Below are 55,360 nucleotides of genomic sequence, written 5' to 3' on the forward strand. Positions count from 1 at the left end.
ATAAAGTTCAGAATGAAAATAATTATTAAAATCGCCAGGGCCGAGTGCAGGACCCTGTTCTTTTCGCCTGTTGCCTGGATCGTACTGGTAGTATTTTTCGTGATCACGGGCATTCAATTCCTGGACCCGCTGAAGGATCTTGCCAGGATGCAGGAACTTCAGATTGCGAATAATCCCGCCTGGATTGGTTTTACTGGCCCTCTGACCCTGAACTTATTCATGGTGTCCATCACTAAAATGTCCGATTATCTCTACCTGTTCATTCCCCTGATCACCATGGGTACAATCAACAGGGAAGTGAATGCCGGCACCATGAAGCTGCTGAGTTCTTCGCCGGTTAGCATCCGGGAAATAGTGCTGGGTAAGTTTTTAGGACTGACAGCATTCAATCTTGTTTTATTATCAGCCATTGCTTTGTTGTTTTTTACAGGATACCTCAGTATCCGGCATGCAGAATTGATATGGTATGGCTCCATGCTGCTGGGCTTTTTCTGTCTTTCCAGTACTTACATGGCCATCGGCCTTTTCATCTCCTGCCTTACCAGTTACCAGATTGTGGCAGGCATTGCTACATTCGTTGCCTTCCTGCTCATCAGTATGGTAGGCGGGTTCTACCAGGAATTTGATTTTGTAAGGGATCTTACCTGGTTCCTGTCTTTGTCTGGCAGAACGGAAAGCATGATTGCAGGACTCATTACCACGAGGGACGTATTTTATTTTATACTCGTAGTGATCCTTTTTCTGGGACTGGCAATGATCAACCTGAAAAGCAAACAGGAATCAAAGAAATGGACTGTCGCTTTTTCAAGGTATCTGGCATTGATAGTTGTAGTGTTGATGACCGGTTATTTCAGTTCCAGACCCGGGTATGTAGGATACCTGGATGTGACAAAGAATAAATTAAATACTATCGATACTGCTATGCAGTCAGTGCTCAAAGAACTTGATGGTTCGCCACTCACTGTTACATTGTATACCAACCTGCTCAACAGGGGAGCGGCCGATGGGTTGCCGGTAGCCAGGAACGGCTACGTGTGGGGCTTCTGGGACCCGTTTGTCCGATTCTATCCGAATATAAGGTTGAAGTATGAATACTATTACGATATCAAAAAAGGCGACAGCAGTTTATTTAAATCGATCCCTGGCAAGACTATCCACCAGATGGCTGCACAGTTCGCCAGGTTATTACAGGTTGATACTGCTGATTTCAGGAAGCCGGGAGAAATAAATACCATCACTGACCTGAGGAAAGAAGACACCTGGAGGCTGTTGATGGAATTTGAATACAAAGGAAAAAAGAGTTTCCTGAGGACCTATGATTCACCGGTATGGCCATCTCAGTCAAATGTGGCAGCAAGTATCAGAAGAGTGTCAGGGAACGGCATGCCCCGGGTGCTGTTTACTACCGGGCATTATGAAAGAAGCCCATGGAGGAATGGGGAAAGAGAATATGGAGGACATACGAACCAGCAGGAAAATAAAAAAGCCATGATCAATCTGGGCCTGGATGCGGATACAATTTCAATTCTTCAACATGAAATTCCAGATGGAACAGACCTGCTGGTGGTGGCCGATCCTAAATCGGATCTGGAGATAGCGGAAAGAAACAGGATTCAACAGCATATTGAGCAGGGAGGCAACACGCTTTTCTACGCAGAGCCTGGAAAGCAGCATGTGCTCAATTCAATGCTGATGGCAATTGGTATCCAGCTGGAAAATGGAAGACTGGTAATGCCTCGTTTGCATTATGCTAGTGATGTGTTTGTTGCCGGCCTGAATAAAAATAGCTTGTATATGTCGCGGGAGCCTTTGATGCAAATGTCACAACAATCAGGCATTCCTTTCGTAAACGGCACATTTGCGGGAAGCTGTTACATCAGTTTCAGAGATACACTGGGTTTCAGAGTGGAACCGATTATCCAGGTTGCCGGCAATAAAGGGATGTGGGTGGAGAACGGACTGTACGTGGCCGATTCCGCAAAGCCACAGTTTGATGCAGGTGATGTTCAGAAGGATGAATATGTATTGGGAGTACGGCTCACCCGCATGCTGAATGGGAAAGAGCAAAGGATAGTGGTACTGGGGGATGCTGATTTCATGTCCATGAACTATGGTTATGGAGGCGGTATTGCACTGGGTATCTACAGCTGGCTGGTGTATAACAGGTATCCGGTGTATGAAACATATATCAATCATCAGGATATTCGCCTTATTATCGGAAAGAACCTTGCGAAAGTTATATGGTATGGCTTCATCTATGTTATTCCGGGATTGATGTTGCTGACCGGAACAGTTATCCTGGTTAGAAGAAAAAGAAAATAAACAAGTACATAAAAAAGTATAGCCATGAATTATGTCTGAGTTGAGTCGTTTTCCAATAAACCAGGTATAGCTATGAAAAAAGGGTGTCAAATTATTTTGGCACCCTTTTCGTGTCCGCACAGAGGGAATTTAAGCGAACCCCTATGATATTCAATTGTAGAGTACCCACTCTTTTATATTTGCCTGGTAATTGTCAAAAAATGAGAAATTTGACAAAAAGTAGTAGCATTGTTGGCTAATTGTTGTCAAAAAAGTTTAGATTTGACGAAAAGTAGATAATGGAAGAATGGATGGCTGTTGTGCAGGGACATTTTAAAGACAGAGATACTTTTAGCAGAAGTGAGCTGTGGGCTATGCTCCGTAGAATGCTACCCGACCAGGCGGATAGTAGTATTGCTTGGCGCATATTTGCTCTTAAGGATAAAGGTATTATAACCAATGCCGCCAGAGGGGTATATAGGTTGAATAAGAAGAAGGATTTTGCTCCTCCAATTTCTGACGATCTAATCAAACTCATGGATGTTGTAAAATCAGCCTTTCCATATGCGGAGCAATGTATTTCAGATACAGCTTGGTTCAACGATCTGATGGTTCATCAGGTACTAAAAACAATGATCATACTGGAAGTGGAAAAGGATGCTGCCTTATCCGTTTTCAGCCTGTTAGTTGAGCAAGGTAAAAACGTTTTTTATGAACCGGATTTAAAAACTCGGGAATACTACATACAGGTTGTCGTAAGACCTATTATTATTAAGCAAATGATCAGCCAGGCACCTTTGAATAAAGGATCGAATGCTACTATACCCCGGCTTGAAAAGCTACTGGTTGACCTTGTAGCGGAACATGACCTGTACAATGCTCAACAAAGTGAGCTTGGGGGCATATATGAAAACGCCCAGAGAAGATACAATATTAACGAGAGTAGTTTACTTCGTTATGCAGGTAGAAGAAACCGCAGGCAGGAGGTAGAAAACTTATATAAAAATATTCCGAAGAATGATTGACAAAGTTTCTTACACAAAAGAATGGATTATTGAAAAAACAGGATCAATTGATAAGGCGACAGACCCCAAATTGATGGAAAAAGTAATTCGTGCCTTTGGATTACTTGAGCAGTTGACGCTTATGCGACTTCCGATCGTATTCAAGGGTGGAACATCTCTATTATTACATGCCGGTTCCAATCCGCAGCGTTATTCCATTGACATAGATATTATCAGTGAGTGTGCACCGCAGGAAATTCCTCCCGTTCTGAACAAGATCGTTGAAAATGGAGAATTTACGAGATGGCAAGATGATAATCAACGAACGAGTACAACAAAGGCTCCCATTGGTCATTACAAACTTTATTACAACAGTGCAGTAGAGGAAGGTGCAGAAGAATATGTGCTGTTAGACGTTCTTTTTGCAAAGGCAACTTATGCGTTTGTTCAGGGGCATCCAATCAGCCATCCCTGGCTTGCTACTCAGGACCAACCGTCTTTGGTACTAATGCCGGATATGTCTTCTCTAATGGGTGATAAGCTTACTGCTTTTGCTCCCAATACTATTGGAATCTTATACACTAAAAAGCGTCACACTGAGATCATGAAACAATTATTCGATCTGGGATTCCTGTTTCAACATTTGAACGACCTCAGCAATGTGCGTGAGTCTTACGTATTGACAGCAACAACTGAAATAGCTAACAGGGGACTTGATATAACATGGCAAGACACGCTAAAGGATAGTTTCGATACCTGCCTGCTCATCACAAACAGAGATGAAAAAGACGAAAAATTTATATGGCTGCTGGAAGGCAATAAGAGGTTGATTAATTTCATCTTGCGTACTTATTCGCTTGATCATGCCATTGTTGCGGCAGCAAAAACAGCATATCTAATTCAGCTGATTAGAAATAGTCATGAAGTTTGGCAGCAATACACCGGCCCAGAGCAGGTGAGGGACCTTCTAGTGGATCATTCTGTATCTCCTAAAATTCAGAAACTTAAGAAATCAAACCCAGAGGCGTTCTTTTATTGGTATCATGCGTTAGCACTTAAATAAAAAGCGCATAATTTAATTCGCCCATCTGACTGCATATCAGAAATTTTTCGTTCAAATTCCTTTAAATGGTAATGCTGTTCCTGGATATGATGAAAAAAATTTGAAATGATTTCCGAAAGTAAATCGCGTTAAATTATGAAAATGAAATTTTATCGGTTATCAATCATCTTAATTGTTGCGTTAGGTTTTAAATGCAATACTTCCAGTAAAATGATTAATTCGTATAGTGTAATACGTAATAATTACTTTTCCAGGGCGTATAATTTACCTGTGAGGGACACAAACAAGGTCAATAAAGATTTGTATGAAGGTATCTTTCATAAAATCAGTTTTGAGAATGAGGCAAAGTGCTTGCTTATGAAGGTTTATGCAGAAGGTAGGGTGTCCGAGGAGTATGGTTTATATGATTACATGAACAGCAATTATTATTTTACATCTATTGCGAATAAGAATTTATTTCATTTTGAGCGCTTAGATACCAGTAAGCATGTTGATATGTATCGTACATTAAAGAAGTTTGTCAATCAACATGAGTTGCTACAACATCAAGTTGATCAACCGGGTACAAGTTTGTTGGATGGTGCTAGTTTTGAAGCAAGTTTAATTCAGGTTGACAGTATCAAGAAAGAAATAGTAGTCAAATCTTATCATTGGTAGTTCAGTGCAGCAACGGCAGCAATAGCCAATTCAAAGCATTTATCGTTGTAACTGATCAAGCTATAAAGATATTTTGGTTTATTTGATGACTCAAGTGTCGGATAGTTTCAATTGACATTCTTCGGGAAATCAATTAACCTTCGTAACACTTTCACCTACACGCACTTTTACCCAATAAAAAAAGGGACTTTTATTCAAAGTCCCTTCGTCCATCAAAAAGTCCGCACGGAGGGACTCGAACCCCCACGGATCGCTCCACCAGATCCTAAGTCTGGCGCGGCTACCAATTACGCCACGTGCGGAAAAATTCCCTAAATTCCACTTCAAATCTCCTCATAACCGTTTCAGGGACAGCAAATGTAGGGGATTTGACCCATATCTGGAAAAACGCCCTATTATTCGTAAATTCGTACGTTATGGCAGAAACAGCAGCGATACCGAAGTACAACCTCAATGACGAACAGGAGAAGAAGCTGATCCTTAGGGAATACCGTGCCTTGCTCAGAGCCCTTAAGCCCAAACTCAAACCCGGTGATAAAGAATTACTGCGCACCGCCTTTGAAATGGCCGCAGAAGCACATAAGACCATGCGCCGCAAAAGCGGTGAGCCCTATATCCTCCACCCGCTGGCAGTGGCCCGCATCTGCGTGGAAGAGATAGGCCTCGGCGTCCGCTCCACCATCTGCGCCCTCCTGCACGATACCGTGGAAGATACCGATATCTCCCTCGAAGACATAGAACGCGAATTCGGCAGCGAGATCGCCCGAATCGTGGACGGGCTCACCAAGATCTCCAACGTCATAGACGTTAACGCCTCCCAGCAGGCAGAGAACTTCAAAAAGATCCTGCTCACCCTCACCGATGATCCCCGCGTGATCCTCATCAAACTATCGGACAGGCTGCACAATATGCGTACCCTCGATAGTATGAAACGCGAAAAACAACTCAAGATCGCCTCCGAAACCGTTTACGTGTACGCGCCCCTCGCACACCGCATGGGCCTCTACAATATCAAAACGGAAATGGAAGACCTGAGTATGAAATACCTGGAGCCCGTTGAGTACAAAGAGATCGCCCGCAAGCTTGCCGAAACAAAACGCGAACGCTCCCGCTATATCAATGAATTCATCAAGCCGATCAACCAGAAGCTGGAGCAGACCAACTTCGAGTTCGAACTCTATGGCCGGCCCAAAAGCATACATTCCATCTGGAATAAGATGAAGAAAAAGGCCGTGGAGTTTGAAGAAGTATACGACCTCTTCGCCATCCGCGTGATCCTCAATGTTCCCCAGGAAACAGAAAAAGAAGCCTGCTGGAAAGTATACTCCTTCATTACCGATGAATATACTCCCGCCCCCGAAAGACTCAGGGACTGGCTTTCCAATCCCAAATCCAACGGTTATGAAGCCCTCCACACCACTGTGATGGGACCCCAGGGTAAATGGGTGGAAGTGCAGATCCGCACCAAACGTATGAACGAGATCGCGGAGAAAGGCCTCGCCGCCCACTGGAAATACAAAGAAGGAGCAACCGACGAAAGTCGCTTCGACAAATGGTTCCAGCAGATCCGCGAAGTGCTCAATGATAAAGACAATGACAGTATCGACTTCCTCCAGGATTTCAAGACCAGTTTCCTGGCCGAAGAAATATATGTATACACACCGAAAGGGGATGTGAAAATGCTGCCCGTCAATTCCACGGCACTTGACTTTGCATTCGCTATCCACAGTATGGTGGGATCACAGTGTATCGGCGCGAAAGTGAACCACAAACTGGTCCCCATCAGCCACAAGCTGCGCAGCGGAGACCAGGTGGAGATCATCACTTCCGCCAAACAGAAACCCAATGAAGACTGGCTGAACATAGTGGTTACCGCCAAAGCCAGGAGCAAGGTCAAGGATGCACTGAAAGAAGAAAAAAGAAAAGTAGCCGACGAAGGCAAGTACACGCTTCAACGAAAACTGGAGAATATGGGCGCGGCATTCAATCAGCACAACGCTGATGTGCTCACCGTCTTCTACAAACTGCCCTCTCCACTTGATTTATACTATCAGATCTCCATCAAACAGATAGATCTGAAGGAACTGAAAGAGTTCCAGGTACTGGGCGATAAACTCGAGCCGCCCAAGCCCGTTAAACCTGTTGAACAAAAACAGGAACATGCCAATACCAAACCAAGTAAGGAAACCGAGCTCATCATCTTCGGCGAAAGCAGTGACAAGATCGTGTACACGCTCGCCAATTGCTGCAAGCCCATTCCCGGTGACGACGTATTCGGTTTTGTAACCACCGGTAAAGGCCTCACCATTCACCGTACCAACTGCCCCAATGCCACCAAGCTGCTCAGCAATTACGGACACCGTATCGTAAAAACAAAATGGGCGAAGAACAAAGAGATCTCCTTCCTCACCGGTCTCAAGATCGTTGGTCTTGACGACGTAGGCGTGATCCATAAGATCACCAACCTCATCTCCGGTGAATTGAAGATCAATATCGCCGCCATGACCATCGAAGCCAAGGAAGGCCTCTTCCACGGTAACGTACGGGTATATGTACACGATAAGGAAGAACTTGAAGAGCTGGTGGACAGGCTGAAAAGATTACCAGGCATCGAAACCGTTGACAGGTACGATACAGACGCTTTGTAACAGAAAAACTTTCTGATAATTCTCTGATTTCTTCCGCAATTACTGCGAAAAATGGCGCTTCAAAATCGAGGCGCCGTTTTTTCTATCTGACCTGCTGAATTCGATACATGAGTAACAGTCGATTCTTTTGGTGGGCTTGTCTTTATATATACCTTAGCCCTGCATTTTAAAACCAGGACCAAGACGAATTTAAAACATATTCGATCAACCAAAACTGTTACTGTATGAGAACTGCTAAACCATACCTGTTCTGATAAATCCTCACGCCCAGAATTACTACTGAACTATAACTACTATTCACAGAACTGTTCGCTCAGGCATTACTGCTATGCCTGAACAGGGATCTATTTTCAAAATCAAAACAAAAAGTACACGAACATGAGACATCTGCTCAGACAAGCAGTGCTTGTTATCCTTTGTGTTGCGTTACCGGCAGTGCTGTTGGCACAGGTGAACGTAACCGGTACTGTAACGGATGCCAAAAGCAATCCGCTGCAAGGCGTATCCGTTAAAGTCAGGAACACAAGTATTGGAACCGCTACCGATGCTAACGGAAAATTCACCATCTCCGTTCCTAAAGTTGGCGCCACCCTTGAATTCTCTTCCGTTGGATTCAAAACTCAAAACATCCAGGCCAGTGGAAACGGTCCTGTCAACATTACCATGTCAGAAGATGTAGGCAGACTGGATGAAGTAGTAGTTACCGGTCTTGCCACCAGTGTTAAAAGAAGAAACCTGGCAAATGCCGTTGTAAGTATTTCCAGTAAAGACCTTGCAGGTACCGCTCCCGCACAAACGCTGGACGCAGCACTAAACGGTAAGGTACCAGGTGCATTGATCAATGCCAACTCCGGTGCGCCCGGTGGTGGTGTTTCTGTAAAACTGCGTGGTGTTACTTCTGTATTTGGTAATACCCAACCACTGTTTGTAGTGGATGGTGTTTTTATGGATAACTCCAGTATTTCCACTGGTCTGAATGCCGTTACCAATGCAAGCACAGGCGGTGGCGTAACCGGGTCACAGGACAATGCCTCCAGCCGCGTGGCAGATCTCCGTGCAGAAGACATCGAGAACCTCGAGATCCTCAAAGGAGCTTCTGCAGCTGCTATTTATGGTTCCAAAGCTGCCGCAGGTGTAGTGATCATCACTACCAAACGCGGTAAATCAGGAAAAACCAGGTTGAGCTTTGCCCAGGACATCGGATTCCTTAAAGCCTCCAAGCTTCTCGGTCAACGGGAATGGAATGAAGAAAGAGCTGCATCCCTTGGTGGACGCGATGTTCCCGCTAATGCAGCGGCGCGCGCAGCAAGAAGAGCTGAATATATTGCCGCACGCGATGCCGGTAAGATCTATGATTACGAGAAAGAGCTCTATGGCGAAACCGGGCTCACCCGTAATACCATGGTGAGCCTCGTAGGCGGAAATGATAAGACCAGCTTTTATATTTCCGCAGGCCTTAAAGATGAACAGGGAATTATCAAAAGAACAGGATACGGCAGTAAGAGCATTCGTCTCAATGTTGACCACCGTATCACAGACAATATCAAAGTAGGGGTTTCCTCCACTTATCTCAATACAACATCAGACCGCGGTCTGACCAATAATGATAATAACTCCGTTACGCACGGCGTGGGATTGTTGAACACACCCAATTTTACAGAGCTGCACCCGAATGAACTGGGCATTTATCCAATTAACAGGTATGTTTCATCAAATATGTTGCATACCAGGGATGTGATGTCTAACAATGAAACTGTTAACCGCTTCATGACAGGTATCAACCTGGAAGCCATTCTTCAGAAATCAGATGCATCTGTAACCAGGTTCATCGCCAGAGGAGGATTTGATTACTACACCCAGGCTTCCCTGGCGCATTTCCCCGGTGAGCTGCAATTCCAGGCAGTGGCGCAAGGTACTTCAGCGCAGGGTACTGCCAGGAACCTGAACCACAACTTCATTTTGTCCCTGGTGAACAATTATACACCATCCGATAATTTCAACCTGGCCTCTTCTATCGGAATGACACAGGAGAACAGGGACTACAACAGTGTTCTGAATGTGGCTACAAGGTTGGTGGCTGGTCAAACCAATGTAAACCAGTCAAGCGCGCTCACTGTATTGCAGGTGCGTGACAAATGGCAGGACAATGGTCTTTATATCCAGGAAGAAGCTACCATCATGGATGCCATTACCCTCACCGGTGGTGTGCGTTTCGACCGCTCTTCCAATAATGGCGATTTCGAGAAGTTCTACATCTATCCTAAAGCAGGTATGAGCTTCAACCTGACCAGGATGAACCTGGTGAATGCCAGCTTCCTGGATAACCTGAAGATCCGTGCTGCTTTTGGCCAGGCAGGTAACTTTCCTGCATCCGGAAGCAGGTTCACACTGATGAGCATTTTCAATATCGGTGGCAATACTGGTCTGCTTCCTTCCACACAACGCGGAAGGCCGGATATTGGTGCTGAAAGAACATCCGAACTGGAAGCCGGTATAGACGTAAGCTTATTTGGTGGTAAAGTGAACCTGGAGATGACCGCATATCAAAAGAAGATCAACGACTTCCTCCTGTTACGTCCCTTAGCTGGTTCCAGCGGTTATTCCACTGAATGGCTGAATGCCGGTGATATCCGCAACCGCGGCGTGGAATTGAGTCTGAATACACAACCTGTTTCAACCAGGGATTTCAAATGGAGCTCAACCGTTAACTACTGGTTCAACCGTTCAGAAGTTACAAGGCTCTCCATTCCATCCGTAGTAATAGGAGCATTCGGTATCAACTATGGTTCCTTCAGGATCGAAGAAGGTAAACCTGTTACCCAGATCATCGGCAGAATGGGATCAAACACTGTCATCGAAAAAGTAGGTGACACTGAGCCTGATTTCCAGATGAACTTCTGGAATGAATTCTCTTTCAAAAAGAATTTCAGTCTCCGCTTCCTCATGCATTGGAAAAAAGGTGGTGATAACGTGAACCTCAGCCAGCTGTTGAGCGACGGGGCAGGTATTACTGCTGATTATGATGAACCCAACAAGGAAGGTATTGGCAAAGGTGCTGCACGTCTTGCCAGGAACGGTGCAAGATATGCTGATGCCTATGTGCAGGACGCCAGTTATGTACGTATCCGTGAGGTAGCAGTTTATTATACCTTCTCCAAACTGCCAACATCTGTGATCAGAGGTCTGCGCATTGGAGTGTCTGCCAACAATTTCTTCACCTTCACAAAGTACAGTGGCTATGATCCGGAAGTATCCAACTTCGGAACCGGCTTCTCTACCAACGTGGATGTTGCTCCATTCCCTGCGTCCAAACGTGCTACTTTCCACCTCACAGTTGATTTCTAAACGATAAAAAAGAGATTAAAATGAAAAGATCATTCATCATATTCATGTCTGCCGGAATGCTGTTGACCGGCTCCCTTTCTTCCTGTAAAAAGGAGATCGGCAGCCTCAATGGCGCCAGCGTGGACGAAATTTCCGCCAACCCAACGCGCTTTGAGCTCAATAACCTGGTGGTGGGGTCTGAAGCAGGTATGAGAAACCAGATTGCCACTTATCTCGATGCCGTTAGTGTATTGGGACGCGAGATGTACCGGTTTTCTGCGGCTGATCCCAGGTTCACTACCGAACTGCTGGGAAAAGACGCCCTTGGCCTCGATAACAGCGCATTCTACATTGCCAACCCATGGAATGCACGTTACCGGGTTGTGAAGAACTGTAATATCATCATCTCCGGTGCCAACAACAGCACTTTTATCAGCGCCAACCAGAAAAAAGGATATATCGGTTTTGCCAAAACCATCAAAGCCTATCAACTGCTGATGAACCTGAACCTGACTGAAAACAATGGTGTTAGGGTAGATGTGGCAGACCCCGGTAATATCGGACCATTCCTCAATTACGAACAGTCACTTACCGAGATCGCCAAATTGCTGGATGAAGGTAAAACTGAACTGACAGGAGCTGAATTGGCGTTCAACATGTCTCCGGGTTTTGATAATAATGGCGGAGGGATTTTGAATTTCAACCGCGCCATTGCTGCCCGTGTAGAAGCTTACAGAAAAAACTGGGCTGCTGTGCTGGATGCGCTGGATGAATCCTTTTTTGATATCGATGGTAATCTCAATCACGGGTTCTACCACACATTCTCCACCGGCCCCAACGATCAAACCAATCCTAATTTCTCGGATACCGTCAGTACCGGTGAATTAAGGATGGCACATCCCTCGTACATCACTGATCTCAATAATTACAATCCCAATGATGACCGTAAGAATAAAGTGTATCTCCGTGATGCACAGACTTCCGATGGTCTCTCCAGTTCATACAATATGTGGGTGTTCACTACAAACACTTCACCTATGTCCATCATCCGCCAGGAAGAGCTGATCCTGCTCTATGCAGAAGCAAAAGCCAACCTGGATGAATTTGATGATGCTGCAGATGCCATCGACCGCATCCGTACTGCACATGGAGGTGTTGCTTACTCCGGAGATCTCAATAAAACCGCACTCATAGATGAAGTGCTCTTCCAGAGAAGGTTCTCCCTGCTCTTTGAAGGTCACAGATGGGTGGATGCCCGGCGCTATAACAAACTGAATACTTTGCCGAAAGACCGTGCCGCCGACGATGTTTTTGAACGCATGCCCAGACCCCTCACTGAAGGTCAATAGTTTAACCCCCTAAGCACTATTACTGCTGCCCTGGCTCTTTTGAGCCGGGGCTTTTTTATGGCGGCAACGCTGAAGTTTTATATGCGGGAAACCGCGTCAGTTGAATGCATGCATTCTTTTGCCCTTCTTCTCTTTTTTAATATATTAGCTACTCATACGCTAATTCAGTCGGTTCAGTAACTAAAATCTACAGTGCAGCATCACGCTCCGTTTTCTTGTCTGACTGTGAGATCCTTTTAAAACACATTCGATCATCCAAAAAAAACCTTTCCACATGAGACCTTTACATGCGATAGACTCCTGTTAGACTTAGCGCTTTCTCTCTTTTCTCAGACCCCCATCTCGCAAACCCCTTTCCGTATACCTGTGCGTATTCACCTCAGGCAGGGCTTTCTATGCCTGCATGTGGATCCTTTTTTAAAACACATTAAAAAACAAAAGTTACACCAACATGAGACATCTGCTCAAACACGCAGTGCTTGCCATCATCTGTTTGGCACTGCCAACGCTGCTATTGGCTCAGGTCAGCGTTTCGGGTACCGTAACGGATGCAAGCAACAATCCTTTACAGGGCGTATCTGTCAGGGTTAAGAACTCTAACGTAGGTACATCCACTGATGTATCCGGAAGATTTACACTCACCATTCCTTCCGCCGGCGCCACGCTGGAATTCACTTCAGTAGGTTTCAAAACACAAACCATTCAGGCCATATCAGGAACTCCCATCTCCATCCGCATGGCGGAAGATGTGGGAAGACTGGATGAAGTGGTGGTTACCGGTCTGGCTACCAGCGTAAAAAGAAGGAACCTCGCCAATGCCGTTGCCACTATCTCAAGCAAAGACCTCACAGGTACCGCACCTGCACAAACATTCGATGCCGCATTGAATGGTAAAGTGCCCGGCGCACTCATCAATGCCAACTCCGGTGCACCCGGTGGTGGCATCTCTGTAAAGCTCCGTGGCGTTACCTCCGTTTTCGGAAATACTCAACCACTGTTTGTGGTGGATGGCGTGTTCATTGATAATACATCCACTCCCGCAGGTCTGAATACCGTCACCGCTGCTGCACGTGGCGGCTCCGCCTCCAACCAGGATAACCCTTCCAGCCGCGTGGCTGATATCCGCGCAGAAGATATCGAGAACATCGAGATCCTGAAAGGCGCCTCCGCCGCTGCTATCTATGGCTCCAAAGCCGCCGCAGGTGTGGTTATCATCACTACCAAACGCGGTAAATCAGGAAAAACAAAAGTGACCCTTTCACAGGACCTCGGTTTTGTGAAAGCAAGAAAACTGTTAGGAACAAGAACCTGGACTGAAGAAAGAGCCGAAGCACTTGGTGGTAACGATCCCGCTGCACGCGCTGCCCGTAAAGCTGAATTCATCGCAGCACGCGATGCAGGCAAGCTCTACGATTATGAAAAGGAAATGTATGGCGAAACAGGTCTCACACGTAATACTATTCTCAGCCTTGTTGGAGGTAATGAAAAGACCAGCTTCTTCATTTCAGGCGGCCTGAAAGATGAAGAAGGCATCATCAAAAGGACCGGTTACACCAACAAAACATTACGCGTGAACGTAGATCATCGCATTACCGATAATATCAAAGTAGGCGTATCATCTACCTATATCAATTCATATGCAGACCGCGGTCTCACCAATAACGATAACAACTCGGTGAGCTTTGGTGTGGCTCTCTCCACCACACCCAGCTTCGCAGAACTGCATCCTACCGAGCTTGGTTATCCGAATAACCGTTTCAGCGCTTCCAACCCCCTGCAGACAAGAGACCTGATGAGTAATGCTGAACAGGTCAACCGCTTCATGACCGGTATCAACCTGGATGCCATCTTCCAGAAATCATCTGCATCAACCACCCGTTTCATTGCCCGTGGCGGTTTTGATTTTTATAACCTTAAAACCAATGCGCTCTTCCCCAATGCCCTGCAGTTCCAGCAGACGGCACAGGGTACATCAGTGCAGGGTTTCGCCAAGAGCCTCAATTATAACGTGATCCTCTCGCTGGTGAACAACTTTACACCAAACGATAATTTCAACCTCACTTCCTCCGCCGGTATTACGCAGGAGAACGGGGATTTCGATAATATCCTGAATGTGGCTACCAAGCTGGTTGCCGGACAACCAAACGTAGATCAGTCCAGCGCCCTCACTGCCACACAACTCAGGAATAAATTCCAGGACAATGGCATCTTCATCCAGGAAGAAGCTACACTTATGGATGCCATCACGCTTACCGGTGGTATCCGATTCGACCGTTCTTCCAACAACGGCGATCCCGGTAAATTCTATCTCTATCCCAAAGCAGGGGTGAGCTGGAACCTCACAAGGATGGACTTCTTCAGGAGCAGTGTTTTCGATAACCTCAAGATCCGCGCTGCTTACGGGCAGGCGGGAAACTTCCCTGCCTTCGGAAGTAAATTCACGCTGATGAGCATTTTCAACATCGATGGAAATACAGGCTTGCTGCCTGCTACACTCCGGGGACGTACGGATATCGCACCTGAAAGAACTTCGGAACTGGAAGGCGGTTTTGATGTGAGCATGCTCGGCGGAAAGCTCAACCTGGAATTCACCATGTATGAAAAAAAGATCACGGACTTCCTGCTGCAACGCCCTGTTGCCGGTTCTTCCGGGTATACATTTGAATTTGTGAATGCAGGTAACCTCCGCAACCGCGGTATGGAAATAAGCCTGAATGCACAACCTGTAAACAACAAAACCTTCAGATGGAATACCACTGCCAATTTCTGGTTCAACCGTTCAAGGGTTACCAAACTGCTGATCGATCCTGTTGAGCTCGGCGTATTCGGACCTACACTGGGTACTTTCAAAATTGAAGAAGGCGCCTCAGCCACGCAGATCGTAGGAACAACAGGCGATGGCCCTACTGTAATTGTGGGTAATTCAGAGCCCGACTTCCAGATGAATTTCTGGAACGAAATCAGCTTCCTGAAAAATTTCACTTTCCGCTTTTTATTGCACTGGAAAAATGGAGGCGATAACGTGAACCTCAGCGAACTGCTCACCGATCTCGGCCGCACTTCTCATGATTATGATGAACCCGATAAGGACAACCTCACCAAGGGACCTGCCCGGCTGGCCAGGTTTGGCGCTGGTTATGCAGATGTGTTTGTACAGGATGCCAGCTATCTCCGTCTCCGTGAAGTGGCGCTGTATTATAACTTCAGCAAGCCACCCACATCCTGGATCAAAGGATTGCGCATTGGTGTGTCTGCCAATAATATCCTCACTGCTACAAAGTACAGGGGATACGATCCTGAAGTGTCCAACTTCGGAACAGGCTTTTCCACCAACGTGGATGTAATGCCTTTCCCTGCATCAAAACGTGCAACCTTCCACATTGCAGTAGATTTCTAAACGAAAAAAATGAGTATTATGAAAAAAACATTCATCATATTTCTCTCTTCCGGTCTGCTGGTGGCGGGTTTGTTCACCAGTTGCAAGAAGGAGATCGGTAGTTTGAACGGCCCGAGCGCCGATGACCTGATCAAGAATCCTACCCGCTTTGAATTGAACAACCTGGTGGTGGGAACCGAATCCGGTATGCGGAACAACCTTGATTTCTATCTCGACGCTACCGGTATGATCGGTCGTGAAATGTACCGTTTTGCAGGCTCCGAGCCGCGTTATACGGGCGACCTGCTGGGTAAGGACAATGCCCAGCCTAATAACAATACTTTCTATCTCACCAATTCCTGGAACAGCCGTTACAGGGTAGTGAAGAATTGCAACCTGCTCATTCAGGGCGCTGCCAATTCCACCTCCATCACGGCCGAACAGAAAAAGGGATATGCCGGCTTTGCAAAAACCATCAAGGCATATGAGCTGCTGCTCAATCTGAACCTCACTTACACCAATGGTGTGAGGATTGAAGTGGCGGATCCCAATAATCCCGGGCCCTTCCTGGGGTACGACGAATCCCTGACGGCCATCGCCAACCTGCTGGATGAAGGAAAAACGGATCTCACCGGATCCGAGATCCTCTTCACGCTTTCCGATGGTTTTGCGCTGGCAAAGAACGGTTCTGCGGTAACTGCAGCAGGGCTGCTCAGGTTCAACAGGGCCCTGGCTGCCCGCGTGGCCGTGTACAGAAAACAATGGGGACCTGCGCTCACGGCGCTGAATGAATCCTTCTTTGGCCTGAACGATGATCTCACCGACGGTTTCTACCATGTTTATTCAACGGGGCCCAATGACCAGACCAACCTGGCATTCTTCCCTCAGAACAATACGGGTGAGGTGAGGCTGGCGCATCCTTCGTACGTGGCAGATATCACGCCGGGAGATGACCGGATCGGTAAGGCTACCCTGCGGACTGAGGCGGCTTCCTTTGATGAGCTCACCAGTAACCGGGATGTTTGGGTGTATACCTCCAACCTGGCGCCGATGCCCATCATCAGGCAGGAAGAGCTGATCCTGATCTATGCAGAGGCAAAGGCCCAGCTGGAGCAGTTACCGGATGCCATTACAGCCATCAACAGGATCAGGGGCGAGCACAATCTGACACCGTACGCAGGTGCTGTTTCCAAAGAGGCGCTGATCACGGAAAATCTTCGCCAAAGGAGGTTCTCCCTGTACTTTGAGGGCCACCGCTGGGTGGATATGAGGAGATATGGCAGGCTGAATGAACTGCCGAAAGACCGGCCCACGGACGACGTATTCGATAAAATGCCCAGGCCGCAGACGGAGGGCCAATAGATCAGCGGAAAAGCTTATATATCGGGGAGCCTTCGCCCGCATCCCCGCGAGTGCCCCATATTTGTCCGGCTCCGGCGAACCCGGTGCCGCCGGAGGCAACGGAATAGAAGTCACTCGCATCCCCGCGAGTGATGGCCACTGCTAAAAAGAAAAGAGGCTGATCTTTTAGGTCAGCCTCTTTTTTATTTTCGTCTTTTATACCATTCGCCTATTTTTGCCCCCGTTTTCCGGAAATTGTTCCGGGAAGCTAAACACACACAAATTCTGTTATGGTTGATGTATTATTAGGCCTTCAATGGGGTGATGAAGGAAAAGGTAAGATCGTAGACTATTTCGCTCCGCAGTATGATATCATTGCACGTTTCCAGGGTGGGCCAAATGCAGGGCACACACTGTATGTGAACGACAAAAAAGTAGTACTGCACCAGATCCCTTCCGGCATCTTCCATGAAAATACCCTCAACCTCATCGGCAACGGCGTTGTGCTTGATCCGGTGATCTTCAAAAAAGAATGCGATAAGGTGGCAGAATTCGGCGTTGACTTCCGCAAGAACCTGTACATCTCCGAAAGGACCCACCTGATCCTCCCTACACACAGGGCGTTGGATAAGGCCTCTGAGATCGCTAAAGGAAACGACAAGATCGGTTCTACCCTCAAGGGTATCGGACCTGCCTATATGGATAAAACCGGCCGTAACGGTCTCCGCGTTGGAGATATGCTGGATAAATCTTTTACCACTCAATACATCAGGCTCCGTCTCAAGCATGAAAAACTGCTGACCAGCCTGAACTTCCACGAAGACATCACTGCCTGGGAAGAAGAATGGTTTGAAGCCATCGAATTCCTGAAAACTTTCAAGATCGTGAATGGAGAATACTTCATCAACGAGAAGCTGAAAGAAGGAAAGAGCGTACTGGCTGAAGGCGCCCAGGGTAGCATGCTGGACGTGGATTTCGGAACCTTCCCCTTTGTAACTTCTTCCAACACCATTTCCGCCGGTGTTTGTACCGGTCTGGGAGTTGCTCCACAGAAGATCAGGGACGTGATCGGTGTTACCAAAGCGTACTGTACACGCGTAGGCAGCGGTCCTTTCCCAACTGAACTGCACGATGAAACAGGCGAGGAACTCCGCCGTATCGGCAGTGAATTCGGCGCCACAACCGGTCGCCCACGCCGTTGTGGCTGGATTGACCTGGTTGCCCTCAACTTTGCCTGTATGGTGAACGGCGTAACCAAACTGGTGATGACCAAGGCCGACGTACTTGATCCTTTTGATGAGTTAAAAGTATGTACCGCATATAAGATCAATGATAAACTGGTTAAAGCCGTTCCATTCCAGATGACCCGCATGGCCATTGAACCGGAATACAAGAGCTTTAAAGGCTGGAAAACCGATATCACGGCCCTCCAATCAGCTGCGGCCCTGCCGGTGGTGATGAAGGACTACGTGACTTTTATCAATGACTATCTTGGAGTTAAAGTTGCCTGGATTTCAAATGGTCCCGGACGTGATCAATTGATAGAAATTCAGTAGTTTCATAGCACATAATCTTATCAGGGTTTTAATGATCAGCCGATCAGGTATCCCACTAATAAAATAGTAGTTAAATATTATTTTTGCCGGTATTTTTTTGTTTGAATAGCATGTGTATCTTAACAGTAAATACATGCACTCGGGCGGAGAGATCCCTGGTGTTTTTTCCGGAAAATTTTTTCAAAAAAAGTTTGGCGAATTAAAAACTTCGCGGAATTTTACAACTCAATCTTACCAGACAATGGCAGCAAAATCTGACAAGGAAAAAAAGACTGGCGGAAACCCTGCACCAAAGTCTTCTAAGGAACTTCCTAAGAAAGAATCCTCCAAACCCAAAAAGAGCGAGGATGATGATGAGGATGATGATCTTGAAGATGATGAGCTGGAAACTACGCCCAAAGCCGGCAAGAAAGCTGGCGGTAAAGCAACAGCATCTAAAAAGAAGTCCTCTGACGACGATGAAGACGGAGACGATGACGATAGTGATGATGATGGGGACGAAGTAGACGATTGGGATAAGGTGGAAGAAGACGAAGACTGGGATCCGGACTTCGAAGAATTCGATCTTCCTAAATCGAAGACGAAGAAATCCAGCGGCGGCAGCAGTGGCGGCGGCAAGAAATCGGCCAAGGACGATGACGATCTCGGACTGGACGATGAATTCAAAGACATGGATCTCTTCAACGACAGAGGCGGATTCGACGATGACGACGATGACTTCTAAAAGAAGGTTCACTTCTTTTTCAATAACCGATTTTCAGCAAACAAAAGCACAAATGTTGAACTGGACTTACAGCCGGTTCGACATTTGTTGTTTTTTGGATAATCATGAATACCAGGGCCAGCATCAATCATATGAATGCATCCTTGGCGCAGGCGCTCTCCATCGCCTGGAATGCAATGCAGGTAACGCTTTTGAGCAATTGCAGCAATTGCATGCTGAACACCGTGACTGGCTTTTCGGTCACCTGGGCTATGATCTCAAAAATGAACTGTTCCCCCTCTCCTCAAATCATCCCGATCCCATCGGTTTTGCCGATCTATGCTTTTTTGTGCCGGAAATTGTGATCCTGCTTGGAAAGGATACCATACAAATCGGTACTTACGGAGATGATCATGCGCAAATACTGGACCAGCTCACAAATCAGCCTTTTGCGGCCTGGTCGGGTATTCAGCATCAATTTCAGTCATGGCAGCGCTTTTCCCGGCCTGAATATATCAGCATCATTCAAAAACTGAAACAGCATATTCTCAGGGGCGACTGCTACGAGATAAACTTCTGCCAGCAGTTCTATGGTGAAAATGTAAAAATCATTCCCCTGAGATTGTTTGAAGAACTTTGTGCTGCCTCCCCCAATCCATATGCCGCTTACTACAGGTGTGATGATAAATACCTGATGTGCGCAAGCCCTGAAAGATATCTCCGTAAAGAAGGCAAGCACCTGCTGAGCCAGCCTATCAAAGGCACCCTGGCCCGCAACAGATTTGACGAATTACAGGATGCCGAAAGGAAACTGCAGTTACAGAACAGCGCCAAAGACCGCGCTGAAAATGTAATGGTGGTAGACCTGGTCCGCAACGACCTGGCAATGGTATGTGAAGAAGGCAGCGTAAAGGTTGATGAGCTTTTCGGCATCTACAGTTTCCCCCAGGTGCATCAGATGATCTCAACCATCAGCGGCACCCTCCGTTCAGACCTCAGCTGGATCGATGCCATCAAAGCCACTTTTCCCATGGGCTCTATGACGGGCGCGCCTAAACGAAGAGTGCTTGAACTGATAGAACAATACGAAGCCGTCAGGCGTGGCATCTTCTCCGGCGCAGTAGGATATATCACCCCGGATGCAGATTTCGATTTCAATGTAGTGATCAGAAGTATCCTCTACAACGAAACCACTGAATATATCAGCTGGCTGGCAGGAGGGGGGATCACTTTTTACAGCGATCCGGAACATGAATATGAAGAAAGCCTGCTTAAGGCTGCAGGCATCAGGCAGGTTTTCGGCGAGCACCAGCGCGAATCCTTCCGTGAGGTGGAAGCCCGCTGGAACAAAAAAGATCCCGGACAATCCCCCCAATAAAAAAGGGTGCACCTTGCGGCACACCCTTAGACTGAATTATTCTTCTTAATTATTTATTTCACCTGGTTGGATACAGTGGAACCGCTCAGGAACAACTGTACCGACTCGTTCAGGATCGCGTACTTGTTGGACATGAACAACTCCATCTTATCGGCAGGCAGTTTCAATTCGTACTGGTTGTCGGCGCTCGCCATCTTCTTATCGAACTCCGGATTGTACCTGTTGAAGGTAGTGATATCCATAGACACATGTTTGGCGATGCAGCTTGAATGGTACTTACCGGAAACCTGCAGGCTCTTTGCCTCGGTCAGCTCTTCATTACTCAGTTTGCGGTTGAGCAGGTAAGTAGCGGTAACCCCGATCTGTTCCCTGGCTTCCTGTTTGGTGAGCGTGGTAATGCCGCCCTGACCTTCGAACACGTAATGGGTACCAATGAATTTCTTAACGTGCGTACGGCTTTCAGCGGGCAGGTAATACTGGAGATCCCAGAAATTACGGCTTCCGCTCTTCTTGATAGCCGAATATACATTACCAGGTCCTCCGTTATAGGCTGCAATTACCAGGAGCCAGTCGCCGAACTCTGTGTAGAGGTCTCTCAGGTATTTAGCGGCTGCATGGGTGCTTTTATAGAAGTCTGTACGTTCGTCTTTACCGTGGCCCACTTTCAGTCCCAGGAGGCGCGCGGTGCCGGGCATGAACTGCCAGGGACCTACTGCCCCGGCCCAGGAAACGGCCGTGCGTTTGAGCTTGGATTCAATCACCGCCAGGTATTTGAGCTCCTGAGGGAGGCCGTAACGGCTGAGGATACCATCCATCATATTGAAATAGGGGCGGCCCCAATCCTTCATTTCCAGCAGGTCTTCACCATGCTTGTCCATATAATCCTCCACGAACTTCATTGCCCGGGGATTCAGCCTTACTTCAGCTGCAGTGGCATTTGCATCTTCTTCGGTATAGAGGCTGCTGAAACCGCCTGATTTGGGAGCGGTGGAATCAGCCTTTCCGGGAAGGAGCAGGTTTGTTTCCAATACAAAGTGATTGGAACGCGGTTTCTTAGTGGCGCCTGTTGTAGAAGCCATTGTAAACCATACCAGACACAGTAAACTGGCGAATACTAGTTTTCTTTTCATCATCATTTTTTTGAGCACAGAAATGCGACCCTTACAGGTATGGATTCAAGAGTTAAAGATGATGTTTCAAATAGGATAGAGAATGCAGTAATTCATTAGGATTGGAGGAAAAAAAATCGGTGCAGAGAACTCCGGGGGTCGAGCGTTAAGGCTTTTCATGTTGACCGGCGAATCTGTACCGCTGCATCCACTGATGGGATAACTGCAGCAAAGATAACTCGCAGAATCGGTTCGTCATAATCTGCAACCCATAAGGCATACCATTACTGTGCCAAAAAAGCGGGATTGAGATACCTGGAATACCGGTGAGATTGGAAAAAACTGTAAAAATGTCAGCCAGGTACATAGCGATGGGGTCCTCCATTTTCTCGCCTATTTTGAAGGCGGTGGAGGGGGCGGTGGGAAGAATGAGGGCGTCGAACTGGTTGAATACCATGTTCGTTTTATTGACCAATAGTTGACGTACCTGCTGGGCCTTCGTAAAGTACGCATCGTAGTATCCCGCGGAGAGCACGAAGGTTCCCAGCATGATTCTACGCTTTACTTCCCAGCCAAAACCGTCAGAGCGACTGGCCTTATAAAATTCGATTAAATCTGCTTTTTTATCCACATCGGCCCTGAAACCGTACTTCACCCCATCAAAACGGCTCAGGTTTGAGCTGGCCTCGGCGGTGGTGAGCACATAATAGGCGGGAACGATATAGTCGAGGTACTCGAAGTCGACCGGGCTTACTGTATGCCCGTCTGCCTTCAGTTTCTCAATGAGCCCGAGGATATTCTCCCTGATCTCGGGGTCAAGGGCAGGGCTTTCCAGGGCTTCCCTGAAATACGCGATGCGTAAGGGTTTGCCGGCTTCAGTGGTCACTGAAGCGGCAGCAGGGACTGTCTCTTCTGTAGCGGTGGAGTCATATTCATCGGCTCCTGCGATCACTTCCAGCACCTGGGCCACGTCCGGAACATTCTGTCCGAAGATTCCGATCTGGTCGAAGCTGGAGGCATAGGCGATGAGACCATAGCGGGAAACCCGGCCATAGCTGGGCTTGAGGCCTACCACACCGCAGAAGTCTGCCGGTTGCCTTACTGATCCGCCGGTATCACTGCCGAGGCTCACCATGCAGAGGCCTGCCTGTACGGATACGGCTGCGCCGCCGGAGGAGCCGCCGGGTACCCGGGTTTCATCCAGCGCGTTCAGTACTTTGCCGTAGGCTGAGTTCTCATTGGTGGAACCCATGGCAAACTCATCGCAATTGGTCACCCCTATGATAATGGCGTCTTCGGCCAGGAGGCGTTCCACTGCGGTGGCATTGTAAATGGCAGAGAAGTTCTGAAGGATCTTTGAGCCTGCGGATACCGCGTGGTCCTTGTAACTGATCACATCTTTAATGGAGATCACCACGCCGTGGAGTTTGCCCAGGGGCTTACCGTCCTTACGGGACTGGTCAAGTGCTTTGGCTTTTTCCAGGGCCTCAGTGGCGAACACCTGCGTATAGGCATTGAGGTTGCTGCGTGATGCTATAGCCGCTAAAAAATGCTGAACAGTATCTGTACAAGTGACAGAACCATTCAGCAGATCAATATGATATTGTTGTATCGAAGTATACGTAAACAAGCGAAACCACCGGTTTTGAGCGCACAAAACGGTTAAAGGATCAACCGGAAAATAGGAGTGTCGGTCAGAAATTATTGAGCAGAGGTGGCTTTCTTATCTTTTTCCTGCATGCCTTCCTCGATCTCTTTCTTCACGTTGTTTTTAGCATCGTTGAATTCACGGATACCTTTACCGATACCGCGCATGAACTCAGGAATTTTACGACCGCCAAACAGGATCAATACCGCAAGAATGATCAGGATCCACTCAGTACCACCCGGCATTGAAATCAGCAACAAATTGGCATTTAATAACATGATCAACTATTTAATTGGTTTGAAATACGAAATTACACCTTTTAGGTAAGCAAAACGAAGAATAGACTTCCAAATTATATACGTGGTTGCCTGCAATCTGGGTTTTTTACATCCGGTTAACGAATGCAAGCGATTGTGTGACATTTTAATCTTCTGTGTGATCTTTCTGCGCTTTCTTCCTTTGTTGTAACGCAGGATAGCCTTCTTTGTTTTCCAACGCACTCTTTCCTTAATCAGCCGCGCCGGCAAGCACAGGCACAAAAAAAGAGCCTGCCTCCGGCAGACTCCCCATATTTAAAATAAGCTGAATTAACGTGAATTCTATGCCTTCGCAGCCTTTGCTTTCGCTGCAGCACCAGTGAGAACGCGTTTTTCCTTGATCCTCGCACTCTTACCGCTACGTTCGCGCAGGAAGTACAGTTTAGCACGACGAACACGACCAGTCTTGTTCAGTTCGATGGAATCAATGTTTGGTGAGTAGATCGGGAAAGTCCTTTCCACACCTACACCATCGGAGATCTTACGAACAGTGAAAGTTGCGGTCTGAGCAGTTCCCTGGCGTTTGATAACATCGCCGCGGAAGCTCTGGATACGCTCTTTACCACCTTCAATGATCTTATAATTAACAGTGATATTATCACCTGCTTTGAATTTCGGGAATTCTTTCGTTCCGGTCAACTGTTCGTGCACATATTGAACTGCTGCGTTCATGACTTCTAAATTTAAGGGAGGCAAAGGTAATGAGAAAAACCGTAATTCGCCAGATATCTAACTCTTTTTCTGTTTTTTCTCCTGAATTGGTTCGCACCACATCGGTACTCACCTTCATTTCACCCTCTGAATCAACCCGTTGTTATGATAATTATTATTTAAATTTCTTTTTTACTTAGCTACGTTCACCGCTCTCTTTTCGCGGATAACGGTTACTTTGATCTGTCCGGGATAGGTCATTTCAGTCATGATCTTCTGGGCGATCTCAAAAGAGAGCCTGTCGGAATCAGCATCTGTCACCTTCTCTGCTTCAACGATCACGCGCAGTTCGCGGCCGGCCTGGATAGCGTATGCTTTCTCAACGCCCTGGTAGGCCATGGCAAGTGCTTCCAGCTCCTTGATACGCTGCAGGTATTGCTGCATGATCTCGCGGCGGGCGCCTGGTCTTGCGCCGCTGATGGCGTCACAGGCCTGAACGATCGGTGCGATCACATAAGCCATTTCCATTTCGTCGTGGTGTGCGCCGATGGCATTCACTACGGCAGGGTTTTCCCCGTATTTCTCAGCCAGCTTGGCTCCGAGGAGGGCGTGGCTCAGTTCTGTTTCTTCGTCAGGTACTTTACCGATATCGTGCAGGAGGCCGGCACGTTTGGCAAGTTTGGGGTTGAGGCCCAGTTCGGCAGCCATGATACCACAGAGGTTGGCTACTTCACGGCTGTGCATCAGCAGGTTCTGGCCGTAGGAAGAGCGGAAACGCATCTTACCAACGATCCTTACCAGTTCCTTGTGAAGTCCGTGGATACCCAGTTCAATTACAGTACGCTCCCCGATCTCCATTACCTGCTCTTCGATCTGACGGCGGGTTTTCTCCACTACTTCCTCGATACGGGCGGGGTGGATACGGCCGTCGGCCACCAGCCTTTGCAAGCTGAGACGGGCGATCTCCCTGCGGAGAGGATCGAAAGAGGAGAGGATGATGGCTTCGGGGGTATCATCTACGATCAGGTCAACACCGGTAGCGGCTTCGATTGCGCGGATATTACGTCCTTCGCGGCCGATGATCTGTCCTTTTATTTCATCGCTTTCCAGGTTGAAAACAGTGATGGAGTTTTCGATGGCCTGTTCAGCAGCAGTACGTTGAATGGATTGGATGATGATCTTGCGGGCTTCCTTGTTGGCTTTCTGCTTGGCATCGTCGATGATCTCCTGCTGAATGGCCAGGGCCTGCGTATTGGCTTCCTGCTTGAGGCTTTCCACCAGCTGAGCCTTGGCTTCTTCGGCGGTGAGGCCGGCAATCTTTTCAAGACGGCGGATATGTTCTTCCTGGTGTTTCTCCAGTTCTGTTCTTTTCAGGTTCACCACCTCTATCTGCCGATTGAGATTATCCTTGATGGCGTCGTTCTCTTTTATCTGTTTCTCTGCCTGCTCTACTTTCTGGTTGATGGTTTGCTCTTTCTGGCGGATCCTGCTCTCTGAATCATTGATCTTCCTGTTCTTTTCCAGCACTTCCTTGTCGTGTTCCGCTTTCAGCTGTACAAATTTCTCTTTGGCTTCCAGCATTCTTTCTTTCTTCAGGTTCTCGGCATTGGTCTGGGCATCTGCGAGGATCTTTTTGGCCTGTGCCTCTGCTTCTTCTACTTTCTTTTGCGTATCCTTGGCGGAAAGTAGCTTACCCACTGCAAATCCAACGGCCAGTGCTACTCCTCCAATTATATAGGTTAATGCATCCATTTTGATTAAAATGTTTTATGAGTTCTAGCATGTTATAGTACCCCGGTATGTATAGTAATTTCTCCAATACGTGAGGTTAATGTGCGAAAGTAAGAAAATTACGGAATGATTCCCGGAACTGAACATTAGAAGGACAATAATTGTTACCGTACCCGGATTTTGAAGATGCAGACGAAGCGTTGACCCTGTAGTAATTATGGGGAATAGGAAGGGAAATGGCCTGCCGCATTGCTGCAGCAGGCCTTCACTATTACCAGATAGCAGCATTTATATCTTATTGGATAACGATCTTCCTGATCTTCCCGTCGCAGCCATCCACCACCCACACATCTCCGTTGGGCGCGATGTTTACATTTTCTGGAAGACAGAAGCGGGCGGCTGAACCGGTGCCATCTACAAATGCCGCATCTGATTTGATCCCGCCAAGCGTGGATACCCATCCTTTCTTACTGATATAACGGATGCAATGGTTATCCCGGTCGGCCACTGCGATATTGCCTTTTGCGTCTGTGCCGATCCCTCGCGGGAACCAGAATCGGGCCCGGTCTCCGGGGCCGTCAACCAAACCGCTCTCACTGCCGGCAACCAGTGATACATCACCGGCAGGCGTGAATTTCTTGATCTTACTGTTATACGAATCGGCCAGCAGGATATTGCCTTCCGCATCGAGGCGGAGGCCTTGCGGAATAAACAACCTGGCTGCAGTGCCATTACCGTTCACATCCCCTGAAGTGGTGTTTCCGATAAAAGTGCTGACAGTATTCCCTTCGATCTTGCGGACCTTATTGGCATAGTACTCGCTTATATAGATCACTCCGTTCTTATCTACCGCAATCCCCTGGGGATTATTGAAAGATGCCACCGATACATCACCGTCAACTGTTCCGAAGCGGGTGTTGTGGCCTGCGATCCTGGTGACTACACCGGCAGGGGTGATCTTCCTGATACAGGCATTGCTCAGGTCCACAACGAAAATATTTCCATCGCCGTCGATGGCCATGCTTTGAGGACTGCCGAAAGTGGCGTCAGCAGCGGGCCCGTCATCCATACCGGGCATACCTGATCCTGCAAATGCGCGCAGCACGCCATCGGAACTCACTTTAAAGATCCTCATCAGGTTCCTGTCTGAGATATACATATTCCCCCGGGCATCGAAAACAATATCGCTGGGTATGGCATTATCTCCCGGGTTATAATTGAAAGTGCTTACTGCACCTATCCAGTCATAATAGAAATCGGTGGTGGATACACTGGTCCTGGTATTCGTTTTCACAGTTATTTTCCCATCACCTGCTTTTGCAGGAATGGTAACGGTGAGCGAAGTTCTTGTAGCGGCGGTAACAGTGCCAGTCAGCTCATTTACTTTCACTGTGTTTTCAGCCGGTACTTCGGAGAATCCTGTACCGGTGATCACCAGCTGACCGCCGCCCTTGCCATGCTCCGTAAAAGAAGTGATGGCCACTTCAGGTTGCAGCTGCGTTACACTCACCGTTACGGCATCGAGCCCCGTTGCTTTCAGCGTGATCGTTGTTTTCAGTTCATTGGCGCCTGTGTTGGGGGCGCAGGTCAGTTCTATTTTGGTATTGCCGGAAGAACCTTTGAGGGGCAATGCTTGCAGCCAGGAAGGAAGACCGCTCAATTCCCAGTCTGTGTTGGAACTGACGTTGAAGGATTCTTTGCCGCCTTCCACCTGGAGGGTAATGGAAGTTTTGTCAGCGCTTAATTCGTTTTGCGGCGGACTGGTTTTGTCGCCGCCTTTTTTACTGCAGCTATGGATACAGATACTGCTTATCAGGGTCAGCAGACCGATGGGCAGAAATTTCATAGTGTAAGGGTGTGGGTTATAATTTGAATGAATTCAGAAACGAAACTAATTGACTTTTATGATCCATTAATGCTAAATTCGTATTACCATATACACCTTACCTGACATGAAATCCCTGACTTTCAACAAACGCATTTTTTTTGTAATAGGAGCTGCGTTTTTCCTCCTGACTGCCTGTAAGATCACCCTGCTTTCCGCTTATGATGAGGTCACTGATAAAGTGCTCTCGGACATGCAGCAGTCAACCACATCCTTTTTTGTACAATACGAAACCACACCGTCCGCACCCGGACTGAAATACGAAAACCAGTTGCCTTTTTACCAGGGACTCAAAATCAGTTCCCGTACCCTGCGCATCCGGAACAACGCTATTGAACAGAACAAGCCGATGATCACCCTGCTGGACCTGCTGGATGAGAACATCACCCTGATGGACTCGCTCCACCGGCAAAAGCCGGACGGCTTACTGGCGCCTCATGATGTGCGCCTGCTCAAGAGCGCCTTCGAGACCCAGTATACGGCGATATTCAAATTCATCCTGGCATTGAAGACCAGGGCCTCTGCCAAATAATTTCATTCATTCATCCCATTCCATCAGCTATGAACCTTAATATTCCGGCATTGGCGAAGGACATGCTCAATGCCGCCAAACCAGTCCTGAACGATTACTGGAAAGAAGTAAAGCCTTATGTGGAGAAGGAGAGTAAGGCCTTTGCCCAGAACCTGGGCATGATCGCCAAACTCAAGGTCCAGGGAAAGATCACCCGTGAGGAAGCGCTGATCCATATCCAGATCCAGCGGAACTCCTACCGGGCCGTGCTCACTGCCGTGGAAGGCCTCGGCATCCTGATGGTGGAAAAAGCCCTGAATGCCGCTATCGGCGCAATAAAAACGGCGGTGAACACTGCCATCGGCTGGACTTTGCTCTAAGCGCTCAAGGAACTTCAGCCGCCAAACATTACCTTTGCGCAAGCCTTATTGGAGTTTATAACATTATATAAATACACGGATGACTATTTCTTATAACTGGTTACACGAATACCTGCCGGCAACTATTGAACCTGAAAGACTGAGCAAGATCCTCACTTCTGTGGGGCTTGAAGTGGAAAGCCTTGAAAAATATGAAAGCCTCAAGGGCGGACTGCAGGGCCTCGTGGTAGGTGAAGTGCTCACCTGCGAAAAGCATCCCAATGCCGATAAATTATCTGTTACCACGGTAAACATCGGTACCGGTGAGCCCCTGCAGATCGTTTGTGGTGCACCTAATGTGGCAGCCGGACAAAAAGTGATTGTTGCTCCCGTAGGCGCCACCATCTATCCAAAGGGGGGAGAACCGGTGACCATGAAAGTGGCTAAGATCCGCAGCGTGGAAAGTCATGGCATGATCTGCGCCGAAGATGAGATCGGCCTTAGCGACAACCATGCGGGTATCCTGGTGCTTCCTGCTGAAACCAGGGTGGGCATGCCAGCTTCCAACTATTTCCCTATTTACACGGATTATATCATCGAGATCGGTATCACACCAAACCATATGGATGCGATGAGCCATATTGGTGTGGCGCGTGATGTTTGTGCATACCTGAGCCATCACGACAGAAAGGACAATCGTGTAAAGAACCCGTCTGTAAACGCTTTCAAGCCCGATAATACTTCACTGCCCATCACGGTGGAAGTGGAGAATACCAATGCCTGCCAGCGCTACAGTGGTGTATCCATTTCAAATATCACAGTAAAGGAAAGCCCGCAATGGCTGCAGGATAAACTGCGCGCTATCGGCCTTCGTCCCATCAATAATATCGTAGACATCACCAATTTCGTGCTGCACGAAACCGGTCAGCCACTGCATGCTTTTGATGCAGCTGCCATCACAGACAATAAGGTGATAGTTAAGAACCTGCCGGAAGGCACGCCCTTTATCACACTGGATGAGAAGGAAAGAAAACTGAGCGCTGACGACCTCATGATCTGCAATGGTGCAGGCGAGGGCATGTGTATCGCCGGTGTGTTCGGTGGTATCAAAAGTGGTGTGAAAGAAGGTACAACCAATATCTTCCTGGAGAGCGCCTGGTTCAACCCCACGGATATCCGTAAAACATCATTCCGTCACGGACTGAGAACGGATGCAGCGGTTCGTTTCGAAAAGAATATCGACATCAGCAATACGGTGAATGCCCTCAAACGCGCAGCACTCCTCATCAAGGAACTGGCGGGAGGGGAGATCAGTTCCGACCTGATAGATATCTATCCCCAGCAGAAAGAGAAAGTGGCCGTTCAATTGAAGTACCACTACCTGCGCAAGCTGAGCGGTAAGAGCTATCATTTCGATAGTGTGAAGAAGATCCTTACCAGCCTTGGTTTTGAAGTGATCAAGGAAGGGATGGACGATCTCTGGGTGGCTGCGCCATACTGGAAGCCGGATATCTCCCTGCAGGCCGATGTGGTGGAAGAGATCATGCGTATAGATGGTCTGGATAATATCGAGATACCCAATGCCATCACCATTTCTCCTTCTGTTGAGGCTGACCGTTACAAATACCTGTACAAAGAAAAAGCATCCAATTACCTGGCAGGTGTTGGATTCAACGAGATCTTCACCAACTCCATTACCAATGCCGCTTATTTTGATGAGGCGGACCTGGGAAATGCGGTGAAGCTGCTCAATAACCTGAGCGCCGTGCATAATATCATGCGTCCTTCCATGCTGGAAACCGGACTGGAAGCCGTGGTGCATAACCTCAACAGGAAGAACCTGGACCTCCGGTTCTTCGAATTCGGTAAAACCTACTCCACCGGTGGTTCCGGTAAATATGAAGAGCACGAACATCTCTGTGTGTACATCACCGGAGATGTGCAGGAAACCAGCTGGAAATCCAAAGCAGTAGCGGCCGACCTCTACTATCTGAAAGGCATCGTGGCAAGAATATTGCAACTGGCAGGGATAAGCAAAGTGAGCTGGAAAGCGGCGGAAGACAATATCGCTGCCAAAGGCAAACTGGTGAATGCCCTGCAGGTGATGATCGGTCAGGACCTGATTGCAGAGCTGGGAGTGGTGAACGGCAATGAACTGAAGCGTTTCGATATCAAACAACCGGTGTTCTATGCGGACTTCGACTGGGAGCAGATGCTTAAGTACATGGCCAGGCAGGAACTGAAAGTGAAGGAACTGCCCAAACAGTTGCCCGTGAACCGTGATCTGGCCCTGATAGTTCCGAAAACGCTGGTATATTCTGATGTGGAATCCACCGTGAAGAAGGCTAAGCTCGACAAGCTCCAGCGCATACAGTTATTCGATGTGTTTGAAAGTGAAAAGATCGGTAATGATAAGAAGTCACTCGCCATCAGCTTTACTTTCCTGGATGAAGAAAAAACTTTGACGGACAAGGAGATCGATGGCATGATGAACAAGATCATGGACGCCCTTGAAAAAGACCTGAAAGCCGAGATCCGCAAATAGTTTAAAAAAAATATCCATGTCGCAGACAGCATCATTGACGCGGTTCAATGAAAAATTGCAGCTGGCGGTACAACAGTACCAGTCCCTGCAGCGGGAGAATGCCCGGTTGCAGAAAGAACTTCAGGACTTGAAAGGGAAGGAGGAACTGCACCTGCATCAGATCACTGAACTGGAAAATAAAGTGGCGGCACTCAAAATGACTGCCGGTCAGATAGAAGTTACTGACAGGAAGGAATTAGAGAAAAAGCTGAACCTGTACATCCGGGAAATCGACCGGTGTATCGCCATGCTGGGAGACTGAGCCTATACCCTTTTTACAAGGCGCATCTTTTGTTCATCTTCACCCTGAAACAGTTCTAAAGTGTAAACGCCGTAAGGCAGGTCGTTGAGGCCTTTCCAGGTCACCGTTCTGTCGCCTTTGAGAACATTGGCTTCCATGCGGCTGCATTCGGCGCCTTTTTCATCTCTGAGGATCGCACGGAGGCTGGAGCGGATGGGTTCTACCAGTTCAAATGTGAGGACATCAATGAAGATGGGGGATTTGATTGTTGCAAACATGGTTTATCGCTTGGGTTTTGGTACTGTTATTCATAGAATACGTGATACAATTGTCCTTGCCTTAACCTAACCATCCAAAACGATCCTATACTGGTCTTTAATACATGAAAACGTCCGTTGTGAATACCGTGTGGATAAATATAGAGCAGACATTTCAAATTTGCAAGCAATGGAAGAATTAATTCCAATAAATGTTGTGATAGGTGACCGCACCTACCGGATACGCATATCTCCTGACGACGAGGAAGTGGTCCGCAAGACCCTGAAATTGATCAATGACAAGATCATTGAGTTCAAAACCAACTTTGCCGGTAAGGACATGCAGGACTATGTGGCCATGGTGATCCTCTGGTATGCCACACAACAAAAAGCGGCCGGAAACCAGCCGCTGATTGATCATGAGTCGGAACAGCAATTGTCCGCCATGGAAAAACTATTGGATAAGATACTGACGGCCGAAGCCTGATCAACTACTTTTTAGCAGTGTTGGTATCTGTATCGATCTTCATTTTGAAGGGGATCTCCTGTCCTGCAATTGCCAGTTTCCCATCACCATCCATATTCATCTTTCTGGTCTTAACCAGGCCTGTAGCCACTTCCATGGTGTATTCACCTTTGAGGAGCCCTTTCAGGTCCATATTCATGGTCATACCAGCCTGCTCGATCTCTCCGCTGCGGGCAACGGTGCCGCCGAAGCTGATCTGCGCATCTGCACCCTGAATGGAAACCACCCTGTAGTTGAGCACGAACTTGCTTTGGGTCTTCTGGTCTGTAAGGCTGTCTACCCAGGTATCACCGGCTTTAAGCGCCTTCTCAGGAAGGTTGGCGATGATCTCCAGGCTGGAACCAACCTTGGTCATGCTTTCTCCTACATTGCCTGACATGGATCCGATCATATCGTCACCTGCTTTGGTTTCTTTCTCATCACTGGCAGTGATCATTCCTTTGTTGTTGATGGTAACATTGGTGGGGGTATTCAGTTTGTCTCTGAAAGCCTCTGCAAACTGGCTGCTGGAATCTTCTTTCTTATCTGAATCATAGCTCATGCTCTGGGGACCTGCCTGCATATCCACCACCACACGGGTGAGGGTGTTCTGGAGTTTGGTTTCCGCAGCGGAAGCGTCTGTAACGCCTACTTTATTGGTGAATTTATAGTTGTTCACCATGTCCATCGACTGGCCCATCATTTCCATGGTCATTACCATCTTCATGGTGCTGCTGGTCTCGATCTGCTGGCCTTTGGTGAATACTGCTTTACGGGTGATGGTCTGTGCGGAAGCAGCTCCGGTGATCAACACTGCTGCTATAGCGATGAAATGTTTCATACGAGGAATATGTTATTTAGTAAGGTTAGTCGCTTTCAGGCGATCTATATTGCAAAAGAAGGTCAAATTATTTTAACCCGGTACACTAATTTCTGAGCTTCCCGCTCAGTTCTTCACCAGTATAAAATGGAAGGGAGGGAAACTGCGGAGATTCATCAGCCTTTCGATTTTCACAGGCTTGCGGAGCATGCGGGGAAAGGAGGTGAGGCTGGCAATTTCCACTGCATTGGAGGAGGCGATGGCCCCGGCCGTGAGTATTCGCCGGCAAAGCGCCTCATAATGCTCCAGCAGGGCCAGCTCTCTGGGCTGTCCGTCGTTCAGCAAAACCTCGTAATGTTTCAATTGATAGACCCGCATAAAAATGGTGTATCTGCTCACTGCTAATGTCGGCTTTATAACAGATATTTCCTATGGATGTTTGACGATTTTTATAAGAAATACCTGCGAGGCCCCGCTTTCAGGGTTGCAGGCCCCCGCAAAGCCGCACTGAATCCGGCTTTTCCATGGCCGGAAAACTGCTAAAACAACCCCCTGCTGAATCTTGAATTTGGCCGGGTTTTTCCAAATTTCAGGGTGCTTTTTCTTTCGCACAGACTGTGTTAATTTCTTTTAGGAACGGGTGCCAAACTTTTGTAAATTGGGGATAGGTTAAGCGTTGATGTGGATAACCCATCAAACCCTGTGGGTACGCCGGTGGATTGCGGGTGATGAAATATAGATCGGAAAAAAGTTTTTTCGGGACGATGGGGGGCTTTATATTCGCCCTCCTGACTGACGCGGTAACATTGCGATAACCCTGTAGTAACAATTTCGTAACAACAAGGCTGGAACTAACCCGCAAGTCATTGGTTGGCTCACCCCAATTAATGTATTGGACCCTTACGCACCTATACCTGGAAAAACCTGAACTAAGCTGGCTGCAGCAAACCAATGTGTTAACTATTATTGACCCTCTTGAATGGACTTGACTAACCTCAATAAAGACCGGAAGAACCGTCGCAAAGGACCGTCTGTGGACCTGAGCTCGATGGTTTACGGCAAGGTTCCCCCCCAGGCCAAAGACCTGGAAGAAGCGGTACTCGGTGCTATCATGCTCGAAAAGAGCGCTTTCGATACAGTGATTGAAATCTTGAAACCCCAGTGTTTTTATACAGAGGCCAATCAGCGGATCTATTCCGCCATGCAAAGCCTGCAGCAGAAGAACCAGCCCATCGATATCTTAACGGTGGTGGAAGAACTGAAGAGCAAAAGTGAACTGGAAATGGTTGGCGGCCCTTACTACGTTACCCGCCTTACCAATGCCGTGGTTTCCGCCGCCAACATAGAAGCGCACTCGCGCATCATCCTCCAGAAATTCATCCAGCGTGAACTGATCCGCATCAGTGGGGAGATCATCAGCGAAAGCTATGAAGACAGTACGGATGTGTTTGACCTGCTGGACGAGGCGGAGAGCAAGCTCTTCGAGATCACCAACAATCACCTCCGTAAGAACTTCGACAGTATCGACTCTGTGCTGGTGAAAACAGTGCAGCGTATCGAGGATATGCGCCACCGTACGGAAGATATCACCGGCGTACCCAGCGGATTCCCTTCCCTGGATAAAGTGACCTACGGATGGCAACCATCGGATCTGATCATCCTGGCTGCCCGTCCTGCCGTAGGTAAAACGGCATTCGCCCTTAACCTGGTCCGTAATGCGGCACTCAGCAGCAAACAGATCCCTGTGGCTTTCTTTAGCCTTGAAATGAGCTCGGCACAGCTGGTACAACGTATCCTCTCTGCCGAATCCGAGATCTGGCTGGAAAAGATCTCCCGCGGTAAAATGGAAGAGCATGAAATGAAACAGCTCTATGCCAAGGGTATTCAGAAGCTGGCCCAGGCACCCATCTATATCGATGATACAGCCGCCCTCAACGTATTTGAGCTGCGAGCCAAGGCCCGCCGTCTCAAAAACAAACACAATATCGGCATGATCATTATCGACTACCTGCAGCTGATGAGCGGCGGTGGCGGTAAGAACGTGAACCGTGAACAGGAGATCAGTACCATCTCCCGTAACCTGAAAACACTGGCCAAGGAGTTGATGATCCCCATCATCGCCCTGTCCCAGTTAAGCCGTGCGGTTGAAACCCGTAAAGAAGGCAATAAGATGCCTCAGCTGAGTGACCTTCGTGAATCGGGCGCCATCGAACAGGATGCGGATATGGTAATGTTCATCTACCGTCCGGAATACTACGATATCACTTCCAATGAAATGGGAGAGAGCAATAAAGGTGAAACGCACGTACGTATCGCCAAGCACCGTAACGGTTCGCTGGAAACCATCAAACTCCGCGCCCAGCTTCATATCCAGAAGTTCGTGGAAATGGAGGAAGATGATTTCGGCGGCATCGGCGCCGGTGGAGGCGGTGGCAGCTGGAGACCTGTTCCTACTGATGGCGCAGGAGGCGGCGATGGCGGAGCCAAGCTCTACATCCAGGCAGGAAGTAAAATGAATGATATGCCTTACGGCGATGATGATGAATCACCCTTCTAATTATCATCATGAGTCTGCCTATCTTCTTTTATCCGGAACCGGCATCAGTCAATGAACTGGTGCAGTTGCCGGAAGAAACATCAAAGCATATTGTGCAGGTGCTGCGCATGGATGCCGGTGAGCACCTCCAACTGGCCGATGGAAAAGGCAATCAGCACCTGGTGATCATTGCAGAGCCGCACAAGAAAAAGTGCATCGTGAAAGTGCTCAGCACAACCACGGTACCCGCTCCTGCAAGAAAGATCAGCATTGCCATTTCCCTGCTGAAGAATGCCAGTCGCTTTGAATGGTTCATGGAAAAAGCCACGGAGATCGGCGTGTCAGCCATTATCCCGCTGATCTGCGACCGCACCGAAAAACAGCATTTCAAGAAAGAACGCTTCGAAAATATCCTGGTCAGTGCCATGATGCAAAGCCAGCAAGGTTGGCTGCCAGTGCTGCATCAGCCATTGCAGTATGAGCAACTCTTCCGGATGGAAGACACCATACTCGCCAAACAGAAATTTATTGCACATTGTGAGGAGAACCGGAAGGAATCCCTGCGCTCGGCAGTTGACTTCCATCAATCCTCCCAACTGATCCTCATCGGCCCGGAAGGAGATTTTACGCCATTGGAGATCAAACTAGCGCTGGACCATCATTTCACTCCTGTAACGCTGGGGGATACCCGCTTGCGCGCGGAAACGGCCGGCGTTGTGGCGGCTACCTTACTTTGTATCCATTAATTATGTAATGTGCAGTAGCTCGCGTCCCCGCGGGTTACTTATATCCCGTCGCCTCCGGCGACACGGTGTTAGCCAGAGGCGAATAAATAGAGATCACTCGCCGGGAGGCGAGCGATTGGGCACACGCTGAGTATTGGGCGCACTTTGCTTATTGGTGTGCTTCAATAAAAAAGCGGAACCATCGGCTCCGCTTTTATTGTATGAATTTTCTTTTAGTGTTGATTATTCGCATTGCTGCCCGCAGGACTGTTATCCTTCATCCTGGGCTCGCGTAATTCCACCGGTTTCTTTTTCTTCTCGCGCTTACGGATCCACATGTTCAGCAGTTCCACACCAAAAGAGAAGGCCATGGCAAAGTAGATATAACCTTTATCGATATGGCTGTGGTGGATAGGTTCCAGGCCTTCAAAGAACAGGCTGAAACCAACCATCAGCAGAAAGGACAGGGCCAGCATCTTCAGCGTGGGATGCTGATGGATGAAGTTGCTGATCTTGTCTGCAAAGAAGAACATGATGATCATGGCAATGATCACGGCAACGATCATCACCGGAACAATGCGGGCAAGGCCCACAGCCGTAATGATACTGTCGAACGAGAATACCATATCGATCACAATGATCTGTGCGATCAATGCTCCGAAGGAAGCCTGTTTGTTGTTCTTTGGATTGACCGACTCCTCATCACCCTCCAGTTTGTGGTGGATCTCCTTCACTGTTTTATACAGCAGGAACAGACCACCCACGAACATGATCACATTACGCAGGTTGAAAGCAAAATGCGAGTCTCCGAAATTGAATCCGAACAACTCGGAATTACCGTTCTTCACCAGCCATCCAATACCCAGCAATAAAAGAATACGTACCGAGATGCCGGCAAGCATCCAGATCCGGCGGGCCTTGAGCTGTTGTTCCTTGCTCATACGCCCCATGAGGATCGACACGAATATCACGTTGTCGATACCAAGCACTACTTCAAGTGTTGTAAGGGTCAATAAACTGATCAATGCATCGATCGTAAATAACTGCTCCATGAGCGGGTAATATATTTTTTAAAACTGAAAGTTAATTAGTAGCTGCTGGTCACTGTTTATTACAATCGCGATTACACTTTCCAGTTCCTGCTGATCTTTTTGGCAATGGATGGCCCTTCATAAATAAAGCCTGTCCAGATCTGCACCAGCACAGCGCCGGCAGCTTCTTTAGCAGCCGCGTCCTCTCCAGTGAAGATACCACCGGAACCGATCACCGGCACTTTGCCGCCAGTCTTCTCACAAATATAACGCACCACTTCAGTGGACCTGGTCAGCAGCGGCTTGCCGCTGAGACCTCCTGCACCGATAGCTTCCAGTGTGGAAGCGGGTGTTTGCAGGTTATCGCGACTGATAGTAGTATTGGCCGCCACCAGCCCGTCAAGGCGGATCTCCAGGGCCAGGTCAACCACATCATCGATCTGCTCCTGGGTAAGGTCCGGTGCAATTTTCAGCAGCAGGGGTTTTGCTTCTGCTCCGGAAGGGGTAAGCTGCGTATTGATGGTCTGCAGATGCGAAAGGATTTTGCGCAGCGAATCCTTTTCCTGCAAGGCGCGAAGGCCGGGTGTATTAGGGGAGCTCACGTTCACCACAAAATAATCCACCACCTGGTAGAGCTCGCGGAAGCAGATCTCGTAATCTTTCCAGGCATCTTCGTTGGGGGTTACTTTGTTCTTGCCGATATTGCCGCCGATGATGAGGGGAGAAGAAGCATGCTGCTCTCTCCACTTCTTCAACCTTTCCACTACAACTTTTACGCCATCGTTATTGAAGCCCATACGGTTGATCAGGGCCTTGTCTTTGGGGAGGCGGAAAAGCCTTGGCTTATCGTTGCCAGCCTGTGGAAGCGGTGTAACGGTGCCGATCTCAACAAAACCGAAGCCCATCACCTCAAGTTCTGTGAGGTAGAGCGCGTTCTTGTCGAAACCTGCAGCCAGGCCGATCCTGTTGGGGAACTGAAGACCGAAAATAGTTGTAGCACCCGCTGAAGCCGGTTTGAATGAAGCGGCCAGCATTTTGCGGATGAATCCGATACGGCAACCCATTTTGAACATATTCATGGCAAAATGGTGCACGGATTCCGGGTCAAAAAGGAATAGAAATTTGCGAATTAACTGGTACATAATGGAGCGCGAAGATACTGCAACTTTAACGCACAGCTATTTGGCGGGAAGAAAATGGTGTATTAACTTTGGAAAGGAAGTTGCATAAACAACTAATAATTCATTTAAATATATCTTATGCAGGAAGCATATATCGTTGCAGGATATCGCACCGCAGTAGGGAAGTCAAAAAGAGGCGTATTCCGTTTCTACCGCCCGGACGACCTGGCCTCAGAAGTGATCAAATCACTGGTAGCTTCTGTACCCGGACTGGAACCGAAGATGGTGGACGATGTGATTGTGGGTAATGCAGTTCCCGAAGCGGAGCAGGGATTACAGGTAGGCCGGCTGATTGCCGCCAAAGCCCTGGGCATTGAAGTACCGGGTATGACGGTGAACCGCTATTGCGCCTCCGGTCTGGAGACCATCGCCATTGCCACCGCCAAGATCCGCACAGGCATGGCCGAATGTATTGTGGCAGGCGGCACCGAAAGCATGAGCCTGGTGCCTACCTCCGGTTGGAAACCTGTCCCTTCTTATGCCATCGCCAAAGATGAACCCGATTACTTCCTGGGCATGGGCCTTACCGCTGAAGCAGTGGCCAAAGAATATGAAGTGAGCCGAGAAGACCAGGATGCCTTCTCTTATAACAGTCACCAGAAAGCGATCAAAGCTATACAGGAAGGATATTTCAAAAGCGGCATCCTGCCCATCAATGTAGAGCAGGTATACGTGAATGAAAAAGGAAAACGCGCCGTAAAGAATTATACAGTGGATACGGACGAGGGCCCGAGAATGGATACCAGTCTGGAAGCCCTGGCCAAACTCAAACCGGTATTTGCCACCAATGGTACCGTAACAGCCGGTAACTCTTCTCAGACCTCCGATGGTGCTGCTTTTGTGGTTGTGATGAGCGAAAGACTGGTGAACCAGCTGGGACTTAAACCTATTGCGCGTTTAGTAGCCTGCACCTCTGCAGGTGTGCATCCCCGTATCATGGGTATCGGCCCTGTTGAAGCAGTTCCCAAAGTATTGAAGCAGGCAAATATGAGCCTGGGACAGATAGACCTGGTGGAATTGAACGAGGCTTTTGCATCGCAGGCGCTGGCCGTGGTTCGTAAACTGGGCATCAATCCGGATATTGTGAACATCAATGGCGGTGCGATTGCATTGGGCCATCCATTAGGATGTACCGGCGCCAAGCTCACTATCCAGATCACCAATGATATGAAGAGATTGGGTAAAAAGTACGGGATTGTAACGGCCTGTGTGGGCGGTGGACAGGGGATCGCAGGGATCATTGAGAATATAGATTAAGCAATAGAATTTAAATATTGGAAGTCTCCGGTGAAAGCCGGAGGCTTTTTTGTTTTAGAAGGGGCTGTCAAAAAGTTTTCAGATTACCCTGAAAACTGATTTCCTGCCTGGGCATGAAGAAGCCTTTAATGCAATTGGGATTGCGGATACAGATCTGGATATGCGTTTTGGAAAAAATGCCGGAACCTTCAAAGGCGGGGCCTCCTTCAATGAAGGCGCCGCGGACGGAATCGAATACAGGTAAAATGGATTGGGCTGGTATTACAGACGTTACACCTGTTTCATTTTTCATTTTTGCATGCATATACTCGATTACGGTACAGTCCAGATAGCGAAGCAATCTATCTTTATTCAGATCATTTGGAATGTCTTTATTTACTGGCAATATTTTTCCTGATAAGCGATACACTTCAGACATAGATTTATAATATCTGGTCAAAAGGTCAATAAATCTGCTATCCAGAAAGTCACAGCAATATCCTAATTGCAGGACCGCCCCTATAACAGCGGGCTCAGAAATATTGCCACGGATTTTCTTCGCCATGGCCCATTGCATGGCTCTTTCAAAATTGTTCTCCCAGAAATACAAACCATGCCCAAGCCAATCAAACGGCTTCTGACTAAATTTGATTTTAGAAGGATGTAGTAATAATTCATCCCGGACCGGAGCTTCGCAACCGTGGAAGCCGATGACCAGGTTCGATTTGAGATCATACATAAAACCGCTATTAAGGAGCGGTAAGCGTGTATTCCTGGAGTGCTTTGTATGGTTCGGTATAGTTTCCGTCCTTGTCCATGATGCCAGCATCGATGAGTTCCTGCAGAGCCTGTTCCCGGGTCAGTTTCCTCCCGATCAGGCTCTTCGCGTGATTCATCAACCGCTCGTATAGCGCATCCGGATCAAAAAAGTTTTCTTCACCTGTTACCATATCAAGTGATTTAGAATATCAAAGCTACTAATTATTTTTAATATGTTTTGTCACAATTCCTCCTCACGGCAACCCACCCCCGAAACTTCATAATCCCCTCATTCCCTGTTCAAACACGCAGTTCCACCCAATAACGTATTATTACGAATTTGCATGAAAATATACTGCACCTGACCCATTTTCTTTCAAATGGCAACATTTTTGAGCACAATTAGCGTTTACTGCTTACCCCCAAAAATAACCGTATGGATAGAAGAGAATTCTTCGCCCTGAAACCCAAAGCCAATACTCCTGTAGAAACGCCATTCGGCGGCCTGCGCCAGATCAATACAGGCCTGGATCCATATACCGGACCCTGGACAGCCAATGAAGTGGTGCACCTCCTCAAAAGAACCATGTTCGGAGCTAAAAGAAGTGATGTTCAGTATTTCAGCGGCATGAGCATGTCAGCCGCCGTTGATTCCCTGCTGAATGTACCCGTGGGAATGCCCGCTCCACCAGTCAAAGGATATACAAATGAAGATATAAATCCAGCTGATCCTGATTATGCTATTCCTATAGGAGCAACCTGGGTGAATACGCATACAGATGACAGACAGGCCAATTACAACCGGATCATCAGCTGGAAATCCTGGTGGACCGGCCTCATGGTGAACCAGCAAAGAAATATAGGGGAGAAGATGACCCTCTTCTGGCATAACCATTTTGCTACCGAAGCCAATACCTACCAGGTTGGTATCTACGGATTCCGCCATTACCAGTTACTGAGGACACATGCTGTGGGAAATTTCAAAACGCTGGTACGCGGCGTTACCATTGACCTGGCCATGCTGCATTATCTCAACGGCTACCTCAGTATCAAAGGTTCTCCCGATGAGAACTATGCACGCGAATTACAGGAACTCTTCACACTCGGTAAAGAAAATAATCCCAACTATACGGAACCTGATGTGATCGCTGCTGCCCGTGTACTCACCGGCTGGCGTATCAATACGGATACAGACACGGTTTATTTCGATCCCACCAGGCATGATACCGATACCAAAACCTTTTCTTCTTTTTATGGTGGTACTACCATCGCAGGCCGCAGCGGCCCCACCGCAGGAGATGAAGAACTGGATGACCTGCTGAATATGATCTTCAATAAAAGAGTGGAAGTGTCTGAGTTCATCGTCCGCAAACTCTACCGCTTCTTCGTTTACTATACCATCGACGCCAACACGGAAACAAATGTGATCAAACCGCTGGCGCAGCTTTTCCGCGACAGCAACTGGGAGATGAAACCCGTTCTCGAAAGGCTTTTCAAAAGTGAGCATTTTTTCGACGTACTGTCGCAGGGTTGCCTCATCAAAAGCCCGCTGGAACTGCTTGTTGGACTCTGCCGTGAATTTGAAGTGGTATTCCCTGCCGCAACTGATCACGAGAATCTCCATAATATGCTTGACTTTGTCAGGTACCAGGCCATGGATATGCAGGAAAACCTGGGCGATCCTCCCGGTGTGTCCGGCTGGCCCGCCTATTACCAGATCCCGCAATATCATGAGAACTGGATCAACTCAGATACCTTACCCAGGAGGAATATCTTTTCAGACATGCTGATCGGCAATGGCTATATGCGTAACGGCGCCCTGCTGCAGATCGATCCTGTGGCTTTCGCCAACACATTACCCAACGCTGTGAACCCGGATGCCCTGATCAACGACTCCCTGGCCATCCTTTTCCGCGTACCCATCTCCGATGCCTCCAAAGCAGTTATCAAAAGCGCCTTGCTGCTGACCGGGCAACAACAGGACTATTACTGGAGCAATTCCTGGAATGCTTATAAAACGGACCCGACCAATATGGTGAAGTATGAAACCGTGTACCTCCGTCTCCAGGCATTGTACAAATATTTTATGAACCTGGCCGAATACCAATTAGCTTAATATCCAACCCCTGCCCCTGCAGGTACAACCAATTTTTCTATGAAACGCAGAGAATTCTTTTCATCAACCCTGCCTGCGGCTATTACACTGCCCGGCCTCTTCAAAGGTTTTTCTGTTAAAGCATATACCGGCTCTTCGCCGCTGATACAATCATTACTGAGAGCCACTGAAACCGATAAAGTACTGGTGCTGATCCAGCTCAATGGCGGTAACGACGGCCTGAACATGGTGATCCCTGTTGAGTTTTACGCGGGTTATCAGAATGCGCGAAAGAATATTGCCATTCCTCAGAACAAACTGCTCATGCTGAACGGTGTTACCAAAACAGCTTTGCACCCGGCCATGACAGGCCTGCAGCAATTGTACAACGAAGGCAAACTGGCTATCATCAACGCTGTTGGTTATCCAACTCCCAACTTCTCGCATTTCCGTGCAACAGATATATGGATGAGTGCCTCCGATTCCGAGCAGGTGATCAATACCGGCTGGACCGGACGTTATCTTGCCAGTGAGTTTCCCAACTTCCCTAACGGATACCCCAATACACAGATGCCCGATCCGCTGGCTATCCAGATCGGTGCCGTGGCATCCCTGGCTTTGCAGGGGCCTGTCATGAATATGGCGATGAATATTTACAACCCTACCAGCTTCTATGATTTCCTGGACGGGGTTGCTGATCCTGTACCCGATACACCCTGGGGCAAGGAGCTGAAATATATCCGCATGATGATGGGACAAACTGAAAAGTATTCCACTGTTGTACGCGCTGCCGCCTTACGTGTTCCTGCACAGGGTGCCTATCCCGGCAATAACGACCTGGCGCAGCAGCTTAAGATCGTGGCCCGCCTGATCAAAGGTGGCCTCAAGACCCGCATCTATATGGTGAGCACCGGCGGCTTTGATACGCATGGCGGACAGGCAGATGAAAAAGATACCACCACAGGTACACATGCCAACCTCCTGGGAAATATGTCGAATGCCATCAAAGCTTTTATGGACGATCTCAAAGGGCTCGGTGTTGAAGATCGCGTGATAGGTATGACCTTCTCTGAGTTCGGAAGACGTATCAAATCCAACGGCAGCTTTGGTACAGACCACGGCGCAGCTGCACCCATGTTCGTATTCGGAAAAAATGTAAGGCCCGGCGTATTTGGCAACAACCCTAATATTCCCGCCAATACATCTGTGAACGATAATGTTCCCTTCCAGTATGATTTCAGAAGCATCTACGCATCCCTCCTCAGTCAATGGTTCTGTGTAAACGAAACTGATCTGCAGACCATCATGCTGAAGAACTTCCAGAACATTCCACTGGCCTATAACAACGCATGTACCACCACCGGCCTGGATGATGTGAGGAATTCAGGGGAACAACTGGTGGTCAATTATCCGAACCCTTTTACTGACAATACCAGTATCACCTTCAAAACAAAAGGAGGACATACCCTGCTGCAGGTGATGGACAGTCTCGGCCGCGTTACGCGCGTACTTACTGACAAGGTATATGCACCCGGAGCCTACACCCTTCCTTTCCAGAGCCACGGTTTGCCCGCAGGCGTGTATTACGCCCGCTTTCAGAACGGCGTTACCCAGCAGGTAAGGTCCATGCTCAAGGTCCGGTAAACATCCCCACAACATATTATCACTAATAATCTTTAAGCCCTTTTGAAGGGCTTTTTGCTTTCATATGGTAAATAGTTTTAAATTGCCCATTATTGATACATCCTATGGTGAAAGTTTTTATTACCGATGACCACGAATTATATCTCGAAGGTCTGACCCTATTACTCGGAAAACAGGAAGGAATACAGGTTGTAGGAACAGCCATGAATGGCGGTCATTTACTGAAACAATTGCCTGGACTGGATATTGATGTATTGCTGCTTGATGTTCATCTCCCTGATATCGAGGAAGAGGATCTGCTCAAACAGATCCGTGCGCTCTACCCGGACCTGAAAGTACTTTACCTCACACTCATGAGGGGTACGCGCTATATCCATAAACTGGTGAAATATGATATTCAGGGCTACCTGCTCAAAAATGCCAGTATGGAAGAACTCAAGAAAGCCCTCCAACTGATCGTTGCCGGGGAAAAATACTTCAGCAAAGAGATCAATATCCTGGACACTGAACAGGATTTCCGCAATACCATTACCATTGAGGATAAGAAGGTGGAAGAGATCCTCTCCCGCCGCGAGATCGAGATCCTGACACTTATCTGCAAAGAATTCAGCAATTCCGAAATTGCAGAAAAACTCTTCCTGAGCGTGAGCACCGTGGAGACCCACAGAAAGAACCTCATCGCCAAACTCGGCGTGAATAATACAGTCGGCCTCGTGAAATTCGCCCTCAAGAATAAACTGATCGACTAGAAAACTTCTTGATTTATGGAATTTTAATAGTCTGCTACCCCAAAAAGGTAGCAGATTCCTTATCTTTCAAGTAAGCAACTCGTTATCCAATTGAAACCCTGGCTCTTCTTTATGTTCCTGGTTGGTAGTCTGCCCGCCCTTGCGCAGGTGGATACTGTTCAGCTGAAAAGCCTTTATGACCGTTGCCTCGACTTCTCCGAAGACAAAAAAGATTCCATCCGCTTTTATGCCTCCTACATTGAAGACCATGCCCATAATCTGAAATTCAATAAAGGAGAAGTGCTCAGCAGCCGCCTCAAAGGCATCTACGAAGAGTTGAGCGGCAATTATGAATCTGCCATCCACTACTACCTTGAATCACTCGAAGCTTCCCGCAAGCTGAGCTCCATCGAATACGAGATCTCCGCCCTTAGCGACCTGGCCATACTTTATGCCAATATCAAAGAACCACAACAGGCCAAGAACTTCTATCTCCAGGCTGCCAGGCTCTCCTCCTTCAAAGGAGATACCTACAATGTGGTAAGCACTTATAATAACCTCGCTGTGATCTATATGCAGCTGCAGCAGTACGACAGCGCCCGCATCCTGCTCAATGAAGCATTGCGCATCGGCAAACCTTTTGAAAACAGGATCGATATCACCAGCACCTACAATAATCTCGGCAGCCTCAATTTCAAGGAAAAGAAATATGATGAAGCCCTCCCGTATTTCAGAAAGAACCTGCAGGTACATATGGCCACCAACAGCACCGGCGATCTCTGGATAGACCTGCTCAACCTGGCCGATCTCTTCACCGAGAAACACCAGTTCGATTCCGCTTCTTATTATGCAGAACGCACTATGGACCTGGCCCGCAAACTGGGCTCGAAAAGCAAAGAAGCAGACAGCCACGCCATGATGGCCAAACTGGCCGAATACCGGGAAGATTATTACACCGCATACGACCATCTGAAAAGCTGGTACGCACTGGATACCGCTATCGTGAACGGAGATACGCACCAGACCATCGCGGAACTGCAGGAAAGATTCAACGCCAAAGAAAGGGAAGCTGCCAACCAGTTGCTGAAAGAACAGGTGGAGAAAGAAGTGCTCAAGGCGAAAGGTATTACCCTCCTGGCCGTGGCCCTCGGCATCATTTGCGTACTGGCCGCCATCGCCTTCGTCACCAAACGCAATGCCAACAGGCGTTTGCAGGCCACCAATCAACTCATACTACAGCAGAACGATAAACTGGCCGAGCTCAATCACGAAAAGAATTCTCTCATCAGTATCGTATCGCATGATCTCAACACCCCCTTCGCCACTATCCACGTATGGGGCAACCTGATGCTGCATGAAGCTGACCGCCTTTCTCCCGAACAGCAACGGGCACTCAGTAAGATCATCCAGGCCAGCAATTATGGCGAAGGACTGATCAGCCGAATCCTGGATGTTGAAAAGAAAGATATCGGTGATCACAAACTTCGCATCGAAAACTTTGACCTCACCATCCTCACCGAAGACGTGCTGGACAATTTCAAAGTGATGGCAGACAAGAAAGATATCCGTCTCCACGCGGAATTGCCGGAAAAGGAATTGTACATCCTCAGTGATAAGCACCTCGTCAGCCGCATCTGCGAGAACCTGCTCTCCAACGCCATCAAATACACGCCACGTGGCAAGAATGTGTATGTGAGCGTAAGCGATGAACAGGATGCCATCAGCATCAAAGTACGGGATGAAGGACTCGGGATCGATAAAGAAGAAATGCCCCATCTTTTCTCCAAGTACAGCAAGATCTCCACCCAGCCTACAGAGGGTGAAAACTCTACCGGACTCGGCCTCTCCATCGTAAAACGCATAGTGGAAGAGATCAATGGAAAGATATCCTGCGAGAGTGAGCCCGGACAAGGCTCCCTTTTCACCGTGATCCTCAGGAAGTAAACCACTGATCCAATTAATTTTGATGGTCTGCCTGTAATTGTTCTATATTTGCAACATGGTGGCAAATATCTTGATGGCCAGGTCGCAATGGATGAGCCGCAGCATCAGCCTGATGTTGCTGTTACTCTTTGCACTGAGCATCACCCCCAAGAAAACCCTGCACGATATCCTGGTGCATCACCAGGATGAGATCGTGAACTGCCACCAGCAGGAAGCTGCCGTTTCCAAAAGCGGCTACCATTGCGATACTGATAATTGGGTAGCTGAATCTCCCTTCACCGGCGAACAGCCAGTAACACAGTTTACGCAACCCCTGCCTGTATTTATCCAGGCAGATGATGCAGTCAATGCCTCATTGCATTCCCTCTCTGCTTCTCATATTTCACTTCGCGGGCCGCCTGTAATCATCTGAAGTAACCGCTCCAAAAGTCTGTTGCCTTTGCTCGGGGAGCACTCGCTCGCCTCTGGCGAGTGAGGCATATTTGTTCGCCTCTGGCGAACACCGTGTTGCCGGGAGGCTACGGAATAGCAGTCACTCGCGGGACGCGAGCCACTGGGCACAGCGAAACTATTTATGCATTCTTATAAACCTGAACGAAGATGAAATTTGTTCTTCCGATCGTAGTATTCATTACCGGCTTCGCCGCTTCACCCCTCAACGCACAAAATCTCAGTAATAACAGCAATACCCCTGCACCTGCCACTGAAAAGGTGCGCGTTTCCCTTACCGGAAAGATCACCGATGTAAGCTCCGGAGAACCACTGGTGGGCGCCACTATCTATTTCCCGGATCTCCGCACCGGCGCTACCACCAATGCGCAGGGCGTTTACAATTTCAGGAATATCCCCGGTGGCAAACACCTGGTGGAAGTGAGCTTCACCGGGTATGCACCGGCTATCGAAACCATCGATCTCACCAACCTCAGCCAGAAAGATTTTGCGCTCTCCCGTTCTTACGTGGAGAACGAAACCGTTACTGTCACCGGCGTATCTGCCGCTACCAGTATCAAACGCACACCTGTGCCGGTGAATATTGTAAAGAAAGAAGAGCTTTTCCGTAGCGCTTCCACCAACCTGATCGATGCACTGAGCCGCACCCCCGGCGTTGCGCAGGTTTCAACAGGTCCGGCTGTTTCCAAGCCATTCATCCGCGGCCTGGGCTACAATCGCGTGGTGATCGTAAATGATGGTATCCGTCAGGAAGGCCAGCAATGGGGCGACGAGCATGGTATTGAAATAGATGAATATAACGTAAGTAAAGCCGAGATCCTGAAAGGACCTGCTTCGCTCATGTATGGCAGTGATGCCCTGGCCGGTGTGGTGAATATCATTTCCATTGTTCCGGTGGCAGAAGGCACCATCAAGGGAAATGTATTCAGCAATTACCAAAGCAACAACCGCCTGCGTGGTATACATGCCGATCTCGGAGGTAACCAGAATGGTTTCATCTGGGGCGCTTACGGTTCTTACAAGGCGGCTGCCGACTACAAGAATAAATACGATGGCTATGTCTTCAATTCCAAATTCAATGAAAAGGCTTTCGGCGGTTACCTGGGACTGAACAGGCAATGGGGCTACACCCATCTTTATGCCAGCATGTTCAACCAGCGCGTTGGCCTGGTGGAAGGAGAGCGCGATGACCAGGGACGCTTCATCAGGCCTGTTGATATCGATGGGGTTGCTGAAGAAGAAGTGGCCACCCACAAAGATTTCACTTCAACCGATCCATTCATTCCCCAACAGCGCATCCGCCACTTCAAAGTGGCTTCTGATAACAACTTCAGACTGGGCGCCGATCGCCTGACCTTCACACTCGGCTTTCAAAGGAACCAGCGCGAAGAGTTCGGCAACGTGCTCGATCCAAAAGAGCAGGAACTCTACTTCGATCTCAAAACCATCAACTATAACCTGCAATATCATTTCGGGGAGAAGAACCACTGGAAAACCAGCATCGGGGTAAATGGTATGCAGCAGAACAATCAGAACAAAGGAGAAGAAGCCCTGATCCCTGAGTACGATCTCTTTGATATCGGCGCATTCATCTATACACAGAAAGAGTTCAACAAACTCACCCTCAGTGGTGGCCTCCGTTATGATCACCGTTCTCTCAATTCAAAAGAAATGGGAGAAGATGGCGATATCAAATTCGAGCCATTCAAAAGACAGTTCGATAATGTTTCAGGAAGTGTTGGCCTCAGCTATCGTGCAACAAAGGATCTGACCCTGAAATTCAATATGGCCCGTGGTTTCCGCGCACCCAGTATTCCTGAGCTGGCCAGCAATGGCGCGCATGAAGGTACCAACAGGTATGAATACGGTCAGCGCGATCTGAAATCTGAGAGCAGTCTGCAGGTTGATGGTGGCATTGAGTTCGGCACGCCGCACGTATCACTGTCGGCCAACCTTTTCTATAACCATGTACAGAACTTCATCTACTCCCGCAAACTGCAATCCACTGCAGGTGGCGATTCTCTCATCAATGTTGATGGAGATGATCTGTTCGCCTTCCAGTACAACCAGCACAATGCAGCGCTTTATGGAGCAGAAATGAATATCGATATCCATCCCCATCCGCTGGACTGGCTGCATATTGAGAATACTTTCTCTTATGTAAGAGGAACGCTCAGTGAGAGCCAGGACGGTAGCAAGAACCTGCCCTTCATTCCGGCTGCCAGGCTGATCAATGAAGTGAAGGTGGACCTCTTTGCCAAATCAAAAACATTCGGACAGGTATACCTTAAGGCGGAACTCGACAATAACTTTGCTCAGAACGACCCTTTCACCGGTTACAATACAGAAACCAAAACTGCCGGCTATACGCTTGTGAATGCAGGTTTTGGCGGTAATGTAATGTGTAAGAACAAAGTACTGTTCAGTCTCTTCTTTGCTGCCAACAATATCGGCGATGTGGCCTGGCAGAATCACCTGAGCAGGCTCAAGTACACAGCTGAGAATGTTGTAACAGGAAGAATGGGCGTATTTGGTATGGGAAGAAACTTCAGTGTAAAGCTGAACATCCCCCTTGGCTTTACTACAAACCGGTAAGAACGGCTACCCGGGCGGGTTACACATAATAAAATAAAAAAAGTAGCGTTCAATAATGGGACTTACTAACCCATCTTCATAGGATTGATGAAGCCCTGCTGCGAGGCAGGGCTTTGTTTTTCGGTATATTTATGTTGTAAATCAATCGCATGGAATTGTCTATCACCACCCCCGCACTTCTTTTCCCGGCTATCTCATTGCTGATGCTTGCCTATACCAACCGCTTTCTAGCGCTGGCCAGCCTGATCAGGAACCTGCGTGAACAGTACAGGAAAGACCCGGCAGAAAAACATATCGTGCAGCAGATCCGCAATCTTCGGGTAAGGATCAGGTTGATCCGTTCCATGCAGTTGTTCGGCGTACTGAGCTTCCTCTTCTGCGTGGTATGCATGTACTGCATCTTCAGGGAATGGGAAGAAGCCAGTTATATAATTTTCGCCATCAGTATTGCGGCCTTTATGATAAGCCTGATAGTTTCATTAATAGAAATATTCCTCTCCACCAAGGCCCTGGAAGTGGCGCTCAGCGATATCGAAGAAATAACCCGTACCAATTTCTTATCGGAGTTCCTGCGGGGAAAAGAAGATAAATAATAAGCGGGGTGCTGCCGGTAGCTCGCCTCTGGCGAGTTACTTATATTGGTTCGCCTCTGGCGAACACCGTGTCGCCGGAGGCGACGGAATAGCAGTCACTCGCGGGTATGCGAGCGGCTGGACATACCTTGCACTACTCTTCCTCCACCCGCTCCATGAAGTTGGGATCATACTTCACAAAGAACGACAGGTAGATCACCCGGCTCAGCCGCATCAGCCAGGGTTGTAAAAAGATAAGCAGGAATATATTGATGCCCATCCACCAGAAGAAACGGCTATCCTGTGTAGACATGCCGATCAATACATACCAGGCTACGAAAGTGGCCACGGAGATGGCAACCGTCAGCGCATAACTCACATAGGCCGTACCATAAAAGAAGCCCGGCTCCAATTCATAGCGCTGTGAGCAGACAGGGCACTTCTCAGGCATATCGAACATGCGTTTCAGGTTCCATGGATTACTGTTGTTGAACATGGGACCGCGCCTGCACCTGGGACATTTCATCGAAAAAATACTCCACAGATAATTGGGCCTGGATGATTGATTGCTCATAATCCCGCAAAGATAACCACTTTATTTTACTGCGCTTGAGGCACTGCATTAACGTTCAGGTCACCGGCCGGCTTTTTACGCTCGCCGATCTGCTGACGCCACATGGCATAATACAATCCCTTTTCTTCCAGCAGGCTTTCGTGATTACCTGTTTCCACTACATCGCCGCGCTCCAGTACATAGATGCGGTCAGCATGCATGATGGTGCTCAGCCTGTGTGCGATCAGGATGGTAACCTGGTTGCCCTTGGAGCTTACATCCTTGATGGTATTGGTGATCTCATCTTCGGTTAAGCTGTCCAGTGAGGAAGTGGCTTCATCGAATATGAGCAAACGGGGATTGCGTAATAAGGCGCGGGCTATGGACAGGCGCTGCTTTTCGCCGCCGGATAATTTCAGACCACCTTCGCCGATCATGGTGTCAAGCCCTTTCTCCGCTCTTTCCAGCAATCGGGTAACAGCTGATTTACGCAGCGCTTCAACCAGTTGCTCATCCGTGGCTGAGGGATTTACAAACAACAGGTTCTCGCGGATAGTGCCCGAGAACAATTGGGTGTCCTGCGTTACAAAACCGATCTGATTGCGCAGGTCTTCAAAGTTGATGCTCGTTTCATCCAGCCCGTTGTAAAGGATCTTTCCTTCCTGCGGGCGATACAATCCAACCAGCAGTTTCATCAGGGTAGACTTTCCGGAGCCGGAAGGCCCTACAAATGCGATGGTTTCACCGGTCTTTGCCTTGAAGCTGATATTCTCGATGGCTCTTACCGGAGCGGTCTGGTGCTGGAATGCCACATGCTGGAACTCAAGGGTCTGAATATTGCCCAGGTGTTTCGGAAATGCCGGCTGAGGTTCAGGTTGCTTGTTCATCAGGTCCCTGAAATTATTCAGAGAGGCTTCCGCTTCACGATAGGAGAGGATAATACCGCCGATATCCTGCAAAGGCCCGAAAATGAAAAATGAGTAGATCTGCATGGTCACCAGCTGACCGGCAGTGATACCAGCGGCGGGATCATGATAGATCAGGTACATCAGGATGAACAGGATCACCTGGCGGAGGGTATTCACAAATGTGCCCTGGATGAAGCTGATGCTTCTTACCCTTTTCACTTTCGTGAGCTCCAGGCCAAGGATTTTATAAGTGTTCTTGTTCAGCCTTTCCACTTCCTGGTTGGTGAGGCCAAGACTTTTCACCAATTCTATATTACGGAGCGATTCAGTGGTGGAGCCCGCCAGACTGGTGGTCTGGTTCACGATCTTCTTCTGGATCACTTTGATCTTTTTGCTCAGCAGGTTGGTGATCCAGGTGAGCAGGAAGATACCCCCGAAATAAACGAAGGGAACCGTCCAGTGAATATTGAAACCGGCATACACCATCACTATGATAATGCCCACGATCACGCCGAAAAGAATATTGATGAAATTGATCATGAAGCGCTCCGTATCTGTCCGCACTTTGGTGAGCACACTCAGGGTTTCACCGCTGCGCTGGTCCTCAAATTCCTGGTAGGGCAGCTTCATGGCATGCTTCAGCCCATCTGTAAACACTTTGGCACCGAATTTTTGTATCACCACCTGCAGGCAGTAATCCTGGATATTCTTGGCAATACGGCTGATCATGGCGATGGTAATGGAGGCCAGGAGCAACCAGAGTACGCCGGTGTATGGCTCAGTAAAGAACCTGTTCCAGGTGAACGATGCCTTGTCCGCATGATAACGGTTGGTAAGATCAACCAGTTTTCCGAAGATGATGGGATCCATCAGCGAGAATCCGCTGTTGACGGCTGCAAGAACGAGCGTTAGTACAACCAGCCATTTATATGGTTTGAGATAGGCGAATAATATTTTCATAATGTAGATGTATCCTTGTCCAAATTCTATACAATTTCTTAAAAAATGGCAAGTTGTCAGGATTAACAACAGCGGGGCCGTGCTTGTTTGCCAGCCCTAAAAAAAACTGGCTTACCTTTGCCCCGATCTTATGACGCAATTACCTCTTGTTTCAGTTATCACCGTGGTTTACAACGGAGAGCGTTTCCTGGCCAATGCCATTGACAGTGTGCTGGGGCAGACCTACCCGAATATCCAATACATCATCATCGACGGTGGTTCAAAGGACAATACCCAGTCCATCATCCGCCGGTATGAGTCTCAACTGGCATACTGGGTCAGTGAGCCCGACAAAGGCATCAGCGATGCCTTCAACAAGGGGATTGCCAGGGCAACCGGCGAGTGGGTGGGCATCCTCAATGCAGACGACTGGTATGAGCCCGATGCCGTGGAGCGCATGATGGCCGCTGCAAAGGATAAGGATGTGCTGTACGGCGACCTCAGCATGTGGAAGGATGGCAGGAAAGATTACACCGTAAAGGGCAATCATGAGATCCTTACCCGCGAAATGTCTGTGAACCATCCCACCGTATTTGTGAGAAGGAATTGCTACCAGCAGTACGGCGTCTTCGATCTTCAATACAAATGCGCGATGGATTACGATGTGATGCTTCGCTTCTACACCAATGGCTGCCGCTTTTCCGGTCTGCAGGGTGTGATCACCAATATGCGCTGGGCAGGGGTGAGCGACAAACGCTGGTTCCTGGCCTGCAAAGAAACCCTTGCTATCAAGAACAAATATCTTCCCAACAGAAAATTACTCAACAGGCTTTACTTCTGCAAACACGTATCCGCTATCTACATCACCAAAAAACTGGGTAAGGGAATACTCGCCCCCGTTATCAAATGGTATCGTTCCCGTTTTGCCCAGATGGAGAAAGTGTACGAGTAGGATCCGGCGCCGCAGGATCCGCAAACAACATTAGTAATGGGAATACTGTACAGAGCACCATTCCATATTGCCTTTCAAACACAGAGTCAGTAAAAAAGAAACAGAAGATCAGGAAAACAAGACTGCTCAGCAGGATATTCTTCTTCCTGAATGTTTTGATGCCCAGTATCACGCACCAGGCCAGGAAGGAGAAACATCCCAGCAGCCCGCTTTGAAGGCTGGATTGAAGCAACTGGTTGTGGCAGTTATATTTCAGGTAACCAGGGTTCTCTTTGGTGCCGTTACCCCTGGCCATATCCATCTGGATATATTTTTCAACCAGGCAGGCCTGCGCATTGGCCGGGCTCACTCCCAGCAGCCAGGCATTTTTTTCATTCAGGATCTCATACGTGAATCGCCAGAGCAGCAACCTGAACTTAAAGCCATTGAAGTAGGTGTTCTGATCAAACTTCTCTGCTTTGAGGATGGCCATATCGCCGTCCGCGAGATCGGCAAACCTGCTCTTGATGGGATTGTTGATAGTGAACAGACCTATCAATATCAGCAGCCCGGCAATACAGGCAGCAAAGAGTTGCTTTTTATGTTTTGCTGCATACCGCCGGAAACTGTAATAGATGAAGAACAGTAAAAGCACCACCAGCGCCAGTTTGCTGCTGAGCAAAATAATGAAAATAACAAGGTACAATACCCAGGCACGCATCAGCCATTTGCGGTTTGCCAGCCAGGGAATGGTTTTGTATTCAAATAAAAGGAACGCAACACTGATAAAAGTGAATACGGAATAATAGACGGCGTGGTGCTTCAATGGTTCCACCAGTTCATGGTAAAAGAACCAGCCGGGATCCTTTGTAGCATTAAATTTTACAAAGGCTATCACCAGGCAGAGCAGGGAGGCGGCAGTAACTGCAATGGAGTAGATGGTGAGCATCCTCGTTTTCAGACTGGCTGGTAATGGCCCTGATGAACAGAAGATCAACGGCAGGATCAGGAAACCCAGTTTGCTCTCAGCATTCTTCCATCCCGCAACCCGGTCGGGCGCATACAATACGCCGATGGCATTCACCAGGAAGATGGCGGCATAAGCCCAGAACAAAGGATCGCGGGCCAGCATCCTGAATTTGTTCCTGAAGTTGAAACTCAGGATCCAGAGTAATGCCAGTGCCATGATGAAAATGCTGTTGATGGCCAGCAGTG

General features: G+C 48.2%; 44 protein-coding genes and 1 tRNA gene. 28 read left to right on the forward strand and 17 right to left on the reverse strand.

The window, feature by feature from the left end; translation table 11 throughout:
* Positions 1-12: 12 nt before the first annotated feature.
* From ACTHMC_RS09345 to ACTHMC_RS09360, 4 genes are all read left to right on the forward strand, one after another.
* On the forward strand, positions 13-2,322 hold the full coding sequence (locus ACTHMC_RS09345) for a Gldg family protein (RefSeq protein WP_440412796.1): 2,310 nt from the start codon (positions 13-15) through the stop codon (positions 2,320-2,322).
* Positions 2,323-2,600: 278 nt separating this feature from the next.
* Positions 2,601-3,326 carry a DUF6577 family protein gene (locus tag ACTHMC_RS09350; RefSeq protein ID WP_440412798.1) on the forward strand — a complete coding sequence of 242 codons (726 nt, stop codon included), beginning with the start codon at positions 2,601-2,603 and terminating at the stop codon, positions 3,324-3,326.
* Positions 3,319-4,368 (forward strand): nucleotidyl transferase AbiEii/AbiGii toxin family protein, encoded by a 1,050-nt coding sequence (locus tag ACTHMC_RS09355; protein WP_440412800.1) that lies wholly within the window; start codon positions 3,319-3,321, stop codon positions 4,366-4,368. Before ACTHMC_RS09350 ends, ACTHMC_RS09355 begins: the two co-directional genes overlap by 8 nt.
* A 135-nt stretch (positions 4,369-4,503) precedes the next feature.
* Positions 4,504-5,025, forward strand: a complete 522-nt coding sequence (locus tag ACTHMC_RS09360; protein WP_440412801.1) for a hypothetical protein — start codon at positions 4,504-4,506, stop codon at positions 5,023-5,025.
* A gap of 220 nt (positions 5,026-5,245) precedes the next feature.
* Here ACTHMC_RS09360 and ACTHMC_RS09365 read toward each other — a convergent pair.
* Positions 5,246-5,327 (reverse strand) — tRNA-Leu (locus tag ACTHMC_RS09365).
* Positions 5,328-5,441: 114 nt separating this feature from the next.
* On the opposite strand from ACTHMC_RS09365, the gene ACTHMC_RS09370 reads away from it, so the two are divergent.
* The 8 genes from ACTHMC_RS09370 (at position 5,442) to ACTHMC_RS09405 (ending at position 20,700) form a co-directional block, all read left to right on the forward strand.
* Positions 5,442-7,673 carry a RelA/SpoT family protein gene (locus ACTHMC_RS09370; protein WP_440412803.1) on the forward strand — a complete coding sequence of 744 codons (2,232 nt, stop codon included), beginning with the start codon at positions 5,442-5,444 and terminating at the stop codon, positions 7,671-7,673.
* Positions 7,674-8,051: 378 nt separating this feature from the next.
* The gene (locus ACTHMC_RS09375) at positions 8,052-11,018 is read left to right on the forward strand and encodes a SusC/RagA family TonB-linked outer membrane protein (protein WP_440412805.1); all 2,967 of its coding nucleotides are present in this window, start codon (positions 8,052-8,054) and stop codon (positions 11,016-11,018) included.
* 20 nt (positions 11,019-11,038) lie between these two features.
* Positions 11,039-12,346 (forward strand): RagB/SusD family nutrient uptake outer membrane protein, encoded by a 1,308-nt coding sequence (locus ACTHMC_RS09380; RefSeq protein ID WP_440412807.1) that lies wholly within the window; start codon positions 11,039-11,041, stop codon positions 12,344-12,346.
* Between the two features lie 451 nt (positions 12,347-12,797).
* Complete coding sequence (locus ACTHMC_RS09385; protein ID WP_440412808.1) at positions 12,798-15,743, forward strand: SusC/RagA family TonB-linked outer membrane protein; 2,946 nt, start codon at positions 12,798-12,800, stop codon at positions 15,741-15,743.
* Between the two features lie 18 nt (positions 15,744-15,761).
* A complete protein-coding gene (locus tag ACTHMC_RS09390) occupies positions 15,762-17,084 on the forward strand; it encodes a RagB/SusD family nutrient uptake outer membrane protein (RefSeq protein WP_440412809.1) in 1,323 nt (440 codons plus the stop codon).
* 269 nt (positions 17,085-17,353) lie between these two features.
* Positions 17,354-18,619 (forward strand): adenylosuccinate synthase, encoded by a 1,266-nt coding sequence (locus ACTHMC_RS09395; protein WP_440412811.1) that lies wholly within the window; start codon positions 17,354-17,356, stop codon positions 18,617-18,619.
* 133 nt (positions 18,620-18,752) lie between these two features.
* Complete coding sequence (locus tag ACTHMC_RS09400; RefSeq protein ID WP_440412813.1) at positions 18,753-19,343, forward strand: hypothetical protein; 591 nt, start codon at positions 18,753-18,755, stop codon at positions 19,341-19,343.
* 94 nt (positions 19,344-19,437) lie between these two features.
* Positions 19,438-20,700, forward strand: a complete 1,263-nt coding sequence (locus ACTHMC_RS09405; RefSeq protein WP_440412815.1) for an anthranilate synthase component I family protein — start codon at positions 19,438-19,440, stop codon at positions 20,698-20,700.
* A 53-nt stretch (positions 20,701-20,753) separates the two neighbouring features.
* Here the strand turns inward: ACTHMC_RS09405 and ACTHMC_RS09410 are convergent, their stop codons facing one another.
* From ACTHMC_RS09410 to ACTHMC_RS09435, 6 genes are all read right to left on the reverse strand, one after another.
* The gene (locus tag ACTHMC_RS09410; RefSeq protein WP_440412816.1) at positions 20,754-21,830 is read right to left on the reverse strand and encodes a lytic transglycosylase domain-containing protein; all 1,077 of its coding nucleotides are present in this window, start codon (positions 21,828-21,830) and stop codon (positions 20,754-20,756) included.
* A 145-nt stretch (positions 21,831-21,975) separates the two neighbouring features.
* On the reverse strand, positions 21,976-23,439 hold the full coding sequence (gatA, locus tag ACTHMC_RS09415) for an Asp-tRNA(Asn)/Glu-tRNA(Gln) amidotransferase subunit GatA (RefSeq protein WP_440412818.1): 1,464 nt from the start codon (positions 23,437-23,439) through the stop codon (positions 21,976-21,978).
* A gap of 71 nt (positions 23,440-23,510) precedes the next feature.
* Positions 23,511-23,735: a Sec-independent protein translocase subunit TatA/TatB gene (locus ACTHMC_RS09420; protein WP_440412819.1), complete on the reverse strand. Its 225-nt coding sequence runs from the start codon at positions 23,733-23,735 to the stop codon at positions 23,511-23,513.
* A gap of 321 nt (positions 23,736-24,056) precedes the next feature.
* Positions 24,057-24,446 (reverse strand): 50S ribosomal protein L19, encoded by a 390-nt coding sequence (rplS, locus tag ACTHMC_RS09425; RefSeq protein ID WP_440412820.1) that lies wholly within the window; start codon positions 24,444-24,446, stop codon positions 24,057-24,059.
* Between the two features lie 171 nt (positions 24,447-24,617).
* The gene (gene rny, locus ACTHMC_RS09430; protein ID WP_440412821.1) at positions 24,618-26,177 is read right to left on the reverse strand and encodes a ribonuclease Y; all 1,560 of its coding nucleotides are present in this window, start codon (positions 26,175-26,177) and stop codon (positions 24,618-24,620) included.
* A gap of 274 nt (positions 26,178-26,451) precedes the next feature.
* Positions 26,452-28,002: a BACON domain-containing protein gene (locus ACTHMC_RS09435; protein WP_440412823.1), complete on the reverse strand. Its 1,551-nt coding sequence runs from the start codon at positions 28,000-28,002 to the stop codon at positions 26,452-26,454.
* Between the two features lie 106 nt (positions 28,003-28,108).
* On the opposite strand from ACTHMC_RS09435, the gene ACTHMC_RS09440 reads away from it, so the two are divergent.
* The 4 genes from ACTHMC_RS09440 to ACTHMC_RS09455 all read left to right on the forward strand — a co-directional run bounded on the left by ACTHMC_RS09440 (position 28,109) and on the right by ACTHMC_RS09455 (position 31,757).
* Positions 28,109-28,573, forward strand: coding sequence for a hypothetical protein (locus ACTHMC_RS09440; RefSeq protein WP_440412825.1), 465 nt, complete (start codon positions 28,109-28,111; stop codon positions 28,571-28,573).
* 29 nt (positions 28,574-28,602) lie between these two features.
* Positions 28,603-28,932, forward strand: coding sequence for a hypothetical protein (locus ACTHMC_RS09445; protein WP_440412827.1), 330 nt, complete (start codon positions 28,603-28,605; stop codon positions 28,930-28,932).
* A 79-nt stretch (positions 28,933-29,011) separates the two neighbouring features.
* Positions 29,012-31,456, forward strand: coding sequence for a phenylalanine--tRNA ligase subunit beta (gene pheT / locus ACTHMC_RS09450; protein WP_440412829.1), 2,445 nt, complete (start codon positions 29,012-29,014; stop codon positions 31,454-31,456).
* A 16-nt stretch (positions 31,457-31,472) separates the two neighbouring features.
* A complete protein-coding gene (locus ACTHMC_RS09455; protein WP_440412831.1) occupies positions 31,473-31,757 on the forward strand; it encodes a hypothetical protein in 285 nt (94 codons plus the stop codon).
* 2 nt (positions 31,758-31,759) lie between these two features.
* Here ACTHMC_RS09455 and ACTHMC_RS09460 read toward each other — a convergent pair whose 3' ends face one another.
* The gene (locus tag ACTHMC_RS09460) at positions 31,760-32,014 is read right to left on the reverse strand and encodes a hypothetical protein (protein ID WP_440412832.1); all 255 of its coding nucleotides are present in this window, start codon (positions 32,012-32,014) and stop codon (positions 31,760-31,762) included.
* Positions 32,015-32,183: 169 nt separating this feature from the next.
* On the opposite strand from ACTHMC_RS09460, the gene ACTHMC_RS09465 reads away from it, so the two are divergent.
* Complete coding sequence (locus ACTHMC_RS09465; RefSeq protein WP_440412833.1) at positions 32,184-32,480, forward strand: cell division protein ZapA; 297 nt, start codon at positions 32,184-32,186, stop codon at positions 32,478-32,480.
* A gap of 4 nt (positions 32,481-32,484) precedes the next feature.
* On the opposite strand, the gene ACTHMC_RS09470 is transcribed toward ACTHMC_RS09465, so the two are convergent.
* Together ACTHMC_RS09470 and ACTHMC_RS09475 are read right to left on the reverse strand one after the other, a co-directional pair.
* Positions 32,485-33,339 (reverse strand): DUF6263 family protein, encoded by an 855-nt coding sequence (locus ACTHMC_RS09470; RefSeq protein WP_440412834.1) that lies wholly within the window; start codon positions 33,337-33,339, stop codon positions 32,485-32,487.
* A gap of 105 nt (positions 33,340-33,444) precedes the next feature.
* A complete protein-coding gene (locus ACTHMC_RS09475; RefSeq protein ID WP_440412835.1) occupies positions 33,445-33,696 on the reverse strand; it encodes a hypothetical protein in 252 nt (83 codons plus the stop codon).
* A gap of 601 nt (positions 33,697-34,297) precedes the next feature.
* Here ACTHMC_RS09475 and dnaB point away from each other — a divergent pair.
* The gene (gene dnaB, locus ACTHMC_RS09480; protein ID WP_440412836.1) at positions 34,298-35,875 is read left to right on the forward strand and encodes a replicative DNA helicase; all 1,578 of its coding nucleotides are present in this window, start codon (positions 34,298-34,300) and stop codon (positions 35,873-35,875) included.
* 8 nt (positions 35,876-35,883) lie between these two features.
* Positions 35,884-36,600 (forward strand): RsmE family RNA methyltransferase, encoded by a 717-nt coding sequence (locus tag ACTHMC_RS09485; protein WP_440412837.1) that lies wholly within the window; start codon positions 35,884-35,886, stop codon positions 36,598-36,600.
* A gap of 212 nt (positions 36,601-36,812) precedes the next feature.
* On the opposite strand, the gene ACTHMC_RS09490 is transcribed toward ACTHMC_RS09485, so the two are convergent.
* Both ACTHMC_RS09490 and ACTHMC_RS09495 read right to left on the reverse strand, forming a co-directional pair.
* Complete coding sequence (locus ACTHMC_RS09490; RefSeq protein WP_440412838.1) at positions 36,813-37,631, reverse strand: TerC family protein; 819 nt, start codon at positions 37,629-37,631, stop codon at positions 36,813-36,815.
* A 71-nt stretch (positions 37,632-37,702) separates the two neighbouring features.
* Complete coding sequence (locus tag ACTHMC_RS09495; RefSeq protein WP_440412839.1) at positions 37,703-38,752, reverse strand: quinone-dependent dihydroorotate dehydrogenase; 1,050 nt, start codon at positions 38,750-38,752, stop codon at positions 37,703-37,705.
* A gap of 117 nt (positions 38,753-38,869) precedes the next feature.
* On the opposite strand from ACTHMC_RS09495, the gene ACTHMC_RS09500 reads away from it, so the two are divergent.
* A complete protein-coding gene (locus tag ACTHMC_RS09500; RefSeq protein WP_440412840.1) occupies positions 38,870-40,048 on the forward strand; it encodes an acetyl-CoA C-acyltransferase in 1,179 nt (392 codons plus the stop codon).
* A 67-nt stretch (positions 40,049-40,115) separates the two neighbouring features.
* On the opposite strand, the gene ACTHMC_RS09505 is transcribed toward ACTHMC_RS09500, so the two are convergent.
* Both ACTHMC_RS09505 and ACTHMC_RS09510 read right to left on the reverse strand, forming a co-directional pair.
* The gene (locus ACTHMC_RS09505; RefSeq protein ID WP_440412842.1) at positions 40,116-40,466 is read right to left on the reverse strand and encodes a hypothetical protein; all 351 of its coding nucleotides are present in this window, start codon (positions 40,464-40,466) and stop codon (positions 40,116-40,118) included.
* Between the two features lie 310 nt (positions 40,467-40,776).
* The gene (locus tag ACTHMC_RS09510) at positions 40,777-40,977 is read right to left on the reverse strand and encodes a hypothetical protein (protein WP_440412843.1); all 201 of its coding nucleotides are present in this window, start codon (positions 40,975-40,977) and stop codon (positions 40,777-40,779) included.
* A 245-nt stretch (positions 40,978-41,222) separates the two neighbouring features.
* Here ACTHMC_RS09510 and ACTHMC_RS09515 point away from each other — a divergent pair, with 245 nt between their 5' ends.
* The 7 genes from ACTHMC_RS09515 to ACTHMC_RS09545 all read left to right on the forward strand — a co-directional run bounded on the left by ACTHMC_RS09515 (position 41,223) and on the right by ACTHMC_RS09545 (position 50,835).
* The gene (locus tag ACTHMC_RS09515; RefSeq protein ID WP_440412845.1) at positions 41,223-42,902 is read left to right on the forward strand and encodes a DUF1800 domain-containing protein; all 1,680 of its coding nucleotides are present in this window, start codon (positions 41,223-41,225) and stop codon (positions 42,900-42,902) included.
* A gap of 39 nt (positions 42,903-42,941) precedes the next feature.
* A complete protein-coding gene (locus ACTHMC_RS09520; protein WP_440412846.1) occupies positions 42,942-44,525 on the forward strand; it encodes a DUF1501 domain-containing protein in 1,584 nt (527 codons plus the stop codon).
* Between the two features lie 104 nt (positions 44,526-44,629).
* Positions 44,630-45,274, forward strand: a complete 645-nt coding sequence (locus ACTHMC_RS09525) for a response regulator (protein ID WP_440412848.1) — start codon at positions 44,630-44,632, stop codon at positions 45,272-45,274.
* A gap of 90 nt (positions 45,275-45,364) precedes the next feature.
* Positions 45,365-47,197, forward strand: a complete 1,833-nt coding sequence (locus ACTHMC_RS09530; RefSeq protein WP_440412850.1) for a tetratricopeptide repeat-containing sensor histidine kinase — start codon at positions 45,365-45,367, stop codon at positions 47,195-47,197.
* A 55-nt stretch (positions 47,198-47,252) separates the two neighbouring features.
* The gene (locus ACTHMC_RS09535) at positions 47,253-47,609 is read left to right on the forward strand and encodes a hypothetical protein (protein ID WP_440412852.1); all 357 of its coding nucleotides are present in this window, start codon (positions 47,253-47,255) and stop codon (positions 47,607-47,609) included.
* 188 nt (positions 47,610-47,797) lie between these two features.
* Positions 47,798-50,242: a TonB-dependent receptor gene (locus ACTHMC_RS09540; protein ID WP_440412853.1), complete on the forward strand. Its 2,445-nt coding sequence runs from the start codon at positions 47,798-47,800 to the stop codon at positions 50,240-50,242.
* Between the two features lie 149 nt (positions 50,243-50,391).
* Complete coding sequence (locus tag ACTHMC_RS09545; protein WP_440412855.1) at positions 50,392-50,835, forward strand: DUF2721 domain-containing protein; 444 nt, start codon at positions 50,392-50,394, stop codon at positions 50,833-50,835.
* 133 nt (positions 50,836-50,968) lie between these two features.
* Here ACTHMC_RS09545 and ACTHMC_RS09550 read toward each other — a convergent pair whose 3' ends face one another.
* Together ACTHMC_RS09550 and ACTHMC_RS09555 are read right to left on the reverse strand one after the other, a co-directional pair.
* A complete protein-coding gene (locus ACTHMC_RS09550; protein ID WP_440412856.1) occupies positions 50,969-51,388 on the reverse strand; it encodes a DUF983 domain-containing protein in 420 nt (139 codons plus the stop codon).
* Positions 51,389-51,414: 26 nt separating this feature from the next.
* Positions 51,415-53,235: an ABC transporter ATP-binding protein gene (locus ACTHMC_RS09555; protein ID WP_440412858.1), complete on the reverse strand. Its 1,821-nt coding sequence runs from the start codon at positions 53,233-53,235 to the stop codon at positions 51,415-51,417.
* 130 nt (positions 53,236-53,365) lie between these two features.
* On the opposite strand from ACTHMC_RS09555, the gene ACTHMC_RS09560 reads away from it, so the two are divergent.
* The gene (locus ACTHMC_RS09560) at positions 53,366-54,166 is read left to right on the forward strand and encodes a glycosyltransferase family 2 protein (protein ID WP_440412860.1); all 801 of its coding nucleotides are present in this window, start codon (positions 53,366-53,368) and stop codon (positions 54,164-54,166) included.
* On the opposite strand, the gene ACTHMC_RS09565 is transcribed toward ACTHMC_RS09560, so the two are convergent.
* Positions 54,117-55,360: O-antigen ligase family protein (locus ACTHMC_RS09565; RefSeq protein WP_440412861.1), on the reverse strand; the 1,244-nt coding region annotated here is incomplete at its 5' end. The two genes, ACTHMC_RS09560 and ACTHMC_RS09565, sit on opposite strands and share 50 nt — an antisense overlap.

The organism is Pseudobacter sp., from assembly GCF_051955275.1.
In the GTDB taxonomy this organism is placed as follows: domain Bacteria; phylum Bacteroidota; class Bacteroidia; order Chitinophagales; family Chitinophagaceae; genus Pseudobacter.

Excerpts from the sequence above, each read along its gene's own strand:
- ACTHMC_RS09470 (WP_440412834.1), bottom strand. The coding sequence starts at position 33,339 with ATGAAACATTTCATCGCTATAGCAGCAGTGTTGATCACCGGAGCTGCT.
- ACTHMC_RS09490 (WP_440412838.1), bottom strand. The coding sequence starts at position 37,631 with ATGGAGCAGTTATTTACGATCGATGCATTGATCAGTTTATTGACCCTT.
- ACTHMC_RS09545 (WP_440412855.1), top strand. The coding sequence starts at position 50,392 with ATGGAATTGTCTATCACCACCCCCGCACTTCTTTTCCCGGCTATCTCA.
- ACTHMC_RS09350 (WP_440412798.1), top strand. The coding sequence starts at position 2,601 with ATGGAAGAATGGATGGCTGTTGTGCAGGGACATTTTAAAGACAGAGAT.
- ACTHMC_RS09535 (WP_440412852.1), top strand. The coding sequence starts at position 47,253 with ATGGTGGCAAATATCTTGATGGCCAGGTCGCAATGGATGAGCCGCAGC.
- ACTHMC_RS09550 (WP_440412856.1), bottom strand. The coding sequence starts at position 51,388 with ATGAGCAATCAATCATCCAGGCCCAATTATCTGTGGAGTATTTTTTCG.
- ACTHMC_RS09390 (WP_440412809.1), top strand. The coding sequence starts at position 15,762 with ATGAAAAAAACATTCATCATATTTCTCTCTTCCGGTCTGCTGGTGGCG.
- ACTHMC_RS09445 (WP_440412827.1), top strand. The coding sequence starts at position 28,603 with ATGAACCTTAATATTCCGGCATTGGCGAAGGACATGCTCAATGCCGCC.
- ACTHMC_RS09440 (WP_440412825.1), top strand. The coding sequence starts at position 28,109 with ATGAAATCCCTGACTTTCAACAAACGCATTTTTTTTGTAATAGGAGCT.
- ACTHMC_RS09520 (WP_440412846.1), top strand. The coding sequence starts at position 42,942 with ATGAAACGCAGAGAATTCTTTTCATCAACCCTGCCTGCGGCTATTACA.
- ACTHMC_RS09435 (WP_440412823.1), bottom strand. The coding sequence starts at position 28,002 with ATGAAATTTCTGCCCATCGGTCTGCTGACCCTGATAAGCAGTATCTGT.
- ACTHMC_RS09380 (WP_440412807.1), top strand. The coding sequence starts at position 11,039 with ATGAAAAGATCATTCATCATATTCATGTCTGCCGGAATGCTGTTGACC.
- ACTHMC_RS09465 (WP_440412833.1), top strand. The coding sequence starts at position 32,184 with ATGGAAGAATTAATTCCAATAAATGTTGTGATAGGTGACCGCACCTAC.
- ACTHMC_RS09355 (WP_440412800.1), top strand. The coding sequence starts at position 3,319 with ATGATTGACAAAGTTTCTTACACAAAAGAATGGATTATTGAAAAAACA.
- ACTHMC_RS09420 (WP_440412819.1), bottom strand. The coding sequence starts at position 23,735 with ATGTTATTAAATGCCAATTTGTTGCTGATTTCAATGCCGGGTGGTACT.
- ACTHMC_RS09475 (WP_440412835.1), bottom strand. The coding sequence starts at position 33,696 with ATGCGGGTCTATCAATTGAAACATTACGAGGTTTTGCTGAACGACGGA.
- ACTHMC_RS09485 (WP_440412837.1), top strand. The coding sequence starts at position 35,884 with ATGAGTCTGCCTATCTTCTTTTATCCGGAACCGGCATCAGTCAATGAA.
- ACTHMC_RS09560 (WP_440412860.1), top strand. The coding sequence starts at position 53,366 with ATGACGCAATTACCTCTTGTTTCAGTTATCACCGTGGTTTACAACGGA.
- rplS (WP_440412820.1), bottom strand. The coding sequence starts at position 24,446 with ATGAACGCAGCAGTTCAATATGTGCACGAACAGTTGACCGGAACGAAA.
- ACTHMC_RS09455 (WP_440412831.1), top strand. The coding sequence starts at position 31,473 with ATGTCGCAGACAGCATCATTGACGCGGTTCAATGAAAAATTGCAGCTG.
- ACTHMC_RS09385 (WP_440412808.1), top strand. The coding sequence starts at position 12,798 with ATGAGACATCTGCTCAAACACGCAGTGCTTGCCATCATCTGTTTGGCA.
- ACTHMC_RS09460 (WP_440412832.1), bottom strand. The coding sequence starts at position 32,014 with ATGTTTGCAACAATCAAATCCCCCATCTTCATTGATGTCCTCACATTT.
- ACTHMC_RS09410 (WP_440412816.1), bottom strand. The coding sequence starts at position 21,830 with ATGAAAAGAAAACTAGTATTCGCCAGTTTACTGTGTCTGGTATGGTTT.
- pheT (WP_440412829.1), top strand. The coding sequence starts at position 29,012 with ATGACTATTTCTTATAACTGGTTACACGAATACCTGCCGGCAACTATT.
- ACTHMC_RS09495 (WP_440412839.1), bottom strand. The coding sequence starts at position 38,752 with ATGTACCAGTTAATTCGCAAATTTCTATTCCTTTTTGACCCGGAATCC.
- ACTHMC_RS09395 (WP_440412811.1), top strand. The coding sequence starts at position 17,354 with ATGGTTGATGTATTATTAGGCCTTCAATGGGGTGATGAAGGAAAAGGT.
- ACTHMC_RS09400 (WP_440412813.1), top strand. The coding sequence starts at position 18,753 with ATGCACTCGGGCGGAGAGATCCCTGGTGTTTTTTCCGGAAAATTTTTT.
- ACTHMC_RS09540 (WP_440412853.1), top strand. The coding sequence starts at position 47,798 with ATGAAATTTGTTCTTCCGATCGTAGTATTCATTACCGGCTTCGCCGCT.
- ACTHMC_RS09345 (WP_440412796.1), top strand. The coding sequence starts at position 13 with ATGAAAATAATTATTAAAATCGCCAGGGCCGAGTGCAGGACCCTGTTC.
- rny (WP_440412821.1), bottom strand. The coding sequence starts at position 26,177 with ATGGATGCATTAACCTATATAATTGGAGGAGTAGCACTGGCCGTTGGA.
- ACTHMC_RS09360 (WP_440412801.1), top strand. The coding sequence starts at position 4,504 with ATGAAAATGAAATTTTATCGGTTATCAATCATCTTAATTGTTGCGTTA.
- dnaB (WP_440412836.1), top strand. The coding sequence starts at position 34,298 with ATGGACTTGACTAACCTCAATAAAGACCGGAAGAACCGTCGCAAAGGA.
- ACTHMC_RS09505 (WP_440412842.1), bottom strand. The coding sequence starts at position 40,466 with ATGTCTGAAGTGTATCGCTTATCAGGAAAAATATTGCCAGTAAATAAA.
- ACTHMC_RS09515 (WP_440412845.1), top strand. The coding sequence starts at position 41,223 with ATGGATAGAAGAGAATTCTTCGCCCTGAAACCCAAAGCCAATACTCCT.
- ACTHMC_RS09375 (WP_440412805.1), top strand. The coding sequence starts at position 8,052 with ATGAGACATCTGCTCAGACAAGCAGTGCTTGTTATCCTTTGTGTTGCG.
- ACTHMC_RS09370 (WP_440412803.1), top strand. The coding sequence starts at position 5,442 with ATGGCAGAAACAGCAGCGATACCGAAGTACAACCTCAATGACGAACAG.
- ACTHMC_RS09510 (WP_440412843.1), bottom strand. The coding sequence starts at position 40,977 with ATGGTAACAGGTGAAGAAAACTTTTTTGATCCGGATGCGCTATACGAG.
- ACTHMC_RS09500 (WP_440412840.1), top strand. The coding sequence starts at position 38,870 with ATGCAGGAAGCATATATCGTTGCAGGATATCGCACCGCAGTAGGGAAG.
- ACTHMC_RS09555 (WP_440412858.1), bottom strand. The coding sequence starts at position 53,235 with ATGAAAATATTATTCGCCTATCTCAAACCATATAAATGGCTGGTTGTA.
- ACTHMC_RS09525 (WP_440412848.1), top strand. The coding sequence starts at position 44,630 with ATGGTGAAAGTTTTTATTACCGATGACCACGAATTATATCTCGAAGGT.